We start from the raw sequence: 57,334 nt of genomic DNA, 5'->3' as shown, positions 1-57,334 counted from the left end.
TGGTGCTCACGCATTGGGCGATCCAGGCCACTGGCCTCCGTCACCTGCAAACGCATGTATGGGCCGATGCGTTGCTCCAGGTCGGAGATCATCGCCAGTAGGTGCTTATTTCCGCAAGGCTCGTATAGAAGCCGATGGAACTGCAAATTGAAATCAGACCAACGCTCAATGGCTGTTTCTGCGGCATACTCATCCAGCAGGGATCTTGCACGTTCCAAGTCACGCTCAATCATGTTTGGAATTGCAAGCTCCAACGCCCGGCACTCAAGCGCCAGTCTGATATCAATAAATTGCAGCACATCTTCTGCAGAGAGCTTACGGACAATCGCACCTCTTTGAGGGCGAAACTCCACTAATCCTTCAATCTCGAGACGACGTAAGGCTTCACGCACGGGGATTTTGCTCACTCCATGTGCAGCAGCAATTTCGTCTTGTCTTAGCGGCAGTCCGCCTTCGAGCGTTCCCTTCATGATTTTGGACTTCAAATCACGATAGATTGGGTCAGCAGCGCTACCAGCCTTGATAGGAGTGCCAAGCTCTTCTTGAGCTGAGTTCATCAAATACTCCGAATTAATACGTATTAGAAACTTGCAAAACGTATACGATTTTGTCAACATCAAATGCGTAATACCAATTATTAGGCCCACCCGGGACCTCCATTTCGGAGCACTCAGCAAGAAAAATGAACTACGACATCGTCATCATGGGCGGCGGAATTATGGGGTCTGCCGCAGCCTACTTTCTGGCTCGCAGTGGGCAAGCTGGCTCTGTGGCAGTAATAGAGCCTGACCCATCCTACAAAGAAGCCACTACCCCTCAGGGTGCGGGTGGAGTTCGCCAGCAGTTCAGTCTGCCTGAAAATATCTCCATGTCGACTTATAGCCTTGAGTTTTACAAGAACTTCGAAAGTATTATGGCGGACGTACCAGATATCCAGTCCATCAGCTTTCGTGAGCAAGGTTATCTTTTTGTTGTAGGAAAAGATGGCGAAGAAACACTGCGCAAGAATGTCGATTTGCAAAGCTCCATGGGAGTAAAAGCGAACCTTATGGACAAAGCTGAAACGGCCCGCAGATTTCCCAGCATCAATCGCGAAGATATTGCACTCACATGTTACACCCCTGATGATGGTTGGATTGACCCTTATGCTGCGCTCCAAGGTTTTCGAAGATCAGCGGAACACTTGGGGGTCACCTACATTCGCTCCAGTGTGACAAACATCCAATGTTCTAGAACGAAGTTACAGACAGTCACTTTGGCTGATGGGTCTACGGTCGGAGGTAAGTATTTCATCAATACCGCTGGCCCCTGGGCAAATAAACTGGCAGCTATGACGGGCTCATCTCTTCCCGTGGTGCCAATGTGTCGTGTTCAGCATTTCTGGAAATGTGCTCACGAACTAGAAACTCTTCCCTTAGTCAAAGATGAAAGCGGCATGTTCTTCAGACCTGAGGGGGATGGATTTGCTGGCGGGCGTCCAAGCTTTGATATTGAGCCAGGATTTGTCGATGATATCTATAGCGGTTTCTTCGCAAACTATTTCGAAGAGGTCATTTGGCCGATGATGGCCGGCCTTGTGCCTAAGTTCGAAGCCATCAAGCTGCACCGAAGCTGGGCGGGACATTACGCACAAAACTTGTTGGATGGGAACATGATCATTGGGAAGTACTCACCTGGTCATGAGAACCTCATTACGGCCTGCGGCTTTTCCGGACATGGCATAATGCATGCACCTGCAGTGGGCAGAGCCTTGGCAGAACTCGCACTCACCGGCTCCTATCAGTCACTAGACATGACGCGCATGGAAATGAGCCGTGTCTACAAGAATGAACCGTACGCCGAAATCGGCATCAAATAGTCAAGACTAAAAGAACCTAGAGAAATGACACAGCATTCAGCAGAGGTCGCCATTATTGGCGCGGGTGTTGCCGGTATCGCAACTGCTTACTATCTGGCCGAACAGCACAACATCACCAACGTACTTCTAATTGAGCAAGGCCAACCCATGGCTTTCACCTCAGCTCAATCTGGTGAGAACTATCGCAACTGGTGGCCACATCCCAGCATGGTAGACTTCACCAATCATTCTATTGATTTGATGGAGAAAATTGCGCGTGATAGCGACAACCGCTTACATATGAACAGACGCGGCTATGCTTTAGCAACACGCCGCACTCAAGTAGACGATTTGATAGATCAAGTCCGTTATGGGTACGACAATAAACGCGATGACTTAATCCGTTTCCATTCCAGGGCGGAAGGTTCGGGTTATCAGTTTGCTGAAAAGCCAGATTGGGAGATCGCTCCCGATGGCGTAGACGTAATTCAGAATCAAGAGCTTATCCGAAAGGCATTTCCTTCTTTTTCCGAAGACATTCAGACTGTCTTGCATATCCGCCGCGGCGGAGACATCTCCGGCCAGCAAATGGGGATGTATATGCTGGAGAATTATAGATCAAAGGGTGGTCGGCGCCTTACCGGGATGGTCAGACAAATCAACCAACAAGATGGCTATGTTCTGGAGATTGAAACAAGTGAAGGCCTAGTGCAGGTCAAGACTGAGAAAATAGTCAATGCAGCAGGTCCCTTTGCGGCCAAAGTTGCCGAAATGATTGGCGAGGCGCTTCCTGTTTACAATACCTTCCAGCAAAAGATAGCATTTGAGGACGTTGAAAGAGTCATCCCTCGAGAACTACCTTTTTCTATCGATCTGGACGAGCAACTCATTGACTGGTCTGATGATGAAAAAGAATGGTTGGCAAGCGACGATGAGTATAAATGGCTGACGGAGCAGATGCCTGGAGCTATCCATTGTCGACCGGATGGTGGTGACAATGGTACTTGGCTAAAACTAGGCTGGGCTTTCAACGAAACGCCCCAAGACGCTACTTGGGAACCTCAGTTAAACGATCAGTTTCCAGAAATTGTGTTGAGAGGAGCTGCGCGGCTCAATCCATCACTGAAGGCGTATTACGGCAAACTTCCCAGAAGCATGACCCACTATGGTGGCTGGTACACAATGACTGAGGAGAACTGGCCGTTGATTGGGCCTATGGGTAAAAACGGCGCTCAGAAAGGCGCATTCATGATCACTGCCCTATCTGGTTTCGGTACGATGGCCGCCTGCGCATCAGCTGATCTGGTAGCAAAATGGGTAGCAGACGATCTGAAGCCCAAGTACGCCAATGATTTCTCACTGGACCGCTATCAAAACACAACGCTTTTGGCCGAACTGAAAGAAGCAAGTAAAGGCGTTTTGTGATCTTGGTTTGCGCCTGATGGCAATAAAGAGATAACTGTTATCGAGCGACACCTGATTTAAAAGAGAATGCAGGTGTCGCAAAACTAGTTTGGTCCAGTCAGAAACTACCTTCTAAAAATCCCAGTCTTCATCCTCAGTAGCAACGGCTTTGCCGATGACGTAGGAGGAGCCGGAGCCGGAGAAGAAGTCGTGGTTTTCGTCGGCGTTTGGTGAGAGGGAGGCCATGATCGCCGGGTTTACCTGGCAGATTGTTTCAGGGAATAGGCCCTCGAAGCCAAGATTTTGCAGAGCCTTGTTGGCGTTGTAATGCAGGAAGTGTTTGACATCCTCAGTCAGACCGAGCGGATCATAAAGATCCTCAGTGTATTTGGTCTCAAGATCATAAAGGTCAAACAGCAGAGCGAAGGCGAAGTCCTTGATCTCGGTTCGCTCAGCCTCTGACAACCGCTCCAAACCACGCTGGAACTTGTAGCCGATATAGTACCCATGCACCGCTTCATCGCGGATGATCAAACGGATCAGGTCTGCAGTGTTTGTTAGCTTTGCTCGGCTGGACCAATGCATCGGTAGATAGAAGCCGGAATAGAAAAGAAAGCTCTCCAGAAACACGCTGGCGATCTTTTTCTTTAATGGACTGCTGGTCGCGTTGTACTCCTCCAAGATCAAGCGGGACTTAGCCTGCAGAAACTCGTTCTCTTCTGACCAACGGAAGGCATCATCCACCTCAGCTGTGCGGCACAAGGTGGAGAAGACAGAAGAGTAAGAGCGGGCGTGGACGGCTTCCATGAAGGCGATGTTGGTGAGTACTGCCTCCTCATGGGGTGTCACAGCATCAGCCATGAGTGCTGGAGCGCCAACTGTATTCTGAATGGTATCCAGCAACGTCAGGCCAGTAAAGACGCGAATGGTGAGTTGTTGTTCTTCTGGAGTGAGCGAAGCCCAACTTTGCACATCGTTGGACAACGGAACTTTTTCCGGCAGCCAAAAATTGGAGGTCAGGCGGTTCCAGATCTCAAGATCTTTGTCGTCCTGGAGCCGGTTCCAGTTCACCGCTTTGGTCACTGGATGAATGGCGCTATGTAAGGTCATATGAAATCCTCAGATCTTAGAGTGAACAGGCCACGCAGCCCTGAACTTCAGTGCCTTCCAGTGCCATTTGGCGCAGGCGCACGTAGTAGATTGTTTTGATACCCTTTTTCCATGCGTAGATCTGGGCTTTATTGATATCGCGGGTGGTTGCTGTGTCCGGAAAGAACAGTGTCAACGATAAGCCTTGATCCACGTGCTGAGTGGCGGCGGCATACGTATCGATCAATGCTTCTGGTCCGATCTCGTAGGCATCACGATAGTACTCCAGATTGTCATTGCTCATGAACGGTGCCGGGTAGTAAACGCGGCCAATCTTCCCCTCTTTACGGATCTCAATTTTGGAAACGATGGGGTGGATGGAGGACGTGGAGTTGTTGATGTAACTGATTGATCCGGTTGGAGGCACGGCTTGCAAGTTGCGGTTAAACAAGCCGTCCGTCATCACCGCATCTTTCAAAGCCACCCATTCCGCACGGGTTGGAATATGAATGCCGAACTTCTCAAAAAGAGCCACAACCCGCTCTGTGTCCGGAAGCCAATCCTTCTCAACGTATTTGTCGAAGAACGCTCCCGAAGCATATTGGCTGTCTTCAAACCCCTTGAAGCTAACACCACGTTCCCGAGCCATTGCATTTGAAGCGCGCAGGCAGTGATACAGCACGATGCAGAAGTAGATGTTTGTGAAGTCGATAGCTTCCGGACTGCCATAATGAATGAGTTCACGTGCCAGGAACCCATGCAGGTTCATCTGTCCAAGGCCGATGGCGTGGCTTTCATCATTGCCACGGCGCACAGATGGTACGGAGACGATAGCGCTCATTTCAGAAACAGCTGTTAACGCGCGGATTGCTGTTTCAACGGTCGAACCCAGATCTCCGCCATCCATGGCCCTTGCGATATTGAGGGAACCGAGATTGCAAGAGATGTCAGAGCCAAGGTGGGCATAGGACAAATCATCCTTGAAAGTGCTGGCCTCATTTACCTGCAAGATCTCTGAGCACAGGTTGGACATGTTAATGCGGCCAGCCACCGGATTAACCGCATTTGCAGTGTCTTCAAACAGAATGTATGGGTAGCCACTCTCAAACTGGATTTCTGCCAGCAACTGGAAGAACTCACGGGCCCGCATCTTCTTCTTGCGGATCTTCGGGTTATCGACCATCTCCCGGTATTTTTCTGTCACAGAGATTTCGGAGAATGGTATGCCGTAGACCTTCTCAACATCATGCGGCGAGAACAGGTACATTTCTTCGTTCTGTTTGGCGAGTTGGAAGGTGATATCCGGAATAACCACGCCAAGAGACAAGGTCTTGATGCGGATCTTTTCATCTGCATTTTCGCGTTTGGTGTCGAGGAAACTCAGAATATCCGGGTGGTGTGCATTCAGATAAACCGCACCAGCACCCTGGCGTGCGCCCAGTTGATTGGCATAACTGAAGCTGTCTTCCAGTAGCTTCATCACAGGCACCACTCCAGAGGACTGGTTCTCAACGCCCTTAATCGGGGCGCCAGCTTCACGCAGATTGGTCAGCAACAAAGCGACACCGCCACCACGCTTAGACAACTGCAAGGCGGAGTTGATGGAGCGACCAATGGACTCCATATTATCTTCCAAACGAAGCAAGAAACAGGAGATCAGCTCTCCGCGCTGTTTCTTACCTGCATTCAGAAAAGTCGGGGTCGCAGGCTGGAACCGATTGGAGATGATTTCATCCATCATCCACATAGCCAGGTCTTCATCACCGCGAGACAGAGCCAGCGCAGTCATCACCACACGGTCTTCGTATCGCTCCAGATAGCGTTTGCCATCAAATGTCTTGAGTGCATAGCTGGTGTAGAACTTAAAAGCGCCAAGGAACGTTGGGAAGCGGAACTTGCGTTCATAAGCTGCCACAAAAATGGCCTTCACAAAAGCAGGGTCATATTGGTCCAGAACCTCTGCTTCATAGTAGTTCTCGCGTACCAGATAAGACAGTTTCTCTTCCAGAGAATGGAAGAACACCGTGTTCTGGTTCACATGTTCCAGAAAGTACTGACGCGCAGCCTGGCGGTCAGCGTCAAACTGAATTTTGCCCTCTGCGTCATAGAGGTTCAGCATGGCGTTCAGCGCGTGATAATCAAGACCCTGTTGTCCGCTGTCCGGTTGTTCTAAGAGTGTTGTTTCCAAAATAAATCTAACCCCTGACGAACCCGCGCAATGTCTGTTTCCGTGCCAGCAAGTTCAAACTTGTAAAGGCAAGGGCAGTTGCATTTCGCGGCAATAATTGTGCCTGCATGGGCGAAGAACGCCCCAAAGTTTCGGTTGCCGGAGGCGATGACACCTCGCAGCAGGTTTCGATTGGCCGCATCATTCAAAAATCGGATCACCTGCTTGTGCACCGCCCCTCGCCCTTCGCCGTCCGCATAAGTTGGCGAAATCAGCACAAAAGGATGCGTCATCTGAGGCATAGGCTCAGAAGCACGATACGGTATGCGCTCTGCCAATAGGCCGAGGCATTCAACAAAGCGATGGGTGTTTCCGGATGGGCTTGAGAAGTAGACCAGCCCGCTCACGAGATCAGGCGAGCGCGCTTATCTTATCTGGGCGAAAACCAGCCCAGTGTTGGTCGCCAGCAACAACAACAGGGACCTGGCGATACCCAAGCTCCTGTACAGCAGCGAAAGCATCTGTGTCCTGAGAAAGGTCAATCACGTCGTAGGAGATTCCAGCGCTGTCCAGCGCGCGAGTGGTAGCGGTGCACTGCACGCAAGCAGGCTTGGAATATACGGTAATGCTCATGCTTCAAACCCCGTAGCATGGGCGAAGAGGCAGGGGATGAGAGGCCAACGCTGCGCTGGAACGCAAACGTGCCCGCAACCCAAACAGGCCCTCCGCCCGTGGTTGTTAAAATGTCCCTTGGCAGGTCTCCTGACTTCACAGCTCTGGCACAGGCTCTCTACCTTCCCGGAATACGATCCAGTGGCATAAATGAGAGCCCGCTTGCTGCTTACAGTTGCGGGGGCAGTCCCGGAATCTCACCGGCTTCCCTCTTAGCTTGCGAGTCACCCCCGCAAGAACCAAGATAGCTCATATAGTGCATTTGCGTAGGAGGCGGTCAACATATAGAAGTCTATGCACAGCTTATTGTTGTGGAATGCCGTAAGCGCCAGAGTGGCAAATGGACTGAACATACAATCTAACTTATCCAATCCAGAATGGCCCTCTCAGTAAAATTCTAACGATTGATCAACTCAAATTTGGTAAACGAACCTTTTGAACTCAGAGAAACGCATTAGTAAGATTAGCTTCAAATCATAATTCTTGACCAAACTCTGAACTATCTTAGATTTATTAATTTCCTAACAAAGCCTCACAAACAGAGTTTCAGCGAACCATGCCTCAAATCCCTTCTTTAAAAAGCATACAGGCGTTTGAAGTGGTTGTGCGGCGTCTGAGTTTTAAGGATGCGGCGGAGGAATTGCATGTAACGCCGACGGCAATCAGTCATCAGATCAAGAACCTTGAAGAGCATTTTGGGGTGGCGTTGTTCCACCGTCTGCCGCGATCTCTTCGTCTAACGAAAGAAGGGGAAATTTACGCCCCTTTTATCCGAGAAGCTTTTGAGAAGTTGAATGCCGGGTCTGCGGCTCTCTTGAATGATGACCTTGATGGTACACTGACAATTACCACCACCAACTCCTTTGCCTCAAACTGGCTTGTACCACGGCTCAAGCGATTTTCAGAGCAGAACCCATTGATTGCTGTGAAAGTTCTGGGCTCCGATGAGTTACTTATCTTTCCACAAGACAACATCGATCTGGCAATCCGATATGGCGAGTCCGATCATGTTGACTTACACGCTGCCTGGATATTGGATGATTATGTTTCAGCTGTGTGTGCCCCAGATTATCTGCCTGCATCGCCAGAGCTATCAATGCTTCAGAAAGGCCAGTTGATACAGTATGAGTGGACAGGATTTTCAGACAAAGACCCGAGCTGGGAGGGGTGGTTCAGGAGCCAAGGGTTTAGGTTTGCTCCACAAAAACCAGTCAATACGTTTTCCGAAGAGCATATGTGCATCTCAGCGGCCAGAGATGGACACGGGGTTGCTTTGGTTAGTTTGATCGCAGCAGCACGAGACCTGGAAGAAGAACGCTTGGTTGCGCCATTCGATTACTCTGTCAAAAACAAAAGCTATTATCTGGTTTGTCCCAAGTCTTCAGCTAACAGGGCGAAAGTCCAGGTGTTTCAGGATTGGCTGCTGGATGAAGCAGATATGTTTCGCGATAGCGCGATAGGTCAGCGTTTCTTTGAAAAGTAAGTGATGCCCTGAATCTCATTCAGCCGTCAGCTGAAATCTCTGATGTTGTTCTTTATTTTGTACTCAAGGTAGGACTGAGCCTGACCTTCTGGTCTCCATGAGAGAGATCAAAAGCTAATGGCAGAGGCAGTCCCATGCGGTCGCAAGATCAAATTCAAAGACTAATCAATCAATATAGTTTCACTCTGGATTCTGGGAACCTCAAAGGGTTCGCCGCCTTGTTTAAAGAGGCAAGCTGGCACTTTGACGGCTCGGAGCCAGTTCATAGCAGCAAGGACCTGTATGATCAGGTTCTAACGCGAGTCATCTTGTACGAAGACGGAACACCCCGCACCCGTCATATGACCACCAACTTGGACATACGAGTTGATGAAGAAGCTGGCAGAGCTGAGTGCCAACGATATATCGTCGTTATTCAGCAAGCCGATGACTTTCCATTGCAGGTTATCTACTCAGGTGAGTATTTTGATGAGTTTATCCGCCAGCAAAATGGGGAATGGGGCATGGAAGGCAACATGCATCAAGGAAAAGAGGCCTTGTTAGCAGGTGTTCTATCTACTGTTTTACTCCAGCCGGACGGGACACCTAAGACCCGACACATCTCTACCAACATCCAGCTTGAGATTGACAAGGAGGCCAGCATTGCAATCTGCAAACGCTATGGCCTTGTAGTACAGCAGACAGCTGACCTTCCCTTAAAGCCAATCTTCTCGGCGGATTACTTTGATACTTTTTCTAAAGTGGATGGTGTCTGGCGCTTTACGAAATGTGAGCTTAAGCGCGCATTTGTCGGAGACCTTTCACACTTGTTCTCGCAGGAACTCGCATAACTTCCGGTGCCCCCACAATCCAGAAAAGCAGACACAAGGAGACGTCTCTGATGACAACGCTTTTACAAATTGATGCCAGTATTCGGGGCAGCGAGAGTATTGTTCCGGAGTACAACTCCATTTCCCGCAGCATCTCAGCAACCTTCATGAAAGAGTGGCAACAGCACAAACCAAATGACACAGTGATTTGTCGTGATGTTGGTAGACATCCACCGGACCATATAACTCAGGATTGGATAGCAGCGGTTTTCACTGCCCCAGAAAACAGGAGTGACACACAAAATGCATTACTTGCTCAGTCAGACAACCTGATTGCTGAATTGGAGCAAGCCGACATCATAGTCCTGTCTACTCCGATGTACAATTACGGCATGCCAGCTGTTCTAAAGGCTTGGTTTGATCAGGTAATGCGTATCAACAAAACTTTCAGCTTTGACCTGGCTCGTGGTGATTATCCGATTGAGCCAATTTTATCTGGCAAAAAGTTGGTTGCGATCACGTCTTCAGGAGAGTTCGGATTTGGGCCTGGTGGTATTCGTGAAAGTCGGAACCATCTCATGCCGCATATTAGAACCTTAAAAGGATATCTTGGGGTTGATGAACTGTTTGAAGTCGCAGCTGAATACCAAGAGTTTAATGACACACGACATAAGACCTCCGTGCAAGATGCGCATGCAAAAGCGAGAGATTTGGCCGCAAAGCTTGCTTTACTGTACTAGAGGTTCAGTCTAAGCAACAGCCAAAAACTAAACCCACCATCTGGTGGGTTTAGAGCTGTCAGTTCCAGAAAAGATCGTGTTTGCTCTTCACTCAGACCCAACTTGCTGAATGTGAAAAGTGTCTCTGAGCTCATCACCTTCTTTCAAGGCGCTACCAAGCGTATGCAGGTGACCATAATTGACGTAAAGCTTGCCTTTCACGACAACTCCAGTGGTTGGGTAAACATCACCCATTTTGAATGCTTGCCCTATGGATGCTGAGCTCCAGTCATCATCAGAAACGAGTTGGAACACCGTGTTGGAGACAATTCCAGAAGCACGATTGGTGATTGCGATAAGCTCATCAGGACCAGTCAAAACGAGGCCATCGGTACCAATGAGTGGCTGAGGCAATGCTACTTCAGTGAAGGCTGATGGATCATTCAGAGGGACTTTGAAAAGCGAACCATCACTTTTCTTGGCCACAAGAAGATATCCATTCTTATGATATTGTATCCCGTTCAAATTAAACCCGTCACCAAGAAACCTCTCATGGGAAAGAAACACGCTGGCTTTGCCAGATGGCGTAACTTTGTAAATGGATGCAGCCAGGCTATCCGTAATGTAGGCATTGCCATCCGCATCGACTGTTAGGTCATTTGCAAACTTTTTCTCAGCAGGCTTGAGATCTGACAAATCAATGAACTTTAGAGGGGCGCCCGTTGCTAAATCGTAGATCCCCAAGGACACTGATGCGAACTTATCTGAGGGAGCGCTGCGCGTTGCGACACCATAGTCAGAGCTGTTGACCAGCAATCGCCCTCTTTCTGCATCAACGCGAACTCCAACAACAGAACGAAGGCGTTCATCATCAACCAGACGAGTTGTTGTCCCATCCTTGTTAAGTGCGATAACTTCGCCTTTTCTTATTGAGCCAAGTAAAAATCGCTCACGCTTTGCATCATATTCCAGCCCTTCAGGGTAAAGCGCTTTGCTTTCTACGGAAATCCCAACACTCTCTTTTGCATCAAACTCCAAAGTCGTCTGTTGGGCTACCGCTGACGAAAACATTAAGAGAGATAGAGCAGATACTCTCCATAAAGTACGGATACTGTTTCTCATGGAGTGTTACCTCATGTTGTTGCTCGTTTATGCTCATGAGGCTAAAGACGCAAGCTACCGCCCACAAACTCGTTTAATTCATGCCGAAGCTGAAACAACTCGTTGTGAAGACTGCATGTAGTGGAGATGTGTGACCAATTGCGGACTCTAGTTTAACTGCTTAGCAGTCTCCCTTAGGTTGAAGCATCAACCTCAGATTGATTTGGCTAAGCTAGATGGCGAATGTAACTACTGGTCATTTATCGTTTCAATTAACAGTGACTACTATTCACTATGGATGAGTAGATGGATTGGCCGTCTTAGATTCCCGCTCGATTTCTGGAACCAAAAGCTAAAAATAGTGAAATTATTAAAGGTTTGCAATAGAGTAAAGTCAGTCGGGGCTTATGTTGCGTTGTCTAAGTTTATACCAGAGTACTGCGCGATGTAATGCCACCGGTAGTCTCATCAGGCCAGTTAGCAACCACCAAAATGATTCATAAATGGCTATTGTCTGTTCAGCTGATGCTTGCTTACAATTTGCACGTTCTGGGAAATGCTCATGACGCAGCAATTCGTGCCTAAAGAGAAGTGATCGCAGGGGTCTAGTTATTCGCCAACTTGGTGAGTTAGTTAGGCGTGCAAGGTTTTCTTCTAATGTACTATCTGTGGCAGTTTTCTTACCTGTGAGAAGATTGAAGTAATGTGCTTTGGAGCGGTTAACTTCCTTCCACTTTGCAGTAAAGCCTAAATTGGAAAGCCAATCGCTCTCCTTGAATGTGTCTTTATTGCGGAGAACCTTTGTATGCTGCGTAAGCAGTTTTTGATTGCGGATGATTGCCTTTGAGATCCGATACACATCAGCATTCATGCGATCTGGGTTTTCAAGTTCTCTTAAAAGACGTTTCTCAAATCCTGCTCTATACTTGAAGTGAAGCAGATGGCCACATGTGTCGCTTAACGGAACTGGGGTACACAAGTGCGTTGACCGAAGATATTGGAAGTCTGATTGCCAGTAAACAAGAGGTATCTTGTAAGATCTTACAAGATAGTTCTTTTTGCCAGATAGCTCAGCTCTGACTGAAGAGCGAAGTTCGAAAAAGGGGAAAGCCAGCGACGATCCTGTATGAAACTTGGAAAAGGGAACATAGTTGGGCGTATTGGCAATGAGCTCATCTAGATCCATTGCACATTTAGGCGCACTTGTAAGATCATCACAAAAAAAGTCTATCAAAGGAGCATAAAGTGCAAATGCTAGCTCGTTTTGTAAAATGCTCGTTGTACCATCCATTGTTGGTTGAGGAAGTAGCAGAAACTCATCCGCGTCTACAACTGTTGTCCATTTATCCTTACAGTACCTACAGCCAATCTCATTGACCCAATCAACTCCAGCGTTTGCTTGCGGGTAGCCACCATTTTTTTCATAGAGTTGGACATCACCTTGTTGATGTAAAAACTGCAAAGAACCATCTGAACTCCCTGTATCAATAATGTAAAAGCAAGTAATTCCTATTGAACGATAGTGATGTAGAAATGCTGGCAAGACATCAGCTTCGTCGCGCATTACGCAGATCAATGGAAAATCTGTTTGGGTGGAGCTACTAAAGTGTTTACTAGGTCTCAAATTTTTACCCTAACAAAATTACGTGCCTTTCGTATTACCGAACTTATTTTCCCAGGCCTATAAGACATTTTTGCCGTATTTTTTTGACTTCCTATGCGCTGCGATGCGTCAGACCGTAGTAAAAATAGGCTTTTATCTTCAACATCCATACTGTTCGAAAACGGTAATACCTGCTTAAAATCAGCTTCTTCCTTATTCTGATTTTTCAACTTCATACTGTCTGAACTTTGTCGATAGTAATACAATGGATCAGGGTAATAAGATACTTTCCACCGATCAAGGATTAGTCGATTGTAAAACTCGATGTCATCTTTTCCAACTCGATATCCTTCAGAGTACCCTCCTGAAGCAGAGAAAACGGTCTTCTTAACAAGACATGTTGCATCTCCAACGACATTCACCCTCGTCGCCCATGCCTTTGCAGGACCTACAAATCGTATTTGTGTCCCCAGTTTACCGTTGGGGGAATAAGGTTCCCCATCACCACTAAAACGTAGTGAGCTGCAAGTTATGCAATCAAGATCCGCGAAAGTTGCTGCATTCACAAGCTTTTCTACCATTTCAGGCATCATGATATTGTCGTCATCGAAGAATAGAAGATAGTCGCCTTTTGCAACTTGAGCAGCTTTATTCCGTGCTGCCCCTACGTATCGATTCTCCTGATAAAGGATGCTTAATGACTTATCCTTGTATCTTTGAGCAAGGATCTGAAGTGTTTCACGTGCGAGCTTTGAACGACTACCATCATCGACGACTATCACCTCCAGGCTTCGATAGGTCTGTCGTTCAATGCTTTCTAAAGCTTGAGTTAGAAGATGGGGTCTCTCAAAATGAGTGATACAGATGCTAACCTGCGGGTGCGTGTCTTTCCTAGTTGTGGCTGTCTTTGCTGTCGAGCGGCTTTGCTGGTGCCATCCTCTCCAGACTGCCAGCGATCTCTTTAACCTGTTATGTTTCTCAGCTGGAGCAGGGAGGCGTTTTGTATAACGTTCAAGACGGTCTGCTAACGACAGATGGTGTGGCTCAAACAGGACTTCATCGCGAGAGACTTCCTCGATTAGTTCGTGTGTCCCGCCTGTATTTGCGGCAATAAAGGGAACTCGCGCAGCTAAGCATTCGTAAACAGCCAATGGAGAATTTTCCAGCAAAGACGGAATTACTGCTAATCGCCCTTCGGCACTTAAGTACTCGACGGCTTGAAGAGCATTATAGTTCGTTTTGAATGTGATTTTGGTTCGCCAATTCTTGCTGTTTTGCAGAATGAATTTTTTAGCATCAAACCGATGAGAATAACCACCAAGGAAAGTGATCGGCGGAATTGAAATACCTTTTACAGCCAGAGCATTGAGAGCATTGACAAATAGTAAAATGCCTTTGCGAGGTTCTAATCGACCAAAAAATACCCATTCACCCACATGAGAGTATTGTTTTCTAGTCACGCTGTTGAGATCTTCCAGAAACACGTTGGGCCAGTAAAAACTTCTTGCAGGAAGTTTATAAAGGTTCCGATGCATCCAGTTCAGAAGATGTTGACTGCCGCAGATGAGAGTGTCAGCCATTTCCACGCTCTCTCGTTCCATGAAAACCCAACCAAGTTGACGGTATTCTTCCAGAAACTGCGAGTTTCCCTCCGCAGCCCAAAGTGTTGGAGACGAGCCTTTGACAACGAAGTGTAGGTTGAGGAATGCAATACCAAGTTTCTTAGCTAATAACGCTACGTAACCCAAACCACGCCATTCTGAAACATGCACCATATCAAAATGGTTTTCGTGCTCTCGCAACCATTCATAGGCAGCATACGGAGGCGCCATAGTCTGAGCCATCTCAGTTTTTGCAAGAACCTGAGGAGCTACAGCGGAAAACTCAATGTCATACTCTGAAAAGAAATCGCGCGCGGCGCGCATTTTTTGCTGGTTCTTAGCGTGACCATTCACAAAGCAAATAGTTACGTGGTGCCCAATACGTTTTAAAAACACAGCCAAATGGAAATATGCGGTGCCAATGCCCCCATTTTTAATTGGTCCGAAGATATCAGCAGTTATAATGCAAATGCGTTTATTGGCCATTGGGGCAGTCGCATTTATGTCCTGCTGTAGTTCGACCATCCAAGCGGCTTCCTCATTGTGCAACCAACATTTCCGAAAGGTACTTTAGCTTACCATTACGAACTATGCTGCCATCCTCTTTAACTTTTACTGTGACTTCGGCACTTTCATCTCTTGCTTCTTCGGGAACCAACAACATAAAGCCATGCTGAGCCAGCTTTTTGTTTCTACTACCAAATCTCTCAGCATAACGATCTGCTTTGGCTTCAGCCAAGACAACTCCGTTGACTTCCAAAACAACTGATACTTTTTTTGACGTGTCTCTTCTATCCCATGCCCAGCCTTCAACATGGGTTGGGTTTAAGGCCAAAAGCTCCTTTGGCGGTATAGATGCTTTAATTGGAGACCCTGAATAACCACGGAGTAAGCGAAGAAATTTTCTCTTAAGTCTAAGCTTAGATAAAACGCGACCAACTGAGAGAAATGGCCTCCGTCTTTCTTGAAAACGCGCAGTTGCCACATCCAGGTTTGCTGCTGGCTCAGTTACTCTATGCTCTTCGATATCTAGGCTTGATTGTAATTTTTTTGCAGCAATGCCTGGAATCTTAAAAAGAGCATCATGCCGGCTGAACATGCTTTCGGCGGCATCTCGGTCTAAGATTACACCGCCTGAGACCGCCGCAAAAACGTTCGTAGATAATTTGATAACTCGAATAAACTGAGTACGTGTTCTATCTTTATTTACTAAATGAAACTTGATATTGTACCGCTCGCCTTCTGGCCAATCTTTTGGAATATCGAAGAAATGCAAAGTTGTTTCACCGGCCTGGCTGAGGAGTGACATTTGCTGTTCTGTTCCATTTACCGATAGAAAACGCTCCCCAGGGCCTATCGCTACACAGAGTATTCTCGATGCACTTTCATCCAATCCAAGTGCAACTTTGGACCATCTATTTCCTAGCTTGCGAGATCTATCTGCATGTACGAGCCAAACCGGCTCATCGTCTCTTCGTTTTTTATCCCGGTATAACTTGGATTGGAACTTGAGGCTTCCACTACCGGTGTGAGGTAAAAGAGCTAACTTGCGATATGCGATATTGTCGTTTTCTATCAAAGACATAGAGCGCAAGTATGAAGCATGTGCGTTATTTTGAATTATGTTTTCTAATTCAAATGGACTTGTTAATCGACATTCCGGAATAACTAAAAGGTCAATGCCGTGTTCTTTGCTTGCTCGCAGCACATACTCTTGTAAAAGCCCAAAGCGAAGGTCATATGGCTGCAGCCCGCCCAACTGCTTGATAAGTTTCTTGGGAACACAGACTACACTTGCACCAACTGAGTTTCCAAACACCACCTCGGATACAACATCGCTTCCGATCGGCATAATAATTTTGTTGTCTGGCAGTTCTACAAAGCTAGAAATGAGTGTGTTTTGTTGGTGCTGGATCGCAACGCGTATATCGGCACAAAAGTCTGAGGCAAAATGAACAGCTGTACCGTCACACAAAATACAAGCATCAGCTTCAGACACATCCATCGTGTGATTGAACGCTTCACCAGCCGGAAAGCCGATGAACCTGCATAATTTGGAACTTATGCCTCTATTCTGTAAATACTCGACGACTTCAAAACCCACGTCTTCAAGTGCTGGATCAGTAATCAAAACACTTACTGTATCAGGAGGGTCAGCTAACAGGCTTGTAACGAATGCCATTGCGCTTTCATTTTCACGCAACAGAACGATTACTTCTAAGTACCCAATTATGGATTTTTGTTGGTGCTTAGCATTGAACAGTGAGGGATCTATCAGATTTGCTAGGGAGTCATTTACAGATTTTTTTCCGAATGTTTCTCCAAGGTAAGCATGAAAACCGTACCAAGTTTTCAAGTTCTCTTGATTACTAAAGCTAGCACGCGGAATCTGATGTCCATCTTCGAGAGCGTGCTTCAAACGGTCTGCAAGCTGAAATGCAGTTGGTTCAATCAAACAACTGGAATGGTCTTGTGAGTCAATAAGTTCAGATGTTCCACCAACATCTGTCGCAATAAAAGGAACATTGTGTTCAAGTGTTTCATAAACAGCCATCGTAGAGTTTTCGATGAGCGATGGCATAACAGCAATCATGTCTCGAGAGCAAAGAAATGAGAGTGCCTCTGGCTGATTGAGATCTGTTATGCAGTTGACTTCAAAGCTCCAATTTTTTGCTTTTCGTTTAATGAAGTCAGCTACTTTCTCATTATTTTGGTTTGGGAGAGCTTCACCGTATTTGCCGAGAAAATTTACGGCCTTGGGCGCAATACCTTCTCGCTCTAAGAGGTCAAGAGCTGTACAAAATAACTCAATGCCTTTTCGCATCTCCAACCGACCGAAAAACGTCAGTTCTTGAGTGTGAATCTTATCACCAGCCTGTCGTGGGGGCCGTTGATCGACAACACTTATTTCCGAAAAATCTAGAATGTTTGGTTGCACAAATGTGGCTGATGGTAGTCGGTAACCAACATGCCTCATGAAGCATAATAAATGTGCGCTGCCGCCAATGACAATATCGCCGAGTTCTACACACTTTTGCTCAGCAAAACTCGCTGGCAAGAGGTCTCGTTTAGCAATGGGTTGCATTTGATAGTGGCGGTTCCAAAGGTGAGGTGAAGAGGTTTTAACGATAAAAAGTGTTTCTTGGAATGCAAGCCCCAGCTTTTTGGCCATCAACGCATAGATCAGGCCACCTCTCCATTCTGATGTATGGACCACATCAAATTTCTTTTGTGTTTTGAGCCAACTGTATGCTGCGTCATAGCGGCACTGCCAATTTTGAGAGGGGCCAATAATAGTTTTTGCCGTGTGATGCAAATAATGAAGAGTCACATCAATCTCAGCAAAATGCTTAATCCAATGATGAGGCGTTTCGTTTTCTACCCTTTCACCTTTGAGGTATAGAACGTGCACTTCATGGCCCTGTGCAGCCAACCCTTTAGCCAAATGATAGTATGTTGAAGCGATACCACCGTTTCGGACTGGTCCAAGGATCTCTTCCGTGGCAATACACACACGAAGTTTGCTTGTAGATGTGTAACCTGCGTACTTTGCTAAGTTAGGAAAACCCTCTACTGCAAATGCATCAACCTGCATAACTGGATACTCCGTACTCTTTGTTGCTTAGCAAGACTTTGGAGTTCTTTTGAAAATAGTCCCATGTTTCTCTGATGCCTGTGGCCAGGCTTGTCTGTGATTGAAAGCCTAGATCTCTTTTGGCTTTTGTAATATCCGCGAAATTATGCAGGACTTCGCCCGCTCTAAAGTCACTGTATGTAACTTCTAAGGTTTCATTTCGGCCAGTAACCCTTTTTAGTATCTGGATAATCTGATTAACGGACGTTGGCTTGCCGCTGCCGAGCTGGAAAGTCCCTTTTTTCTCAGACTTTAGAGCCTGAAAGATGCCAAAGCAGAGATCTTGGACGAAGATATAGTCTCTGGTTTGACTACCGTCGCCATAAACATGACACTGTTCATCTCTCAGAATAGATTTGATAAATGTTGCTATAACACTCCCTTTGTGAGCAGAACGAGGTCCATAGACGTTCGAAAACCGCAAGGAAGCGATATCCATCCCGTAACTTTTTGAATAAGCTGAACAATATGCTTCTGCAGCAGCTTTAGAAGCTCCATAAGGAGAAGCTGGATTAGCGGGCATGCTTTCATGAACTGGTTGAGGCGCATCTCCAACAATTGCACCTCCTGTAGAAGCATTAACAAGACGCTTTATACCGTGTTTGCGCATAGCCTCTAGAACATTCATTGTTCCTATTACATTCACGTCAAAATTGTAAGTTGGGTTTTCAATGGAATCCATCACGCGCGTATCAGCCGCTAAATGTATTACCGCGTCAACACCGCTCATTGCGTCTTCTAGAGTACGTTGATCTCTAATGTCTCCACGGATAAAATGATGGGGTACGCCTTCTAGAGAACTGACTTTCCCAGTGACTTCACTATCTAAAACCACGATCTCGTGCGATATCATTTTGGAAGCTAATGTTCTGATTAGGTTCGAGCCAATAAAGCCACAACCACCAGTTATCAGGATACGTTCGAACATTATTCGAAATCTCTTTAAAGCTGATTGATGGTTTGTTGTTCTTGGGTATGCTTGGTCCAATAAGAAACGCATTGGATTTTGGAGTAATCAGCCCTATTGCGATAACGCTGAGTGATCTCAGTGACTTCCAAAAACAGACTATCTTCCATGAGGGTAGGCTTCCAGCCAAACGACCGCAGTTGGTCATTCCTGACCACAAGGTCATTCTCTTCTGCCTCATTTCGGGGATTTGGCAAGTAATCTATTTCGCATCCAGTTATTAGCTGAATATCATTCGCCAAATCAGAAAGAGTGCGGGCCTCAGCCATTTGATTTAAAATTGTTGGTCGGGCTCCAGAGGAAGGAGGATTCATGAGTGCATATTCAATGCATTTACAGGTATCAGTGATATGAATAAACGCTCTTGTTTGTCCGCCAGTTCCATGAACTGTGAGTGGTAAACCAACAGCGGCTTGCATCAAAAAACGGTTAAGAACCGTTCCATAGTCTCCATCATAATCGAAGCGATTGATCAGCCGGTCGTCTAAACTTGTATCCTGCGTTTGAGTGCCCCACACGATGCCTTGGTGCAGGTCAGTTATGCGGAGATTGTCATTCTTCGCATAGTATTGGAACATCTGAGCATCCATAGTTTTGGTCATATGGTACACAGAACCAGGATTAGGTGGGTAGACAATTGAGTCTGTTATTTGTCGGTCATCAGATGTTCTAATTTGGACTTCCAGATATCCTTCTGGTATCGGAACAGGTTCTTCGTGGCCATAGCCATAAACGCCCATTGTGCCTAGGTGCACCAAGTGAATATCTTGTTGCACTTCAACTATTGCATTCAAAACGTTATGAGTGCCACATATATTATTGAAAGTTGTATAGTTTTTCGTACGGCTGTTTTTCATCGAGTAAGGAGCCGCACGTTGCTCTGCGAAATGTACGATACTGTCGGGTTTCTCTTCTACCAATATGCTTGTAAGCTCATTAAAGTTAAGAGCAACATCTAGTTCAATGAAACGAATAACGTGCCCAGTAACCTCAAACCAAGCATTAATCCGATCATCGATCCTACAGATTGGCGTTAGCGACTCAACGCCTAGCTCCAAATCAATTCGTCTACGTGATAAGTTGTCAATGATTACAACATCATGCCCAAGTTTACTTAGATGAAGGGCGGTAGGCCAACCGCAAAACCCATCACCGCCCAAAATAAATATCTTCACTTGCTAAACCTTCCGAGAGGAGAACTGAAGTAATTTCATATGTATTTCATGCACCTAAATTTTATAGTTGTGCATGTTACAACTTATGCACAATAGTTGAGTTATTAATACCGATTCGAGAACTTCGCAACTGTCGATTTATGCCATAATAAATTTTGATACATCTATAATGAAAGCGATCGCACCTTGATTGAGGATACCGATGACTGTCAAAGTGAATGCAAGCTTAGATAATTTCGAGTTAGGTAAACAAGCAGCCCTCGATGGTAACATCGATAAAGCAAGAGAATTTCTGCGTCCGATTGCAGATGCTACCCCATACCATCCAGCAGCTTTCTTTCTTTGCCAAGTCGAGTCGAGAAAAGGTATACTCGATAACTGCGAGAGGTATTGCCTGACATTTCTTTCTAGGCATCCGCAGCATCCAGGCATGCGAACAATTGCTGCCTTACTTCACATTGCGAATGGTGACTTTGAGCGAGCAGAGAATGAGTTAAAAATCGCCTTAAACACAAATCCAAAACATCAACGTGCTCTGAAGGTACTTCAACAGGTGAACAGCCTGCAACAGCAAGAGGAAGCTCGCAATGCTCTTAAAGTCATTAATACATTTGAATCATCAAAGCTTTCCAAGACCAAAGCAGCACGAAGTTTGAAAAATATTGTTCCAGCCAATGATTGGGACAATCATGAGTTACAGGCTAAAGTGGCTTTTTTCCATAACAGCAGCAACATAAAACGAGCGCTTAAAGACTTCGAACCAGAGTTAATCGAGAAGGCAGTTGAGCTGGGTTATTGTACTTGGCCTAAGAAAATTCAGCAATATGTTAAAGGAAAGCGTGTACTAGATGTTGGGTGTGGTTTTGGTGGATATGCATTAGGCTATTTATGTGCAGGTGCGAAGAGCTACACTGGAATCGATCCTGCAATGTCACTTTATGAAAAAAGAATGCGCAACAAGCGCATCAGGCAATGGGTAGAAGTCTCAAAGTCAGCGCAAGAGATAGCAAATACTATTGAAGGTATTGAGTTGCTACAAACTTCAACACAAGAGCTTCTTGGCCAGAACACATATGATGTTGTTTGCCTTCACAATGTTACTGAACATCTATTAGATATCAAAGATATATTTTCAGATATTGCGAAGCTTTTAGCAAAGAACGGAAAACTCATTTTTCTGCATCATAACTTCTATGGTTGGAGTGGGCATCACATGGCCCCTCATAACCCTTCGATCTTAGATATCAGCAATCCTGAGCATAGAAAGTTCAGTGACTGGAACCATATTAACATCGTCGAGGAGTTACCCAAGGACCACTACTTGCATACTAACCTTAATCAACTAAGAGTTGGTGAGCTTCGAAGATTGACACAGGAATTTTTCAAAATCAAAACTTGGGAACTTCGACCTTCTCCAGATAATGTTCTAAAACGCTTAACGCCCGACATCATAAGAAAAGTACAAAGCGTTTTGCCAAACATCACGAAAGAAGAGTTGGAAACGAATGCAGTTTTTTGCATAGCTAGCGGTAGATAGCTCGCTTTAACGTCTGCAGATTGATTAAGTGACAAAAGTTACAATGTTGTTTGGAGTTCTTAGTCCAGGTAAATTTTACAATCAAAAGTTATCACCTAAGAAGATATTCTCCCTCACAGTTTTGCTTCAAGGTTTATTCTGGTACATATAGATTGAGCAATGTATAAGCTTAATCTGTGTGTTGAGATTGGAATGTCGCGGTATCAAAAGCTTGATAAGAATGAACTTCTGAATGCTGCTGAGAGGGTTATTCAGAACCAGGGGGCTCACGCGCTTTCTATTGGCACAGTAGCAGCAGAAGCTGGGGTTTCTCGTGGTGGGATACAGTCCAACTTTGGTACGCGGGCTCAGCTGATTGATGCACTGTTTGACAGGTGGGATGAAGACCTTGAGCGCTACAAGCAAGAGGTACGTTCTCGCGCACGCAGTGACATCAGTGATCTGGATGTTTTTCTTGCAGCCTCCCGGTTGCAGCACAAGCAACAACCTCAGCAGATGTCAGCCATGATGATTTTAACCATGCAGACACAAGCGCACCGTGAAGCCTCTCATGAATGGATGGCGGACAAGCTGAGTTTGATACCTTCTGAAGACAAGCAAAAGCGTCTTGAACGTCTCCGCCTGCTTGTAAGCGAAGCGATGATTGTCATTCATTCGATGCAACTGACACCGCTTACTGAAAATGATTGGGACGAGGTTTGGGATGATCTGGATGGAGTGTTCAGAAACGACACCCCATCCTAAAAGTTTCATCAGCTTGCCTTAAACAGCGACCTGCTCGTTTCGTTCAGCATCAACCGAGGCTGAGTGTTTGGGTGCGAACAGCAGGTAAATGTAAGGCAGCGTTATCAGTGTAAACATCGTACCGATCACCATACCTGCCACCAGAATTATCCCGATACTGTTGCGGGCTTCTGCACCCGGCCCTGTCACAAGAACCAGAGGAAAGTGACCTAAAACTGTCGCTGCTGTCGTCATGATAACAGGGCGCAGTCTGGTCTTTGCAGATTCAATGATCGCTGTTGTCAGATCCTTTCCTTGCTCGACAAGAACGTTTGCAAATTCAACAATCAAAATTGCGTTCTTGGCAACCAGCCCAACAAGTGTGATCACTCCAATTTGTGAGTAAATGTTCACCGAGGTGAACCCCAAAAAAGTAAACACAAGAGCTGCAGACAAAGCCAGTGGCACAGAGCCAACAACAACAATGAGCGGAGTCCTGAAGCTGTTGAACTGTACGCTCAGCGCTAGATAGACAACCGCGATGGAAGCAAGAAGGACAAACATCAGACTATTGCCTTCCTGCTTAATCTGCCGGGATATGCCAGCGTAATCTGTCCGTCATCAAGGACAATTGGACAAGATTGGCTTTCGAATAGTGGAGTGTCTGGCCCTTTTGCGTGTTGATGTTAAGCGGCTTGAGCGTGGTAGCGCAAGCGACGATTTTGAAGAGTTCTGCGTTTAATCATCTGTCGGTTTTGTAAGATCGCCTTATCCCTCTCGAAATAAACATCTGCTGGTGTCACGTTACCTAGGCTCTCGTGATAGCGATGATTATTGTAGTAATCGACGAAGTTCCCGATCTGTGCTTCATACGCTTCTCCTCCAACCATTCAGCCAGGTCGGTAGAGATGTAGGAGCTCCCGTTATCGGACAGTAGCCGTGGACGATGGAGTATCTTGGGCTGCTCGCATCCAGAGACATCGAGTGCCAGTTGAAGGGTATCGGTTACATCCTTGGCTTTCATAGTGGAACACAGCTTCCAGGCAATGATGTAACGGGAGTAATCGTCGAGAACAGTTGAGAGATAGAACCAACCCCAACCAATAATCTTGAAATAGGTAAAATCGGTCTGCCACTGCTGGTTCGGCTTTGTTGTCTTATCCTTGAACTCGTCTGCGGCCTTGATGACGACATAAGCCGGGCTGGTAATCAGGTCTTGCGCTTTCAGTAGTCGGTAGACAGAAGCTTCAGATACAAAATAGCCTTTTGTGTCTGTGAAGCGGACCGCGAGCTCTCGTGGTGACAAATCTGGCTCGTCTAGCGCCATCTCGATAATCTGTGATCTGATCTCATCGGGAATACGGTTCCAGACCTTGGCGGGACGTGAAACTCTGTCCTCCAACGCTTCAACGCCGCCTTCCAGATAGCAGTTATACCAAACATAGAACGTTGAGCGTGGAATACCCAGCAGCTCTAACGTGCGCTTGATTGGCTGATGTGATCCTTCAACCAGCCGAATAATCTCCAACTTCTCGTGGGCGGGATATCTCATTCGTCGTCTCCCCCATCCTCGAGCATGCTTTTTTTAAGAAGCCGCAGCTCCAGAGCTTGTTCGGCGACCACCTCCTTGAGATCGCGTGCTTCTTTGCGCAGCACCTTGACCTCACCGGTGCTGGCCTGACGGGCCGTATCACCAGCAAGTCGCTTCTTACCGGCTTCCAGAAACTCCTTCGACCAGCTGTAGTAAAGCCCCTGTGAGATGCCCTCTTGTCGGCACAACTCGGCAATACTGTCCTCACCACGCAGTCCAGCCAGAACGATACGTATCTTGTTTTCAGTGGAATAGCGCTTTCGGGTCTTGCGCCGGATGTCTTTAACCGCCTTCTCAGCTGCAGCGCTGGCGGTCCTTGTGTTTTGCCCCATTGTTCACTCCTAGTCTAGTGATCATGGGCCAAAACACTCCCTTACTCAAATCGATCGATCTGTCCATATGACTTCGACGGGGAACATACAACGTGGTCCAGAAATCATAACCGGGACCGTAAAGAACTTTCGCTCAATTTCGAGAACATGTGTTCAGTTCGAGCTGAAAGAGATAACTGGAGTGTTTCAACTTTCAATCTCGCAAGCTTGGGTGCTCAATAAGAATGATAAAATTGCAGTTGCAGGGGAAGTTAATTCTGAAACCGGCAAGTTTCTCGCATGTGCGTATTCTAATTATACAAAAGGAGTTACAGGGCGCGAGGAGGAAAAGATATCCAGAAAACTGTTTTGCGCAGGCGTACTAGGCTTCAGTGCATTTTTCTTTCTTCTTTCAAACTCACTCACCTTCGGCATACTTCTATTAATCGGCGATATAATATTCTTGACTGCAACCCGACCAACTTGGGAGGAAAAGCGGCTAGAAAATCTGGTGAAGATTGTTGGTAGCGGCAAAACTGCTTCGGCAGACGAGCTCGATATAGACGGCCAAGAGTTTCGCAAAGAACCAAAGTTTTGATCTAAGAGCAGGCAATGACCCAAGCTTTGCTGAGCCAGTGCAATCATTTTCTGATGTGCGGGTGATCCCAGCTGTACTTCTTATCTGCAAGCTTGGAGATCTCAGCACGGCCATATATTGGCATTGGGCGTAGGGATGAGGAATTGGTCAGCGAGACGTTGGGCGGCTTTTTCGAGGCGGTCTTTCGTTAAGTACCCGAATACTGTCAGCGATTAATGCTAGATTTGGATCTAACTCATCATAAGAGACTAACGGGAAGTCAATTTTCTCAGAACAGCTTTTTCGTAACCGAGGAAACTCTTTTTTGCTCTGATAAGGCCACGGTAGTTCCCTAATTGTCATTTTTGCATAAAAGCCAAATAACAGCTGACCAATAACGACAACATTAGGGGTGACTTTGGATATGATGGGTTCAGCAATAAGAATGTTCTCAAGGCTCCATTCATGCTTGCTAATTGCAACAATTCTTATATCAACATAAGAATCAAAATTCTCCGGAAGATATCGAGCCTTACACCATCCTTTAAACCTTTCCTCCCAACGTTTTGCTAGCTTGAATCCAGGACAGCGTTTTGAAATCGAAAACCTATATAAGTTAGCGATCAATGCTAATGCAATTTTCTCGTTTGAATGAGTAATTGAGCACGACAGCTTCTCATTAGGATTGAGCTGATGTTGTGAAATTATTTCTTGTACGTCTTTAAACGCCAAACTCAGCGCAGTGTCGTAAGTCCCGAGCACATCATTGTCACAAGCATGGCACAGAATACTTTGATCATACTCCAAGGTTTGTGAGGGAGTAACACGTTTTCTATCGACAGTTATAGTTAGAAAATTATCACCATTCTTAAGATTAGTTCCTGAGTATTGTTTTAGAAATTCAGGATAAAGATGTGCTCGACAAAGTTCTTTCTCTTGACCGCACATATGGCAAGTGCCGAATGCTTTTTTCTTAGACATATTACCTCTCCTTTTGATTCGTTTATTTTTCGAGGCCGCTTTACCTTAGGGGATAATAAATATTTAGTAAAGTTAGTTGTATATTTTATTTTACCCTACGTAACACCGTCAAAATGATCGTTTTTTGATGTGAAGAGTTGGGGGGATCAAAAATTGTTCAGAGACCTAGAAATTCAATAACTTGAAAGTCTTTCGCGCGCCTTTTAGCCTGCAATAGCAAAGCTGGAGATGCTACTATGAAGCAGGTAATATCGGTTGTATTCGGAAGTTGCGTTCTATGTGCCTGTCAAACTGGAGAGCCTTCCAGTAACATTACCCCCGGAGTGCCCCAAGAAGTAACAGAAACCCAGCGTAAATCAGTTGAAAAGTCAGTCGCTCAAAATTTGAAGGACCCGTATTCTGCCAAGTTTGGTCCTATGCAAGCTACCGTTGATCTAACTACTTCGGTTACCACAGTATGTGGATACGTAAATGCCAAAAACTCATACGGCGGTTATGTTGGCATGAAACCATACATCGGAGTGCTTGTTTCCTCAGGGGAATCAACAGAGTTTGTTGTAGCTAATATAGCTTCATCCGCGACGGAAATTAGAGCGATTAAAACGGTATGCGCGCGCTCTGGAATAACTTCGATTTAATAGATTAACGCCGAAGCTTGTTAGTACTGCATATCTGCACTTCTAAGTTTTAAAAGTCTGATTTTTACCATCCACTAGCCACCATCATGTAGTTGCCGACGCTAGTCCCAACCGTGCTGTTTACCGATGATTGCAAGCACGCGGGGACGCATCTGGCGGCAGAAGGCACTGATTGCTAGGCTGATGCGAGCACTTTCACTAGCGCGGAGGAGCTCGTCATAATAGCGCACTTCGAAGCGGTAACTGATCTCACCCGTTCAAGTAAGATATTGGCAATACAATTTTCTAGCCGAAATGATTAGCTATCGCACTCACCGCTTTTGAATAGCTGAAAGCTTTCTCTGCACCATTGTCAAAATGCACGTAGAAGCAGGAGGTTGTTACGTAAGACCCATTTGGCCTTTCGTCGTTATTCCATCGACGGAATACATTGATAGGCTTATGTGGCACATCATGTCCTGGAACCGCATTGCAGTAATCTTTGTACAAGGCTAACACATTTGAGAGATTGTCGGGACTAACAGCTTGGTCGAGGGGTGTATCATTTAGAACTTTCTTGAAGTAAGCGTTTGCTTTTCCAGCTGCTTCAAAAGTTAGACCAGAGCTCAAATTTACTGGTTTTTTCTTCCCCATATGTCACCTCAGCGTTCATTCACTTTCAAGTTAGTCCCGTTGAGTGAGACTGACAATTATCACTTTCTGAGGACATACGGCCAAGCTGCTTCACTCAGAAACCAGAATTCGCATACTTCTTTTCACTTCCGCCCCCTCGCCATCATGGCGTAGTTGCCGACACTGGCCCAATCCTCATCAATGAGTGCGGCCAGCAGTTTTTTCTTTAGCTCGTCATCAGAGAACTGGTGCCGATTGTCCCAGCCGTGCTTCTTGCCGATATTGGCCAGCATCCGGGAGCGCATCTGGTGGCTAAATGCGCTGATCGCATGACTGATCTGAGCGCTTTCATTGCTGCGATGGAGCTGGTCATAATAACACTCCTCAACGGCGTCGCTGATCTCACCCATTTTTCCTCCAATACGACTATTTTGCCATGGCTTAAATAAAGCGGCATAGAGACGGCTGCTCCCTCTTCTGGCGCCAACCATACCCATTTTAACGACAAGGCCCGTTAGAGCCGCGTTAGAAACGCGTGCTGGGTGGTTTTACCCCGTCTATGCCAGTGCTGGCTTCATCTCACGTAGGATTGCCAGCAAACCCGATGCCAATCCCGTTTGTATTTGAACGGTACTCGGACCATGAAAAAGTTTCGGCGGAAGCGCTTCCGGCGCTCATTTTAATCTTAGCTGCGAAACTGGCTTCAACTTGAGACCACTCGTTGGAGACTGCCTTCCATGCCAAAGAGCAAGCAGCAGAGCGCAACCACCAAACAGATTGAAGTGTTTCGTCCTGGAACATTCAACTCCATGGGCGGAACTTCATTTTCCATCACCGGGGACGAACTAAAGGCGCTGGCTGAACGTTATGATGCCAGCGCCAACCCGGTACCGGTTGTGGTGGGTCACCCTAAGACCAACGATCCTGCTTATGGCTGGGTGCAAAGCTTTTCTTATGATGATGCTTCAGAGCGCTTGATTGCTGAGGTGGGCGATCTAGACCCGGAATTCAGTGAGGCGGTGGGTGCTGGTCGCTACAAGAAGATCTCTATGAGCTTTTTCCTGCCCGGCAGCACCTCCAATCCGGCTGGTGATGACCTTTACCCGCGTCACGTGGGTTTCCTAGGCGGGGCGGCACCTGCGGTCTCCGGTCTGAAGCCCGTTGAGTTTTCCGAAGGTGATGACGATGCGCTCACAATCGAATTTGGAGATCGCGCCTTTAAGGACGTGGCCGGATTGTTTCGCCGCCTGCGCGAATGGCTCATCGAAGAGCATGGGGCAGAGACCGCCGATAAAACTATCCCTGATTGGGAAATTGGCTGGATCGATGATGCAGGAACCACGCCTGCCCCTGTCTCAACTGAATTTTCTGACCCTAAAAAGGATGAACCGGTGCCCGATCCAAAGACACCCCAAAAACCCGGCAATGCAGACTTTGCAGCTCGCGAAGCTGCTCTTGTGGCTCGCGAACAGGAGTTTGAAGCCCGTGAAGCTGAAGTCCGCCACAAAGAGCACGAAGACTTTGCAGAAAGTCTGATCAATGAAGGCCGACTGGCAACCAGCCACAAATCCCGTGTGGTTGCGCTGCTGGATGGCCTCGCAAATGAGGATACTGCTTCTGTTGAGTTTGCCGATGGTGGAGCCGTCAAAACTCAAGGGCTTCTGGAATTGACCAAAGACCTGCTCAAGACACAGCCAAAAATCGTTGAGTTTGGTGAGACCGATTTGGGCAACCCTCCGGGTGATGGAAATCTGGATGAGGAAGCTATCGCCCATGAAGCGGTAGAGTTCCAGCAGTCCAAACGCGAGGCGGGCCTGGAAGTTTCCATTACCGATGCTGTGACGGCGGTACGCAAAAAGCACGGCCTGGACGGCTAAGGCGCTTCAACCCTTTCCCTTAGATTTTGTTTACGGAGAGAAGAGATGCAGGAGTTCGGCCTCATCAAGAACTACACCGGTCAGGGCAAGACAGACCAATACCGTCTGATTGCACCCGGCTCTAAAGACGGGCACGTCAGGCGGGCGGGCGTTGGCGATAAACTTCTCGGCACATCTGGTGTGCGCGGGGCTCAAGACCAGGCGCGGCTGGATGTTTATCTCGACAACATCCGTCCGATTAAGTTTGGCGGCACGGTTGCCTTCGGTGACCCGCTGACCAGCGATGCTGATGGGCGAGCCATTAAGGCAGATCCAGCGGACGGCGTGACCATCCCAATTGCAGGCCATGCCATGTGCTCGGCAACCGAAGGGGTTGTCGGCGATATGCACGTGCTGCCCGGTTACATCACCGGTTAAGCCTCCTTCGTTTCTTTCTTTTTTCATTTCAAGGATGACTTAAATGTCTGCCACGGACCAGTTTACCGAGAGCCCGACGCTCACAGCAATTGCAATTGCCTATAAGAACCCAGATGTGTCGCTGATTGCTGACGAGGTTCTGCCACGCGTACCAACCCCGCGCAGCTTCAAGTACCACAAATATGATGAGGCAGGTGACTTCACTGTGCCCGATACCCGCGTCGGTCGCCGGTCTTCTCCGAACCAGGTGGAGATTGAAGGCACAGAAACGGACGCATCTGTTGAGGCTTATGGTATCGACATCCCACTGGACAATGTGACCATTGAAGAAGCAAAGAAGCAGAAGTGGAACCCGGAAGGCAAAGCCACGGAACGCGCCACCAACATTGTCAATCTGGACCGGGAAATCCGTGTCGCTAAACTGGTTTCCGATCCAACCAATTATCATGCGGACCATGTTGAAGCTCTATCTGGTTCAGATCTGTTTTCTGATCCAGGCAGTGACCCGATCTCCATTCTGGAAGACATGATGTCAACCTGCTGGGTGAAGCCTAATCAGCTTGGCTTTGGCTTCAAGGTTTGGCGCGATCTGCGCAAACATCCCAAAGTGGTCAAGGCCATTCATGGCAACTCCGGGGATCAGGGCCGCGCTACCAAAGCCCAGGTGGCAGAGCTTCTGGAGATCAAGCGCATCCTGGTGGGCGAAAGCCGGGTCAATCTCAAACGTCCTGGCGAGGATCCTGTTCTGGCCCGTGTCTGGGACAACATCGTTTGCGGTCAGTACATAGACCGCACCGCTGACACCTCAGGTGGCATGACCTTTGGTTTCACCGCTGTTCACGGCAAGAAGGTCGCCGGTACGCTTCCGGCCAATATGGGTATTCATGGCGGCAAGTTGATCCGCTCTGCAGAAGAAGTGCGCGAGGTGGTCATCGCTTCGCGTGCTGGTTTCCTGATCCAGAATGCGACCGCCCCAGACGCCTGATCCGCACACTTCATAAGCGGGGCTGACACTGCCCCGCCCATTTCCTTTCATCCGAAATTATTGGAGGCTCCTTATGGATCCGGAAACTAGACTTTACCCCGTTCTCTCCAAGCTCAAACACAACGGCAAGCGTTACACTGAAAGCGATGTTGTTGAGATGACAGAAGCTCAGGCCGAGACCCTACAGGCTCTTGGTGTGTTGGGTGAACCTGAAGATACCTCTCCGGCTGCGGCAGATGAGACCATCAAGCTTTCTGCTGAAGAGCGTAAAGCTAAGATCGTTGAAGTCATTTCCGCCCTTGATCCCGATAAGGACTTTAACAAAGACGGCTCTCCCAAAGTGAAGGCCGTTGAGCTTCTCACCGGCTTTGATGTTTCTGCTGATGAAGTCAAAGCAGCCCATGCTGCCATGACTGCTGCTCAGTAAATAGGAGCGTTAGAGACCATGGCAAAGCTGCGCTTCCTAACGGTTGATGAGTTCATCTTAAGGCATGAAGAAAGCAATCTGCTTGCTGTTGCCGGGATTGGCGGACCGAACTCTGCGGGTGGACGACATATCGACCGCTCCCGTGTGGAAGTGCAACTTGGCCGCGCTGAAGCTATGGCGGGCGGTTATCTTTATGGTCGCTTTGCTGCCCTGAAGACCATTGAACCCGTTGATGCCCCGGAAGCCTTAAAGGGCGTTGTCTCTGATCTTGGTATTTATTACCTGCGCGAGCGGCGTCATCACTCCAACGCAGTCGAAGAAGAAACCCGCAACCGTTACCGGGACTGTTTGTCTTGGCTAAAGGATGTTCAAGCAGGCCGTGTGGATCTGGGACTTGACGTGAGCAACGGCAATGAGCCGGTCACTGGTGGGATCTCAGCTTCTTTTGATGAAGGCTGTGCGGACAAGATCCTGGAGGGCTATCAATGAAGCAGATTGAGCACCTTCAGGATCAGATTGTTGAGCGCCTTAAGCTCTATCTACCCTCTGTTGCCTATGTGGGTGGTTTTCCCTCCAAACCGGAAGAGTTCGACCTTGCCAATTTCAAGATGTCGGCTTTGGTTCACTACTCGGGAGCACGCTACGCCAGCGACAACGACCTGAATCACACCACACAATCGCGCATCATGCGGTTTGCAATCGCATTGAGCCTAACCTCTCTGGAAGGAGAGCATGGGGCCTATTCAGTACTGGAACGCTGCCGAGCTGCCTTGCAGAACTTCCCCTTAGCCGGGGCAAGCCCACTCATGCTTGAACGCGAGGATCTCGTGGAGCACGCGCCAAACATTTGGCGCTGGCAAATGGAAGTACGCTGTCAGGCCCGCAGTATTTCTGATCATCAGGGACCGCGCCGTCCGGTTCCCCCAATTTCACGACAGAAGGATTAGAGCCATGAGCGCTCAAGGATCGGCACCCGCCGAGTTTTCTGATTATGTCTATAGTGGCCCGGTCCAGTCGGTCCAGCTGAAAGCCAAAAATGCAAAGGGAAAGCAAATGACTTTCTTTGAAAGCACGTTCTTTCCCGGAAAAACCTACACCCTGCCAACCGATCATCCGACTGTTGCCGCTTGGGTCTGCGGTCGCATCCTGAAAGAAGCTACGGAGGCGTCCAATGGCTGAGCGTATTTTTGGACCTGAGATTGTTGATGCCAATGAAGACGGCGTCCTGGTTCGTGAGCTTAAGGCAGCAACAGCTTTTTTGGTCGGGACCGCGCCAATTCATGAGGTGCATGACACCCCGGCAGAGCAGGCAAAGTACATCAACAAGCCTATTCTCATCCGCCGCGAAAAGGATATTGCCAGGCACTTTGGTCCGTTTCGAGATGGCTATACGCTGCCGCAAAAGCTACGGGCTATGTTCAAGCAGTCCAAAACACGTGGCATTGGCACCATCTGCGTGATCAATGTGTTTGATCCGGCAGCCCATAAAGATGATGCAGACAAGCCTGATCCAAGTAAGGTTGGCGCACTTGATATCATTGGTGCCTTTGATGCTATGGGTCGCCCAAGTGGGTTGAAGCTGGCTTACTCCTGTTATCAGCGCTTTGGCTGGTTCCCGAAGAATATCGGGGCTCCTGGCTTTGATGGTCTCACGGGTGTGCGTGCTGAAATGGCGGCAATCTGTGCACGCATTCGCGCTCGCTGCTATTGGGATGCCCCTTATGGCGTAACCTTGCAGCAACTGGTGGAAGCGCGAGGTCCGAGTGGTTCATTTGATTTCCAGACCAATGACACCCGCGTCAACCTATGCTGGCCGATGATGGAAACGGTCAATCTGGATGACACTTCCGCACAGGCTGGTCAGGTTATCCCGGATCATTACTCCGCCTACCTGATGGGCATCGTACTTATGAGTGTGATGGAGTACGGCTATCAACACAGCCCTTCCAACCGGGCGATTAAGGGCATTGAGGGTGCGGCGCAAGAAGTACTTTATGTGCCCGGCGATGGTTCCAGTGATACGCAGGTCACCCGCTCTAACGGGATTATCTCCGTTGAAGAGCGCTTTGGCAAAGGTCCACATACTTCCGGCAACCGCAATGCTGGCTATCCAACTAAGACCACTATGCTGACGTTCTTTCACGCTCAGTACACTCAAGACGTCCTGGACGAAGCGGTGCTGCACTTTCTTGACGAGAAGAAAGATCGTGTCGGCTCTTTGGCCCGCATTGAACAGATTGAAGATGCCATCAATGCCTGGGGTATTGGCAAGACAGGTGGCAAAGACCCCGAACTTTCCGGTTTCCGCTTTGCCTTCGACAGGGAGCTGATGAGCACAGCCTATGCAGCTGATGGTTGGTATCACTACACACTGGAGTTTGCGCCAACCGGCATCATGGAAACCCTGACCGTGCGCCGCTCCCTCAACATCAACCTTCTGGGCGATGCGCTGGGTCTTTCCCAGTCCGAAGCGGCCTAAGTGTTTTTAGAAAGGATCATACATGGCTGATTATCGCGGACGCTTTGGGCAGATCACTAACTCAGATATCTATCTGGAAGACAACACCCTTGTCGGGCTCGCCAAGTCTTTCAAAATGCCCAAAATCGAATGGAAGACGGTAGACATTGAGACACTGGGTCAGGTGGCTGTCTATAAAGCACCTACCAGAACACTGGAAGCACTCACTGGTGAAATCACCATGAGCAGCGTGGACCCAGAACTTCAGGAAATCTTTCTGGATCCCACAAAGACCCGAACTATCCAATCGCACAAGTATGTGGATGTGAACAGTACGGACGGGGCAGATCTGGAAAAGTCTTATACGCTGGTTACCATCTTACAGGTTCGTTTCTTTGGTCATGAACTGGGCGAGAGCAAGAATGGCGATCCAGAAGAGTCGACACATGAAATGTCGATCTCGCGTCTGGTTCAGCGCATTCATGACAGTAACAAGCCCCTGTTTGAGGTGGATGTATTTGCCAGCTCCGTGCGGAACTCTTCCGGCGAGATGTGGCGCCGATAAGCTCATAGTGGTCTCTAGAGACCGCGACCGTCAAAGCCCCCGTTGCTTAACCGCGCGGGGGCTTTTTGCGTTTTGAACGACTGAACACTGAAATTGGAAAGAGGCACATCATGGACACCCAGGACACTCCAAAATCCGCAGTACCTGAGATTAAAAAAGATGCCGGTGTGATCGGCAAACTGAAGGCTTACCGGGATGCCAATCAGGGCTCCGACACTTTCACGCTTCCCCTCACGCAGGTTTAAGTCGAGTTTCCAAAGTTCCGTAAGCATGGTGCCTGGACGCAAGTTCTGGCCATGGCCAAAAACAAGATCGGTAAGGCGCAAATTCTTTACATTTGCAAGGTCTGCACCTTTGACGGCGAGAAACTCTCTGAAGCGGATTGGCGGGCTTATATTCCCATGGAAGATGCCAATGATCTTATGGGCGAAATCTTCGGCGGCTCTGATGATGAGTTTGAGGATGACGAAGAGGGAAACGAGAACCCGGCAGCGGCTTAGCGCTGTCAACGCTTGAATGCCACACCTACATGGTCAACCGGGGATGGTCCCCCGGTTACCTCGACGACCTGCTAGAGGTTGAATTCCTATCACACTTTGACCAGCAGGTAGCGCTGGATGAGGCGCGGGCCGAGGCTGAGCGCAAAGCCGTCGAGGCTGCCTCTCGGCGGTGATGACGGGGAACAGCTATGCGCCTTGGAATTACCGCTGAGTTTAAAGATCGTGCATCAAAAAAGATGCGCAAGCTCCTGCGTTTTAATACGCTGATGGCAAAACAGCTTAAAGCCCAGGACAAGCTGCAAAAAGGTCAGGTTAAGTCTGCGGGCAAACAAGCCAAAGCCACCCAAAAACTAGAAAAAGCGACGGGCAAAACCGCTCAGGCAGCCGGTAAAGCTGCCCGAGCCACTGAAGCGATTGCAAAAGGATCTAGCGCCGCCGCCACTCAAACAAACCGTGCACGTGATGCTATGGGCCGCTTTGTCGGTAAAGCCAATGAAGCAGTTCGCAAAGTTGGGCGATTAGGCCGTGCCCTAGACAAGATAAAATCCAAAACCAAGCAGATCCGCGCAGGTGGTGCGCTCATTAAGGGTGGTGCAGGAAAAATCGGTCGCGGTTTGGCCGTTGGTGCCGGGCTTTATGCGGGTGCATCTGGATTGGTGGGTGGTGCTGCGAGCGCCACTATTGGTCCAGCTGCCCAGATGGAAAATTACCAAATCCAACTAAACGCACTTGAAGGGTCCGCAGAGAAAGGACGACGGGCTTTAAGTTGGGTGAGAGATTTTGCAGTTTCCACGCCTCTGGAGACGAACGAAGTTATTGAATCTTATGCAAAGCTAAAGGCATTCGGGATTGATCCCACAAATGGTTCGCTTCAGGCGTTGACTGATACCATGGCAATGAATGGCGGTAATGGGGAGTATCTTCAAGGCGTCATTCTTGCCGTTGGGCAAGCATGGACTAAAGGCAAGCTACAAGGCGAAGAAGCAATGCAGCTTCTTGAACGCGGTATTCCTGTCTGGGACATGCTTTCAAAAGCGACTGGCAAGTCTTCAGCCCAACTCATGAAAATGGCCTCAGACGGCAAACTTGGCCGCAAAGCGATCTCCAAACTAGTTGAGATGATGGGTCAGAGAGCTGTTGGAGCATCTGATAAGATGTCAAAGACCTGGGACGGCATGATGTCCAACATGCGCCAGCACTGGTTTGATTTTCGCTTGTTGATCGCTGAAGCTGGGATGTTCGATTGGGCAAAAGAAAAGCTGCAAGGTTTCCTGAGCAAGCTCAATAAGATGAAGGCTGATGGCTCGCTCAAAAAGTGGGCGGAAGATATCAGCACCAACATCATTATTGGTCTGGAAAACCTTTGGACCTTTGGCGTCGCCCTTTGGGGCGTTCTAAAAAGTGTCGGTGGGTGGCTATCTTATGCGGCCGACAAACTGGGCGGCTGGAATAACCTCATTGCGATTTTGATTGCCTTGCCAATACTGTCCACCTTGGCGGGCATTGTCACCGGTCTGGTTCAGCTTGGTATGGGACTGGCCGTTTTAGGAGGTGGGATCGCTGCTATTGGTTGGCCTATTTTAGCCGTTGTTGCAGTGGTCGCCATTCTGGCCGTGGCCGCCTGGCTTATCTATGACAATTGGGACGTGGTCTCTAAATGGCTGGCCGATACCTGGGAATGGCTAAAGCAGTTAGCTGGCATTCTTTGGGACTACCTGAAGAAGGCATTCTCCTGGACGCCTCTAGGCATCATCATTTCCAACTGGAGCACAATTAAGAGCTGGCTTGGCAAGCTTTGGGAGGGCATCAAGCAAAAGGCCTCTGCGACATGGGAGGGGTTGAAGCTGCTGTTCAAGTGGACACCCCTAGGAATGATCATCACCAACTGGGGCAAGATCACTGCATGGTTTGATAAATTCTGGACAGACCTTAAAGCCAAAATCTCTGCAAAGTGGGCGCAGATCAAAGCCACGTTTACAGGTTGGAAGTGGCCCAAGTTTCCAAGTCTGAAACTGCCGAGTTTTGACAAGATCAAGCAAAGCTTCAAAAAGTTCTTCAGTGGTTCATGGCTGCCCACAACAGATACCTTCTCCCGTTTCTGGGATAAGGTCACGGGCTTTGCAGATACTGGTTGGAAGAAGCTATCTGGTATTTTTGATGCCATCGGCAAAGCCGGAGAAACCCTTGCAAACACTGTCGGAGAAACTCTGAAGTCCCTTGCCGATATGGCAAAGTCAGTCTGGTCAGCAGTAACCGGCCCGGAAGGCGCTGACCGTTTTATTGACCAGTTGACTGAAGTGGCCGAAAACGGCTGGTCTGAAGACTTTGTAGAGGGTCTGGCACTCACCGAAGCCTTGCAGGCCGGTCAGATGAATCTCGAGACCTATCAGCAAAAACTGGTAGCCATTGCCTCAGGTGGGGGGAAGTTCGCCACCCATGCTCAAAAGATGGTTGAGCTCTCTCGCCAGCTTGAGGGGCATGCTGGTTTCACACAGCCGGAACAGGCACCAGCCAATCTGGCAGAGGTTGAAAAAGCGAATGCTGCTGTAGAAGCGCTTCAAGCTTCCAGCAAAGCGGCGATTGCCCAAGTGGACAATATGCTTGGCACTGTGGACTTTGCCTATCACGGCCAACGTATGATGGAGACGATTGCCAAAGGGATGCGCTCGCGGGCTCATCTGTTGGTAGAAGAAATGCGCCGGGTCACTCAGACCTTGCGCGATCACCTGCCGTCCTCTCCGGCAAAGATGGGACCGCTTTCTGATATTCACCGCCTCAAGTTTGGTGAGACCATTGCCAGGTCCATCAAACCTGCGCCGATGGTCAAAGCCATGCGCGAGGCCGCTGCTGCCACCATGGCTGCGGCGACGTTGAGCACAGCAACAGTTTCTCCATCTCTGGCCGCTTCTGCTCCACAAGCTATTCGCCCGCCTACTGAGGCCATTCAGGCATTGGGTGGTTCTAGAACCGGAGGCGCTTCTGGTTCTGGCGGAACTATATCCGTCACTTATGCACCCCAGATCACGGTAGGTTCAGGAGCATCCATCACCCGCGAAGAAATTGAGGAAATCCTTGAAGACAAAGCGGATGAGTTGGTGGCGCTGATACATCGAAAGATGGCAGATGACGAGAGGCTTGAGTTTTAGATGATTTTTGCCAGCCTTGGAGATTTTCAGCTGGGAACCACCAGCGTGATGACTGGTCCCACAGCTGCAGAAGAAACCCTTGCCAACGATTACCACGAGCACAAGGTGGTACGGGGCAAACCAGTGCCCCAAAAGGGCGGAGAAGCCTTAGACCGACGCTCGTTCTCCTTCTTCTTTGATGAAAGCTTCTGTAACCCCGAAGCTGAGTATGCTCGCCTGGTGGCTGCTAAAGTTGCTGGCAATATCTTGCCGTTCATTCCAGGCGGCGGCGGGTTTCTGGGCAAGCATTACTTTATCAAGGAAATAAAAGGTACCACTCACAAAACCACCCAGAGCGGGCGCATTGTGCGGATCTCTGCCACTATTCAGCTGGTGGAGATTCCTGGCAGTGCCTTAAGTCTTGGCGGCATCGGCATAGCCGGAGCCGCCGTTGCCCTGCTGAACCCATTGATTAAGAGGCTTCGGTAATGGTGACAACGACCGGTGATTATCTGGAGCACGTTAGCGAGCCCGGAGAGCGCTGGGATACCATTGCGTGGGCTTATTACCGCGACCCGGAAATGATGGATCTTCTGGTGAAAGAGAACCGTCACTTGTTTCCTGAAGAGATCGCCAAGATCCCTGCAATCTTACCCCCACGCCTGACCTTGCGCATTCCGGTGATTGAGCAGAATCCGCTGGATACCGAATTGCTGCCGCCTTGGAAGCGCGGCACGGTAAAGGGCTAGGTTATGGATCTGCGCGAACCTTTTCTTTCTCTCAAGATCAACGGTGTGGAAGTGGCAGACGACCTTGCCCCGCATCTGATTGATTTTGCCTGGACAGATAATCTACATGGCAAAGCGGATGAGGTTGCAGTCACCTTGCGCGATGATAGCGGATTATGGCGAGGTCCATGGCGACCGGAAAAAGGCGATAAAGTCATCGCCTCTATTGGCTATCAAGGGTCCCCGCCCATGCCTTGCGGTGAGTTTGAGGTGGATGTGCCCGAAGCTTCAGGTTCCAGGCTTAATGATCGCATAAGTTTTAAAGCCACATCAGCCTATTACAGCTCCGAGCAGCGCACCAAAAAGTCCAAAGCCTTTGAGAAGACCACACTCAAGAAGGTGATTGAAGAGATTGCCAAGGGGCTTGGCTACAGCATCTCCGGCAAGATTGAAGACATCGCATTCCAATATAAACGCCAGCGCCGTGAACGTGATCTCCAGTTTTTAAAACGTCTTGCAGAAGATTATGGCTACTTCTTTGCCATCAAAGACAAGCAGCTTGTGTTTTACAAACGCGAAGATCTGGAAAAGCGCGAGGCAATCCGTGTGTTTGAGTTGGCTGCTCCTACTGAAATCATCAGTTGGCGCGCCAAAGACCAAACCGCTCAGACCTATGGCAAAGCCAAACTCTCCTATCACCATGGCCAGAAGAACAAACTTATCAAAGGCGAGGTTCAGGACCTCTCAGTTAAGAGCGGCGATACGCTTACGATTGATGAGCGTGTTGAGGATGAAAAAGAAGCAAAAAAGATTGCTAAGTCACGACTGGCCAAAGCCAATGAAGATGGGTTGACAGCAATGCTCACGCTGGTCGGTGACTCTCTTTTGGTCGCAGGGCAAGTGGTGGAGCTGGGAGCAACCTTTGGCAAGTATGGCGCCATCTATCTGGTGCACAAAGCCATTCACAAGATCTCACGCGGCAAGTACACGACACAGATTGAACTCAAGGCGATCCGCAAGGATGGCAAAGTCCTAAAATCGAAGAAGAGCAGCGGGAAATCAAGCGACTCCAGCAAACTGTTTGGCGGTGATGTGCAGGATCTATCCAAGCCAGCTGGGCAAACATTTTAGGGGATGCGATGTCTTCGCAACCGGGCAATATTTTATCAGCTACAGTTTCGCGAGGTTTGGATCAAAAGAGAGGGGTAAACGCCATGCACAGAAGACTAATCGTCGTTCTGATTTTTCTCTTGTTCACCAGTAACAACGCTTTCAGTCAAACCTACTCAGTTCGAAAATTTGCTCAAGCAGCCTTGCAGAAAGCAGAGAATATGCAAGTCCTTTCAGTCGCCGTTGCTGCTTCCCTCAATACAATCCAAGTTATTGCAACGACGAAACTAAAACAAATCAACTGCCCACTTTCGTTTCAGCAAATTGCTCAACGGCAAGCCCGTTTTGTAGTCGCAGATGAATCGAGAAAGTGGGACAAGTCCACTACTGCAGACCGAGCTGTCTCATTCTTAGCTTTGTCTGGAATAATAAGATTGTGCCCTGAAACTAACTTCGCATTCGAAGGATGAAGAGAGAAAGTTGTGACACGAATTACAGATGGCGAAAGCTCCAGTCCCTTTAAACGGGGCACCCTAATGAAACACGGAGCAGACGGACGGGCTCAGGTTGAGTTCCAGGATGAAGATGGCAATATTTCCGCTTGGCTGTCCGTCAGCCAGCGCAACACTAAGGGGCAGAAGAGTTATGATATGCCCGCAGTTGGCACGCAAGTCTGGTGCCTCTTGGATGCCTATGGTGAGGATGGAGTGATTGGTGGGGCTGTTTGGTCTGATGAGGACACACCACCTTCAAATGATCCCAATATCGTCCATGAAGTATTTGGGCCTCTGGAGATTTTTTACAACAAAGTCAGCGGTGAAATGAGAGTCAAAGGTGCGCCTAAGATCATTTTTGAGGCGGATCTGATTGAGATGAAGGGCATCATAAAAATGGAGGGCGGTAGCGTCACTCACAATGGCAAAGAAGTGGGTGAAACACATAAGCATAAGGATGTAGCACCAGGGCCTGCTCAGACAGGGGTGGTGGTTTAGAGGATTCGAGTTGACACGCTTAAGTATATATCTGAATGTACTATGGATCCTAAAGATAGTCGTAGGAAAACGATGAGCGAAGTCAAAAAAGTATTTTTAGATGCTAATGTTTATATCAGTTCTGGAAAGAGTCTAGACAAGCCAATATTTACTGTTCTTCTCAATCTTACAAAAATTGGAGCAGTTCAGCTAATCATTACTGACCTGACTGAAATCGAAGTTGCAAAGAAACACTCGCAAAATGATTTCGGCTATCTTAAAGATGCAAACAAAAATGCATTTCGCGCTGTGTTCAAAAAATACCTAAATGTCGAGTTTGAAAAAATCGACATGGAAGAAATGAAAAAGCGTATTTTTTCAGACAGCATGAATGACTTCAGAGCTGGATTGCGAAAATTCAAGCCATCATTTGTCAGCGTTAATAAAGTGGAGCCAATTTCGGTCTTACGAGACTATGCGTTTAGTGAGCGTTTTTTCGCTGGAAGGTGCAAAAAAGACCAATTCCCAGACGCCTTTATCTTCGAGGCTTTAAAGGAGAAGGCTTCGAAGGAGGCGCCGATCTATATCGTTTCGAGTGACAAGGACTTTATTGAACCGTGCGCCAGAGATGATCGGTTTAAATTAGTAGGCTCACCAGAAGAATTTCTCACCAAGTTTGCTCTAGAACACGAAGAAATTCACCTGGACGATTTTTTGGAAGATAATGATGATTTCCAAAATTTAGTTTCCGAGGAAATTTTCCAATATTACTTTCATGATTCAGAAGTTTCCGACAGTGAAATCATTCCATTACGAACTGGACCCGCAAATGCTCATTCTCTTCAAGTATACCGTTTAGCCGAAGACACAAAGCATATTTTCGTCATTGGAAAAACTGATCTAGAGGTCGACGCCGAATATTCTCATCCAGACTGGGATGGCGCTATCTATGATAGCGAGGAAAAGTGCTTAATGCCCTTCGAAACGATCACCAACGATACCACAGTGGAGGTAACCGCCGATTTTACGATGATCGTTGAAATTGATAACGACATGAAACCGCAAAAAGTTATTTCTCTCAATTTCCCTAATGATGATTTCACTGATGTTACACTATACCCAATTGATTGGTAACTGCCCTTCCACCTCTTAGCAGAACACTTCCGTAACCTGGTCCTTGCCCGCCTGATACCTTGCCTACAACGAAAAGCTGGTAGCTTGGCGGGAAACTCACCAAGGCTGAGCTCGGCTTAAATTCTATTCTGCTCACAATGCTGGAGGGAAATAGTGTCACCCACAACGGAAAAGAAGTGGGTGAGACGCATAAGCATAAGGATATAACTCCGGGGCCTGCTCAGACAGGTGTGGTGGTCTAGAGAGCAAAAAATTAACTAGAAGCCAATTTCTCGATATTTAAGGTCCTCTCGAAACTTAATGAAAGTCTGTGCCACTTGTTTAAGTCCAGCAAGTCTGTTTCCGATAACCTCGTCTTGAAATCGTCTATGCTCGCGGTTCCGAACATGACAGAGATCTTATCAAAATAGCTTCTTTGTGTTGCCCTAATGAAGAGATCAAATGCTCTATATCGTTCAGCATAGTACAAGGTTTGAGGATACCACCACAAATCTGGGCGAAACTTCGCGCTAACAAAGACCACCAGATCCGCCTGCATCACATCCTTGAAAGATAAATCCTTCCGATCTGCATGCCTCTTAATAAGCTCAGCTTCAGGCGAGTAATAATTACTTCCTAAGGCCTTATTTAGTATGTTGTCCCAATCAGATCCTTTGAAAAAGGTATCAAATCTCTCAAATTCTCGGCCTGATCTTTGATCTGTTTCTGGGGGTACGAAGTGAGCATCAAAAATACTAGCCGCACACTGAAAGTTGTTTGTTTTAATCAGCGCGGCGATTGAATACAGAAACACTTCATAGACAAACAAGGCGTGAGCCGCATACCAAACTTCACTCCACCTCGTCACCTCTTCTGGCCTCGATTTTAGAGCACGAACTCGCTCTAATATGTTGATGACGGTCTCTGAAAAAGCAACATCGTGGACCTTCAACTTACCTTCCAACATGAGCCAATCGACCAGAAAATTTCTCACTGGTTTTAGTTTCTCATAATCTGAAATGATACGCTCACCCCAATCATCCACATCAGGGTCATCATAAATCCTCATGTCTTCCGCATATTCAATACAGGCGTCAAAGAAGTCGTCTCGTAACAACTCTGAGGAGTGTTTACCTTCAATCAACCCATGCTTGAGGGCTCTATACTTTGCAGCGATTCCAGACGTCGGAACTGCGGTTTCTTCTGTTAAATATGCTGGTTTTTTACCCAGTGCAGGCTTTGTAAAACGCGGTTTCCCATGTAGGAAACGGATAAGGTTCTCCCATTCACTATTTACTTGTTCTGGTGAGGTGAAATTAAATCCAATTCGAGTGGCTATAAATATCGGCAAATAAGGTTCATTGCCTTCGTTATACTCGCAGAAAACTGGAACAAACTTAGATTGAGCTGCTTTTTTATAGACTTCCTGTGAAACAATGAGAGCTTCAGTTCCTACACCAGCCCGCCTTTCGTTAGCCTTCTCAACATACTCTTTATCACAAATCAAAAGAACGTGGGTGATCGTAGGGTCTTCCACCATTTTTTCCATGAACTTGTATTTATCATGCCCATGCTCAAGATCATAAACATCAAGGATTACATGAACCCCATCACCCATTAGGCGGTCAGCCCATTCCCTGACGCGTTCTTTATGAGCTTCATCAGTCCAATTATATGAAATAAAAACCTTTGGCTCTAGCAGCTCTGCTTTATCACTCATTCCTATAATGCCCTATCTGCGGAACACTTCCGTAACCTGATCCTCGCCCGCACGATAGCTTGCCTACAACTGGAAGTTTTGGCAAGGATGTTTACGGGCGATGGTTTTGGATCCCCTCCATTGGCAGATTAAGTTAGCGCAGAACGATGACGCGCCGTGGAATGAGGCGGTGGCGGGGCTTGATGATCTGGCCCAAGCCATTCGTATTATCTGCCTGACGCCGAAGTTGTCCGTGCCTACAGAGCCTGAGCAGTTCTGCGATGCTCTGACCTATATTGACCGCAACGCGGCAGAAGCTATTCCCGGTATTTCCAAGGCGATCTGGGAAGGCATCAGTCGGTGGGAGCCGCGTGTTCTGCTTGAGCGCGTAGTTGTTGAACAGCTCGGCTTTGCTTACTTCGCTGCGTCCATTTTCTGGCGTCCGCGCTCTGATGTGCTTTCCGATATTCAGCGCACAGATGTTGATCTGATGAGGGCCGAGTGATGGTAAGCCTCATCAAAGCCCTGACCACAGGCGAGTTGATCCGTCGCGGCCCACCGCAACATTTCACCACCTCAGCCAAGGCCTGGAAGGAAAAGCTGGTGGCGTGGTGGGAAACCCACCCGGACGGACCACAGCGCAAGCTCTATCCCGCTCATTATGAGATGCTGCTCATTAACCTGCTCGCCTATGGCTTGTCACTGCTCGGCAAAGAGGGGCAGGATGCCGCTGATAAGCGCTGGCTGCTGTTTGCCAGGGATCACTCACTGGACGTGGCCGCCGCTAACAACGGCACGTTTCGCCTGAAATCAAAGCCCGCACGGGTAGAGCTGACTTTCACGCTCGACGCCCCTCGTAGCACCGACCTTGTTTTGCCACGAGGCCTTGAGGTGAGCGCCGGGGAGTTTTCTTTTGCTCTGGACGATCAGCAGTTTCTAAAGGCGGGCGACGTCTCTTTGAAGGCTCGCGCCACTGCAACACTATCCGGACCTGATGCAAACGGATTGCTGCCCGGCCAGATCACACAAATGCCTGCGGGCTACCCCGATGTCAGCGTGACCAATACAACGGCCAGTGATGGCGGCACGACATCAGAAGACGATGGCTCATTGCTCTATCGTGCGGCAAAAGCCCATGACCGAATTTCCAAAGCTGGACCGAAGGAAAGCTACCGCCAGCAAGCCCGTGCGTTTTCGCCAGACATTGCCGACGTAGAAGTGATCCGGCCAGAACCGGGCCACATTGCGCTTTATGTGTTGCTGACCTCCGGAGCGCCAAGTGCTCAGTTCTGTGAGGAACTTAAAACTTATCTGGACCCCGATAGCAAACGCCCACAAGGCGATGAGCTGAGCGTCCATCCAGGCGAGCAAGTGACGGTTCATATTACCGGCCCTTTGAAGGCCAGCGGAGACTTTGAAACCGCCCGTGCAGCCTCAGAGGAAGCCATTCGTAAAGCGAGCCTCATCTGGTCACAGCGCCTAGGCGACTATCTGGCATTATCCGCCTTAACGCCTGCCGTTCGTCATGTCGAAGGCGTGGTGGACGTGGACTTGCATGTGGCAAATCTAGGCTCTCGGCAGCTCGGGAAGACCCAGTTTGCAGTGGTTGGCGATGTGATATTGCAACCGGAGAGCAGCAATGACTGACCGCCGTTTCCCTCACACCCTGATCTCGTCCAGCATTAACGAGCAACGCTCTCGTGCCTTTCTGGATGCGTTTGAGGCGATGGCAGCTGAATTCGACTTCTCTGTTCTGATGCAGCGCGATTCCAGTGAGATCTCGACAGAAGCCCTGCCGCTGGCAATCCATGACCGGTCGCTGGAAAAGTTCATCGGTGAGGACGGCCTGCCAGAAGAAGCCGTACGCCGCCTGATCGATCAAGTCTGGGAGTTGCACGAAGAAAAAGGCACTGATGACGGTGTCGCTCTTGGCCTGTCTTTGATCGGCATTCGCCCACATTTCGAGCATTGGTGGCAGCAAGAGCCGGAAGGCCCACACGACACCCATAACCTGACCGTTTACGCCAATGAGCATCTTTTTGAAGATGAAGCGGTGCTGCTGAATGAGAAGGTTCAAAGAGCCGCTCTAACCATGGTGGACGCGACCAAGCGTTGGTCCCAGGACACTAACTTTGAGCTTGGAGCAGAGTTTGAAAGCACACTCAATCTAGGGATAGCAGGCCGTTCCAATGCCTACACACAGCCCACGGGCGCTATGGTCCTTCCTGAGACTGGAGCAACTCTGAGTACCGGCGTAATGGCACGAGGTATTGAGTTCGTGACAAAAACAGCTGAGCCGGTTTTACCGCAGATGGGGGCAGTGTTTGGCTGCGGGGCAACTGTGCGAGGGCATTCCTTTCTTTCACTTCATGGAGAGCTTTTGATATGAGCCTTAAGGCCATTAATCCGACACTTACGCGCGCTGGTATGCGATCCATTTTTGAGGCGTCAGATGCTGGTCTTCATGCCAGGATCACACATCTTGCTTTCGGCACCTCGCGCTACACGCCAACGGGCAATGAGAACAGCCTGAAATCAGAAAAAGCCCGTGTTGAGATTGTTGGGTCTCGCTATCTGGATGATTTTCAGATGGAGATCACAGCCAAGATTGACGGAGACAGCGGGTTCACACTGGCAGAGCTGGGCGTCTTGTTAGAGGACGGCACTTTGCTTGCTGTCTGGTCTAATCCAGAAACGCCTTTGGCTCAGTACACTCCTGGCGTACCGATTGCGTTTTCCTTTGTTCTGGCACTTGCCGCGCTTCCACAAGGTGTTGTTGAAGTGACAGGTGATGTGGACCTGCAACTCTTCTTTGGAGAAGAATTTGCCGGGTTTGCCTCTGCGATCCTTGCGTTGCAGTTGAACAGCTTTCAACAGCAAGAAATTTCCCGTGAGTTACGCCGAGATCTGCGGATTGCCCGTTCCAGCAGGGATGAGCTGCAACGTCGTCTTGAGGTTCAGGAGCGCCTTTAACAAAGCACTCAATGTCTCCCCCAAAATTTCAACTCTTAGAGTATTCGATTGAAAGGATCAGTTTAAATGAGCCTGACACAACGTCTGAATGAGGTGATCCAATCCGCCAAAGACCTCACCCAAGCCGTCCGGGAAACGTACTCCAAACATGATGAGCAGATTGAAGAGATTATGAAGGTTGCGCCAGACCTGCGCCGGACCTTCTACGTGGATGCCGTAAATGGTGACAATAGCAATGATGGAACACAGGAAAATCCGCTCAGGACGCTTCGCAAAGCCTTTGATCTTGTGCCCCGTCATGGCAGAGGCTTTATCTATTTGCTGAGTGATTACCATATGAACGAGCCAGTCATTGCCAGAGATTGCCATATCAATCTGTATGGTGATGAGAATAATCACCGCAAGATTACTTTTGGCTCTTACATCCATGTCAGTGGCGGAGAGGAATCCTCTGCACTCAATGGTTTCCGATGGTATGGCTCAAGTTATATCAATTTCTGCTTTTTGGATTTTAAGTTGCCAACAGTTGCTCCAGAGCATGCTGGCCTTTCCTCAAGTTCCTATTTGGCCCTTGTCTCGTGCTCGACGTCTGTTCACACGGGCAATCAGGGCGTGACGTTCCGCTTTGGAAACATTCACATACCTACGGTTGGTGAAGGTACTCCAGCAGGGCACATTCTGGCACATTTCGGGCCTGTTGGTGTGTTCTTCTCTGCCATGACAGCCTCTGGTGCAGGTCTAAAAGACCATATCAGCAGGAATGATAATCCAGCCTCCTACGTCATGAACATCCCACTTGATGAACTGCCCTAAGCTTCTGCCACATTCCTATTTTGACCCTCTATCACGAGTGTAAAACCATGTCAGATTACTATGAGCAACCTGAAGGCCAGAGCCTCAGTCTGAAGCATGCAGGCCGATCGTTTATTGCCTGGAGTGAAGTAGATTTGAAAGCTGCTGGCGTGCCTCAAGCTGCCATTGATGGAGCTAAAAAAGGAGCCCGTCTCACAACCATTAAAGATGAATGTCGCAAGCGCATTTATGCGCAGGCCAGCGCTGAGACCCAAATGAATATGGCAACGGCGGCTGCTGCCATTGCTGGCAAATCCACTTCAGATCGCAGTGCAGATGAAGCTACGCTTTTGACCAGCACAAAGGCTGCACTGGATTGGGTGGGCGCTATGCGGGCCAAGGTTGTTGAGCTTGCTGATGATCCAGACATCAACTTCACGTTGGATGCGAGCTGGCCGGAGTGCCCGCCTGAAGTGGTTGCACTGACAGAGCAGTTCTAACAAGCCGGAACATATCCGGCGAGATATTCGCTGGCTGGTTTCAGTATGGAGCGAAAGGCCCGGAAGTTTTCCAGGCACCGGGTCGTGGAGATATTCGGCCATTGGCCGGAGGCGCAAATGCAGAAAACGTAAGCCCTAAAAGAGTATCTTAAACGGTTTCAAAACCGGGCGTTAGAAAGACTTATTTTGTTGTTCTTCTAACGCTCAAATTTTGTAGGGAAAGAAAAGAGGCGTTGTGCACGTTATTTTGCCCATCGGTGCAAAATCTCACGCCGCGCCACATCAGCAAGCAGTTAGAGCAAAAGTGTCAAACCATGCCGAAAAAAGTGTCAAACCTTGAGCAAGCAGAGCGAATGCTCGGTTTATTATCTAACAATTTCAAGGAGATAAGTGGTGCCCGGAGGCGGATTCGAACCACCGACACGCGGATTTTCAATCCGCTGCTCTACCAACTGAGCTATCCGGGCACATTCTGCTGGGGCGGTTTGTTTTCCGTCCCGCGAAGGTGAGCGTCTTATAGGGTGCCAGATTTCTCCTGTCCAGCGGGCAAATGCATTTTTTTTAAAGAAATCTGATTTCTCCACTGCCCACTTAACAGAAATTCCTAAGCTCCTTAAATCATAGCGCTTTTAGCAGCATTGATTGCCTTCTAAGGCTCTTCGTTGCCTCTTACCTACTCGTTGGGAGCTCCATTTTCTGAAATATCCCAGAACAAAGCCACCATATTGCGCAGCGCATCTCGCGCAACGGGCTTGAGGATGTGCTCGTTAGGCGCATGCTGAGAGCATCCAGCATAGGAGTGTGGCACCCAAACTGTTGGCACTCCGAGAGTTTCAGCAAAACACTCATTGGGCAATGAGCCTGCGAGGTTTGGCAGCACATGAGGTTTCTTGCCGCTCGTTTCTTCCAAGGAAGCAGAAACCATTTTCACCCACGGATTGTTCGGAGAAAGACGGGTTGCGTGGAAGAAGCCACGGTCTTCTTGTCTGATCTCAACATCCTTGAAGCCATTCGCATCCAAGTGAGCGCGCAGTGCCGGGATAAGGCCTTGAACGTCCGTTCCCACCACATAGCGCAGTTGGCAGACAGCGAAAGCGTAGCCATCAATGGCGTTGACGGGGGCTTCCGGAACGCCGCTTTTCATGGCCAATACGGCAAAGGAGTTCCAACCGAACACACGCTCAGCAGGTGTCAGTCCTTCTTCACCCCAGTTCTCACTAATTGTCGGCCCTTGAGGATCCCCAATAGGCAGCTCACTGAGCGCTTCACGAATGTCCGGCGTCAGGCTGGTTGGACGCCAGCCCGGAATCTGGATCTGACCCCGAGCATCAGCAATGCAGGAGATCGCATTGGCAAGGATGATAGCAGGATCGGCTAGCAGGCCACCCCAGTTACCGGAGTGATTTGCGCCATCACGCAGGTTTACTTGCAAGGTAAAGGTCTGTGCCCCTCGGGCACCTGTGAAAACAGTTGGTGTATCAGCTTGCAATCGTGGACCATCGGAAGCGATGAGTACATCAGCTGCCAGCATTCTCTTGTGTTCTTCGAAAAACTCCTGAAGACCAGCAGAACCTGTCTCCTCGGAGGTTTCAATGATTACTTTGCAATTAAAGCCCAGTTGCTTCTTTTCCTGAAGCAAACAGCCCAAAGCTTGCAGATTGATGAGGTGCTGGCATTTGTTATCAGCCGTACCACGGCCATAAATGCGATCACCATCTTCTTCCAGAACGAAAGGATCTCTGCCACCCATCCAGTTGCCTGCTTGACCACGCACCACATCACCATGGCCGTAAGTGAGGATTGTAGGGAGGCTTGGGTCTTCAATCCGCTCGCCATAGAGGAAAGGACCACCGGCTGGGTTGGGATTGTCGAAGATGTGCGTTTTGAAGCAGAGACGTTCGAGCAGAGGGCGCATCTCTTCTTTCAGGTAACGCATCAGTTGGGGCTTAGAGTGTGGTTCCTGGCTTTCAGTAGGGATTGCGATTAATCGTGCCAGGTCTTTAAGGAATGCGCCGCTGTCGAAGTAGGTTTCCGCCCGTTGGATGGCTTCATTGCGACTGGACATTCTCGTTCTCCCTCTAAACTCAGTTGGCGCAGTTAATCACTTAAGGGAGTTCCAATCCACTCTGTTTGTTTCAGCAGCTTTAATGCACTCTGAAGACCGGCTCCCGTCGCCATGCACATGCCGGGCAGGATCATCCATTCCAAAGCCCACGCAGCACCTGAACGCTCCTGCTCATGCACCAGCGCACTATGCATGGCGGATACTTGCGTGCTGTTGTAGCGCGCCAGCGTAACCAACAGCTCTGCATTGATTGGATTGTGCTTGTGAGCCATGGCCGACGAGCTGCCTCCGCCAGTAAGTTTGATTTCACCAACACCCTGTTGTGCCATCAGCGCGACATCCGCACCCAGCTTGCCGAGGCTACCGGAAATCATGGAAAGCACATTCGCATAATCACTCAGATTATCTCGCTGCGTGTGCCATGACTGAGTGGGCACTCCCAGATCCAACTCAATCGCCATTTGCGAGGCAATGGCCTCGACATGCACACCTTGTATTGGGGAAGTTCCAACAGGGCCACCATACTGAAGTATAGAAACCTTTTTTGCAGCGTCTTCCAGCTTCTGCTGATAACGCCTCAGCGGTGAGATCCACGTTACAATGCGATCACCTGCTGTGATTGGCAGGGCAGCTTGCATACGAGTTCGTCCCATAAGTGTATGATCGGCATTTGCTGACTTCAGCGTCTCGAGTGCGTCAATCACTGCTGCCAGACGAGTAGTCAGAACTTGTGAGACTTGTTTCAAGGCCAAAGCCAGTGCCGTGTCCATAACATCCTGACTGGTGGATGTTTTATGGCATGCAGCAGCGTCAGGTTCACCAATGTGGGCACGCAACTGTGCAACAAATGCAGGAACAGGCAGACCATCTTTGGCAACGCCCGCTTTCAATGCAGCAAGGTCTGGCTCAAAACCTTCACAGCCTTTGAGTACAGCTTCTTTTGCCTCTGGTGAAATGAGCGCATATGCGCTCAATGCATTGGTGAGAGCCACTTCATAAGCCAGATAGTGGTTCAGCGTTGCTTTGAGTGAGAAGGCATTTTGCACCTCCTCATCTCCAAACAATCCGCTCCACACCGGATCTGTGAAGAGGCTCACAACCACATCAGTCCCTTTCGAGTGCGATTGCGATGCCCTGACCAACGCCAATACACATGGTCGCCAGTGCGCGCTTTTTGCCTTGCAGGCTCAGCTCCAGAGCAGCGGTACCGGTGATGCGCGCACCAGACATGCCAAGTGGGTGACCCAATGCGATTGCACCGCCATTCGGGTTGATGTGCTCAGCGCTTTCATCAAGGCCCAATTCGCGAAGGACAGCGATGCCCTGACTTGCAAAGGCTTCGTTCAGCTCAATGATGTCGAAATCGGATGGCTGCAGGTCCAAGCGGGCGCAGAGCTTCTTTGCAGCAGGCGCAGGCCCAATACCCATGATGCGTGGAGATACGCCTGCTGTTGCCCCACCAAGCACACGTGCGATTGGCGTGAGGCCGTATTTCTTAACCGCTTCAGCAGACGCAACAATCAATGCTGCTGCACCATCATTTACACCGGACGCATTGCCCGCAGTGACGCTGCCGTTTTCACGGAATGGCGTTGGCAGTTTTGCTAGTTTCTCAGCAGTAGTCCCAGCACGTGGATGTTCGTCAGTTGAGACGATAATCGGATCACCTTTGCGCTGTGGGATCGTTACATCAATGATCTCTTTGGCAAGACGGCCATTTTCCTGCGCTGCAGCAGCTTTTGCCTGAGAGCGGGCAGCGAATGCATCCTGATCCGCACGGGAGATGCCAAAGTCTTCGGCCACATTTTCACCAGTCTCCGGCATGCTGTCGATGCCGAACTGCTTCTTCATCTTCGGATTCACGAAGCGCCAACCAATGGTGGTATCGAACACTTCGTTTGCACGAGAAAACGGCGTGGTGGCCTTTGGCATGACGAAAGGTGCGCGAGACATGGACTCCACGCCACCTGCAATCACCAGATCACACTCACCTGTTTTGATAGCACGGGCCGCTGCAATCACGGCATCCATGCCAGAGCCACACAGGCGGTTCAGTGTCGTGCCCGGAACAGCTTCTGGCAGGCCCGCCAGCAGAGCAACCATGCGCGCAACGTTGCGGTTGTCTTCGCCAGCCTGATTGGCACAGCCGTAATACACTTCATCAACCGCTTCCCAATCTACGGAAGGGTTTCGTTCCATCAGTGCCTTGATTGGCAGAGCACCCAGATCATCTGCCCGAACAGAAGACAGTGCGCCCCCATAACGACCAATTGGTGTTCTAATATAATCGCAAATATATGCCTCTGACATCAGGCCGTCTCCACTCTGTTACCCGCATGTGCCACCGCTGTTCGCGCTTTCAATGCGCGCAGAACAGACAGTTCCTCCTCAGTCGGCACAGGGGTTTCTTGCAAATCATCACTGAAACGTACAGCCCAAGACACGGTTTGTTGCACCCGTTCTTTGGTCGTACCCGGATGAAGGGAAACCACCGTCAGCTCTTTGGTAACAGGATCAGTTTTCCAGATGGCAAGGTCTGTAATCAGCAGTGTCGGGCCTTTTGTCGGGATGCCCATACGTGCTCGGTGGTCACCGCCCTCTCCGTGTCCGAAGGAGGTAAAAAAGTCCAGTTTCTCAACAAAACCACGCTTGCTTTGCTTCATGGTGACGTAGATTTCCTGAGAGGACGACGCAATCTCTGGCGCACCGCCACCGCCCGGCAATCTCACTGTTGGATTGTCGTAGTCACCCACCACCGTCGTGTTGATGTTAGCGAAACGATCAATCTGTGCCGCCCCCAGAAAACCGACAGTGATCTTTCCGCCCTGCAGCCAGTAGCGGAACATCTCGGTTACGGAGACAGTTGTCAGCGCTGTGTCGCAGAGTTCTCCATCACCGATAGAAAGGGGGAGAACATCTGGCGCAGTACCAATCGTCCCGCTCTCGTAGATCAACGTGATGTCAGGTGCATGCGTGAGGCGTGCGATGTTGCAGGCGGCTGATGGAGGGCCAATACCGACAAAACAAACATCTGTGTTGCTCAAGGCACGGGATGCGGCGATGGCCATCATCTCGTCCGGGGTAAAGTCTTGCTCAGTCATGACGTCACCTCCAGCCCTTTGATGCGGCCAGCAAACACATCTGGCCCCTGCTTCAACACATGCTCTTCCATCCACGCCTGGAACTTTTCGCGATCTGCAGCAATCGGATCCCAGTCGATGTAAGTCTTGTTGTCTCTGCCGTAGTATCCTTGCGCATAAGATGGATGCGCTCCACCTGGCACTTCGCATATGGCTGAGACCGTCCAGTGTGGCAGAATGCAAGCGTTCATATGCGTATCTAGCTCATCGACCACTTCTTCAACCGTCACGATGGAATGTGTGGCCGCCAGAACAGCTTCTTTCTGCACACCCACAATCCCTTCGATCAGCACATTGCCTTTGCGATCCGCTTTGAGGGCATGGATGAAAGCGACATCTGGCCGAATGGATGGCACGGCTGCCAGCTCTTCATCTGTAAAGGGACATGTCACGCTTCTGATGTTCGGATTCACGCGCTGAAGTTCTGTTCCCAAATACCCACGAAAGACCGCACATGGCAGTCCTGCTGCACCAGCTTCATAAGCATTGGCAAGGGCTGCATGGGAGTGCTCTTCAATCTCAATGGACCGCGGCCAGCCATTTTCGATTGAATCGCGCACCCGGCGCAGCAAACCAACTCCCGGATTACCCGCATAGGAGAAGATCATCTTTTTGACCAAGCCCATACCGATGAGCTGATCATAAATAAGATCCGGTGTCATGCGGACGATGGTGAGTTCATCAATGCCTTGCCGGATGACTTCATGGGCAGCAGCGTGGGGGATGAGATGCGTAAAACCTTCAAAAGCGGCCATGTCGCCGCTTTTGAGGTATTTCCTGACCGCATCTTTTAGAGACAGAAATTCAGCCATATTTATCAATCAGATATCAAAGAAGACGGTTTCGTTTTCACCCTGAATGTAAATATCAAAGGTGTAGGTATCGCCTGATTGCTTGGCGATCAGCGTTGGGACGCGAACGCGATGCTCAATTCGTCCCAAAACCGGATCAACGGCATTAGCCTCTTCCTCTTCCGGAAAATACATACGCGTGTTGAGGCCGATGTTTATCCCGCGCGCGACGATCCAGAAGTTGATATGCGGCGCTTGCGCTCTGCCATCAGGAAACGGCACAGAACCCGGTTTCACAGTCTCAAAACAGAACTCACCAGTTTCCAGATTTACCGGCTGACGTCCCCAGCCTGTAAAGTTTGGATCTGCATCTCCACATGTTTCCGAAGGGCTGTTGAACAGGCCCTCACTATCTGCCTGCCAGATCTCTAGCATGGCGTCTTTTAGTGGTGTGCCGGCTCCATCAAACACGCGACCTTTAATGGTGATACGCTGTCCGTTGGTCTGCTCATTCACCATGCGGGCACCAAGGTCTTCCTTAAAGATCCCCGTGTTACCAATGAAGTTTGGGGTGCAACCAATGTGAACGTAAGGGCCAGCAGTCTGGCTTGGGCTTTCTTTCAGATACTCCAGCTTCGTCATATCAGTTGCCCTCCATACGGTTCTCAAACATGGTCGAGCGACGTCCGCGCAGAACAATATCAAATCGATAGGCGCGTGCATCCATTGGCACGGTGTGGTTCATATCCAGCTTGGCAACAAGCATCTCAATGGCCGCAGGATCATTGATGGTTCGAACAATCGGGCACATCGGAATATGCGGATCACCTTCAAAGTACATCTGCGTGATCAGACGCTGCGCAAAGCCGGAACCGAACAGAGAAAAATGAATGTGCGAAGGACGCCAGTCATTTACCCCGTTTGGCCACGGATATGGGCCTGGACGAATAGTGCGGAAGGCATAGTATCCGTTTTCATCCGTGATGACGCGGCCACATCCACCAAAGTTCGGATCAAGCGGAGCCAGATAACCGTCTTTCTTGTGACGGTAGCGACCACCTGCATTGGCCTGCCACACCTCCACCAGCGCGTTTGGCACAGGCCTGGCTTCTTCATCCAGAACGTGGCCATGCACGATGATGCGTTCTCCCAACGCACTTTCACCGGGCTTGGCGTAGTTCAACACCAGATCATGATCCAGCTCACCAAGCATGTTGTGGCCGAACACAGGGCCTGTGGTTTCGCTGATTGTATTTCCGAATGACAGAAGTGCTTTTTGCGGAGACCGCAACACACTCGTCTTGTAATTGGGCGACAATGCCTGCGGGTGCCAGTTTCGATCTCGCGGAAAGAACGGACCAGCATTGGTCGTTGGCTTGCTCATCTCACTCCCCTGACGCATCAAGCTGCGCGAACACATTTTTTACGACTTTGATGGCGCTGTTTGCGGCTGGCACACCAGCATAAATTGCGGTGTGCAGCAGAGCTTCGCTTATATCTTCCCGTGTTGCCCCGGTGTTTCTTGCAGCCCTCACATGCATGGCTACTTCATCTAGGTGCCCTAACGCAGCGAGAAGCGCAATAGTTACAATGGACCTCTCTCGCAATGTCCAGTTGTGCCTTGACCATACATGACCCCATGCGGCTTCAGTAATAAGTTCCTGAAATGGCGCATCAAAACTGTTCTTTTGTACTTCAGCTGCATTCACGTGTGTGTCCCCCAACACCCGGCGACGTGTTTGCATTCCCTGTTTGTAGATTTCAGTTTGACGCTGTTCACGCTGATCAACGTTACCCGGCCAACGCGAGATTGCCTGCCGAACCAGATGCGCCAGATACTCAGGTTGCTCAATGCTCGGCAAATGTCCGCAGTTGCGTACCCGCTCAAACTTGGCGTTCGGGATGAGGTTTGCCATCTCTTCCACCAGCTCTGGTGGGGTGGACTGATCATCCTCCCCTGCGATGCACAAAACAGGTACGTCGATCTGAGCTGCTGAGCATGTCAGATCCGCATCACGAATGGCCGCGCAAGTGCCGAGGTATCCATCCACCGGTGTCCGGCACAACAGGTTGCGATAACCTGCGACAGAAGCTGGCATCTCTTCTTGAAAGCCTGCTGAGAACCAACGGGACATCACCGCATCGGCGATCCCCTCCATCCCGTTGGCCTCAATCGCGTCGATGCGGTCCTGCCACCCCTGAGGGTCACCAATGCGTGGTGCGGTATCACACAGGATGAGCCCTCTGACCAAATCTGGTCGGGCTGCCTGCAGCGCCATTGCGATCATTCCCCCTACAGATACACCGCAAATCACCGCATTCTTGATGCCCTGACTGTCCATAAGCGCAGCAAGATCTCGCATATGCAAATCAATGGAGTAACGCGCGTCCCCAACACCAGAAAGACCATGCCCTCGTTTATCATAGGTCAGGACTTCGCCTTGATGCCCGAGATGAAGCAGAAACTCATCCCAAATGCGAAAGTCCGTTCCCAATGAGTTGATCAGAACAAGCGCTGGAGCAGCCGTGTCTGAACTGGTCTTTTCGAAGTGAAGCGTGGTCGCGTTTAAGTCTATGAAGTGCATGCACATCCCCCTAAACGGATAAATTGCATGCCCTTTTCAAAATGAATAATGATATTATCCAGATTAATCATATTGAGATTGTTATGAATAACTTGCGCAGATTAAAGCTCAGGCATTTGGAAGCTTTTGTTGAGGTATCCCGCCAAAACAGCGTAAGCCGCGCTGCGGAGGTTCTTCACCTGACCCAACCCGCAGTAACGCGGACTATTCGTGAACTGGAAGAAATCTGCGGCCAGCCGTTGATTGAAAAAGACGGGCGCGGCATTCGCATCACCCACTATGGTGAGGTTTTCCTGCGCCATGCAGGCACCAGTCTGGCGGCTGCCCGTAACGGCATCAATGCATTATCTCAGCTCAGCTATAGCGATGGGCCAATGGTCCGCATCGGAGCGCTGCCAACTGTCGCTGCTTCGCTCATCCCACAAGCCGTCAAAGCTTTCCTTGATACGGGCCTGCGGAATCGACTGCATATCGTGACCGGTGAGAACCACGTTCTGTTGGATCAACTGCGAAACGGTGAGCTGGATCTGGTTATGGGCCGCCTTCCCGCTCCTGAAAACATGCAGGGATTGGTGTTTGAGCCGCATTACCGTGAGCGTGTGGTGTTTGCTGTCGACAAGAACCATCCGCTAGCAGGTAAGCCACAAATCAGCGTGAGCGAACTGGATGCCTTTCCGGTCCTAATGCCTTCCGCAGCCTCGATTATCCGCCCTTTCGTGGACCGTCTCTTCATTGAACATGGCATCCCAGAACCAGAGCAGGCGATCGAAACGGTATCAGACTCTTTCGGTCGGGCATTCACGCAGGAATACAATGCAATCTGGATCATTTCCCGCGGCGTGATTGCCCGAGAGATCGAGAGCGGCCAGTTTGTGGAACTACCCATCGATACCCGTGCTACGGTGGGATCAGTCGGCCTCAACATGCGTGCAGGCGAGACATTGGACAGTGCAGCTCAATGCTTTGCGGAGATTCTGATGGACCTGAGCGAGCGGGAAGAAACCCACGCTCCAGCCTACTGAAGGAAAGCCATTTCGGAGGACATATTGATACCCATTGCGGCATGAAAAGCACGGTATTTTTCATTATTCATTTTGAAAAGTGTATGTAATTCTCCGAATTCACAGTGGTGATTCCTAAGAATTCCCTTGGCGGATCATCCGGATCGTGATTAAGAATTCGACAGCCTTCGGGAGCTGAGACTGTCCCAAGTGCAGGATCAGGAAGGCGTGTCTGGTTTCGACCATTCTTCAGGAGGGTCACATACTTATGTTTGGTAATT

Annotated in this window: 57 protein-coding genes, 1 tRNA gene, 2 pseudogenes and 1 riboswitch (2 of these 61 running past the window's edge); of the genes and pseudogenes, 34 read left to right on the top strand and 26 right to left on the bottom strand. The window is 49.0% G+C overall.

Annotation, left to right across the window (positions count from 1 at the left end; all coding sequences use genetic code 11):
• A protein-coding gene (locus PSE_RS11385) for a GntR family transcriptional regulator (protein ID WP_014285002.1) crosses the window boundary here: on the bottom strand, positions 1-557 show its 5' portion. It extends 118 nt beyond the left edge of the window; only the first 557 of its 675 coding nucleotides appear in the window; its start codon is at positions 555-557; its stop codon lies off the left edge, out of view.
• A gap of 125 nt (positions 558-682) precedes the next feature.
• Here PSE_RS11385 and PSE_RS11380 point away from each other — a divergent pair, with 125 nt between their 5' ends.
• Both PSE_RS11380 and PSE_RS11375 read left to right on the top strand, forming a co-directional pair.
• Positions 683-1,858 (top strand): FAD-binding oxidoreductase, encoded by a 1,176-nt coding sequence (locus PSE_RS11380; protein ID WP_014285001.1) that lies wholly within the window; start codon positions 683-685, stop codon positions 1,856-1,858.
• A 24-nt stretch (positions 1,859-1,882) separates the two neighbouring features.
• The gene (locus tag PSE_RS11375; RefSeq protein ID WP_014285000.1) at positions 1,883-3,262 is read left to right on the top strand and encodes an FAD-binding oxidoreductase; all 1,380 of its coding nucleotides are present in this window, start codon (positions 1,883-1,885) and stop codon (positions 3,260-3,262) included.
• A gap of 111 nt (positions 3,263-3,373) precedes the next feature.
• Here the strand turns inward: PSE_RS11375 and nrdF are convergent, their stop codons facing one another.
• The 4 genes from nrdF to nrdH are packed head-to-tail and all read right to left on the bottom strand — an operon-like array spanning position 3,374 to position 7,130.
• The gene (gene nrdF, locus PSE_RS11370) at positions 3,374-4,351 is read right to left on the bottom strand and encodes a class 1b ribonucleoside-diphosphate reductase subunit beta (RefSeq protein WP_041768355.1); all 978 of its coding nucleotides are present in this window, start codon (positions 4,349-4,351) and stop codon (positions 3,374-3,376) included.
• A gap of 16 nt (positions 4,352-4,367) precedes the next feature.
• A complete protein-coding gene (gene nrdE, locus PSE_RS11365; RefSeq protein ID WP_014284998.1) occupies positions 4,368-6,518 on the bottom strand; it encodes a class 1b ribonucleoside-diphosphate reductase subunit alpha in 2,151 nt (716 codons plus the stop codon).
• On the bottom strand, positions 6,500-6,904 hold the full coding sequence (nrdI, locus tag PSE_RS11360; RefSeq protein ID WP_014284997.1) for a class Ib ribonucleoside-diphosphate reductase assembly flavoprotein NrdI: 405 nt from the start codon (positions 6,902-6,904) through the stop codon (positions 6,500-6,502). The genes nrdE and nrdI overlap by 19 nt, the downstream gene beginning before the upstream one ends.
• Positions 6,905-6,908: 4 nt before the next feature.
• On the bottom strand, positions 6,909-7,130 hold the full coding sequence (gene nrdH, locus PSE_RS11355; protein ID WP_008549371.1) for a glutaredoxin-like protein NrdH: 222 nt from the start codon (positions 7,128-7,130) through the stop codon (positions 6,909-6,911).
• A gap of 101 nt (positions 7,131-7,231) precedes the next feature.
• Positions 7,232-7,428, bottom strand: a riboswitch (cobalamin riboswitch).
• Between the two features lie 297 nt (positions 7,429-7,725).
• Between nrdH and PSE_RS11350 the strand changes: the two genes are divergently transcribed.
• From PSE_RS11350 to PSE_RS11335, 3 genes are all read left to right on the top strand, one after another.
• The gene (locus PSE_RS11350; protein ID WP_014284995.1) at positions 7,726-8,652 is read left to right on the top strand and encodes a LysR substrate-binding domain-containing protein; all 927 of its coding nucleotides are present in this window, start codon (positions 7,726-7,728) and stop codon (positions 8,650-8,652) included.
• 134 nt (positions 8,653-8,786) lie between these two features.
• Positions 8,787-9,482 (top strand): nuclear transport factor 2 family protein, encoded by a 696-nt coding sequence (locus tag PSE_RS26695; protein ID WP_051125905.1) that lies wholly within the window; start codon positions 8,787-8,789, stop codon positions 9,480-9,482.
• Between the two features lie 50 nt (positions 9,483-9,532).
• Entirely contained in the window at positions 9,533-10,201 is a 669-nt protein-coding gene (locus tag PSE_RS11335; protein WP_014284993.1) for an FMN-dependent NADH-azoreductase, read from the top strand.
• A gap of 87 nt (positions 10,202-10,288) precedes the next feature.
• Here PSE_RS11335 and PSE_RS11330 read toward each other — a convergent pair whose 3' ends face one another.
• From PSE_RS11330 to PSE_RS11305, 6 genes are all read right to left on the bottom strand, one after another.
• The gene (locus PSE_RS11330; RefSeq protein ID WP_014284992.1) at positions 10,289-11,218 is read right to left on the bottom strand and encodes an SMP-30/gluconolactonase/LRE family protein; all 930 of its coding nucleotides are present in this window, start codon (positions 11,216-11,218) and stop codon (positions 10,289-10,291) included.
• Between the two features lie 457 nt (positions 11,219-11,675).
• Positions 11,676-12,845 (bottom strand): glycosyltransferase family 2 protein, encoded by a 1,170-nt coding sequence (locus PSE_RS11325; protein ID WP_014284991.1) that lies wholly within the window; start codon positions 12,843-12,845, stop codon positions 11,676-11,678.
• A gap of 56 nt (positions 12,846-12,901) precedes the next feature.
• Positions 12,902-15,010 carry a glycosyltransferase gene (locus tag PSE_RS11320; protein WP_014284990.1) on the bottom strand — a complete coding sequence of 703 codons (2,109 nt, stop codon included), beginning with the start codon at positions 15,008-15,010 and terminating at the stop codon, positions 12,902-12,904.
• A 13-nt stretch (positions 15,011-15,023) separates the two neighbouring features.
• On the bottom strand, positions 15,024-18,080 hold the full coding sequence (locus PSE_RS11315) for a glycosyltransferase family 4 protein (RefSeq protein WP_014284989.1): 3,057 nt from the start codon (positions 18,078-18,080) through the stop codon (positions 15,024-15,026).
• The gene (locus PSE_RS11310) at positions 18,070-19,047 is read right to left on the bottom strand and encodes a GDP-mannose 4,6-dehydratase (RefSeq protein ID WP_014284988.1); all 978 of its coding nucleotides are present in this window, start codon (positions 19,045-19,047) and stop codon (positions 18,070-18,072) included. Before PSE_RS11310 ends, PSE_RS11315 begins: the two co-directional genes overlap by 11 nt.
• Before the next feature lie 14 nt (positions 19,048-19,061).
• Positions 19,062-20,261, bottom strand: coding sequence for an NAD-dependent epimerase/dehydratase family protein (locus tag PSE_RS11305; RefSeq protein WP_014284987.1), 1,200 nt, complete (start codon positions 20,259-20,261; stop codon positions 19,062-19,064).
• 202 nt (positions 20,262-20,463) lie between these two features.
• Here PSE_RS11305 and PSE_RS11300 point away from each other — a divergent pair, with 202 nt between their 5' ends.
• Both PSE_RS11300 and PSE_RS11295 read left to right on the top strand, forming a co-directional pair.
• A complete protein-coding gene (locus PSE_RS11300; RefSeq protein ID WP_014284986.1) occupies positions 20,464-21,798 on the top strand; it encodes a class I SAM-dependent methyltransferase in 1,335 nt (444 codons plus the stop codon).
• Between the two features lie 192 nt (positions 21,799-21,990).
• Positions 21,991-22,542 (top strand): TetR/AcrR family transcriptional regulator, encoded by a 552-nt coding sequence (locus tag PSE_RS11295; protein ID WP_041768352.1) that lies wholly within the window; start codon positions 21,991-21,993, stop codon positions 22,540-22,542.
• Positions 22,543-22,560: 18 nt separating this feature from the next.
• On the opposite strand, the pseudogene PSE_RS11290 reads toward PSE_RS11295, so the two are convergent.
• A pseudogene (locus tag PSE_RS11290) lies at positions 22,561-23,124 on the bottom strand (efflux RND transporter permease subunit); the annotation flags it as partial.
• A gap of 83 nt (positions 23,125-23,207) precedes the next feature.
• A pseudogene (locus tag PSE_RS11285) lies at positions 23,208-24,444 on the bottom strand (IS3 family transposase).
• Between the two features lie 181 nt (positions 24,445-24,625).
• Here PSE_RS11285 and PSE_RS26690 point away from each other — a divergent pair.
• The gene (locus PSE_RS26690; protein ID WP_148266135.1) at positions 24,626-25,021 is read left to right on the top strand and encodes a hypothetical protein; all 396 of its coding nucleotides are present in this window, start codon (positions 24,626-24,628) and stop codon (positions 25,019-25,021) included.
• Positions 25,022-25,168: 147 nt separating this feature from the next.
• Here PSE_RS26690 and PSE_RS11270 read toward each other — a convergent pair whose 3' ends face one another.
• The 3 genes from PSE_RS11270 to PSE_RS11255 form a co-directional block, all read right to left on the bottom strand.
• Positions 25,169-25,981: a hypothetical protein gene (locus PSE_RS11270; RefSeq protein WP_014284978.1), complete on the bottom strand. Its 813-nt coding sequence runs from the start codon at positions 25,979-25,981 to the stop codon at positions 25,169-25,171.
• A 923-nt stretch (positions 25,982-26,904) separates the two neighbouring features.
• Positions 26,905-27,252, bottom strand: coding sequence for a DUF3223 domain-containing protein (locus PSE_RS11260; RefSeq protein WP_041768350.1), 348 nt, complete (start codon positions 27,250-27,252; stop codon positions 26,905-26,907).
• A 122-nt stretch (positions 27,253-27,374) separates the two neighbouring features.
• Positions 27,375-27,641, bottom strand: coding sequence for a hypothetical protein (locus tag PSE_RS11255; RefSeq protein WP_014284977.1), 267 nt, complete (start codon positions 27,639-27,641; stop codon positions 27,375-27,377).
• Positions 27,642-27,968: 327 nt separating this feature from the next.
• On the opposite strand from PSE_RS11255, the gene PSE_RS11250 reads away from it, so the two are divergent.
• The 18 genes from PSE_RS11250 to PSE_RS11170 all read left to right on the top strand — a co-directional run bounded on the left by PSE_RS11250 (position 27,969) and on the right by PSE_RS11170 (position 41,528).
• Complete coding sequence (locus PSE_RS11250; protein WP_014284976.1) at positions 27,969-29,108, top strand: hypothetical protein; 1,140 nt, start codon at positions 27,969-27,971, stop codon at positions 29,106-29,108.
• Between the two features lie 45 nt (positions 29,109-29,153).
• Positions 29,154-29,525 carry a hypothetical protein gene (locus tag PSE_RS11245; RefSeq protein ID WP_014284975.1) on the top strand — a complete coding sequence of 124 codons (372 nt, stop codon included), beginning with the start codon at positions 29,154-29,156 and terminating at the stop codon, positions 29,523-29,525.
• 43 nt (positions 29,526-29,568) lie between these two features.
• Positions 29,569-30,510: a hypothetical protein gene (locus PSE_RS11240; protein WP_014284974.1), complete on the top strand. Its 942-nt coding sequence runs from the start codon at positions 29,569-29,571 to the stop codon at positions 30,508-30,510.
• 73 nt (positions 30,511-30,583) lie between these two features.
• Entirely contained in the window at positions 30,584-30,937 is a 354-nt protein-coding gene (locus PSE_RS11235; protein WP_014284973.1) for a hypothetical protein, read from the top strand.
• A gap of 18 nt (positions 30,938-30,955) precedes the next feature.
• On the top strand, positions 30,956-31,426 hold the full coding sequence (locus PSE_RS11230; protein WP_014284972.1) for a DUF1320 domain-containing protein: 471 nt from the start codon (positions 30,956-30,958) through the stop codon (positions 31,424-31,426).
• Positions 31,423-31,884, top strand: a complete 462-nt coding sequence (locus PSE_RS11225; protein ID WP_014284971.1) for a Gp37 family protein — start codon at positions 31,423-31,425, stop codon at positions 31,882-31,884. The genes PSE_RS11230 and PSE_RS11225 overlap by 4 nt, the downstream gene beginning before the upstream one ends.
• Positions 31,885-31,990: 106 nt before the next feature.
• Complete coding sequence (locus PSE_RS27775; RefSeq protein WP_014284970.1) at positions 31,991-32,116, top strand: hypothetical protein; 126 nt, start codon at positions 31,991-31,993, stop codon at positions 32,114-32,116.
• Positions 32,109-33,416 carry a tail protein gene (locus PSE_RS11215; RefSeq protein ID WP_014284969.1) on the top strand — a complete coding sequence of 436 codons (1,308 nt, stop codon included), beginning with the start codon at positions 32,109-32,111 and terminating at the stop codon, positions 33,414-33,416. Before PSE_RS27775 ends, PSE_RS11215 begins: the two co-directional genes overlap by 8 nt.
• 22 nt (positions 33,417-33,438) lie before the next feature.
• Positions 33,439-33,960: a phage major tail tube protein gene (locus PSE_RS11210; RefSeq protein ID WP_014284968.1), complete on the top strand. Its 522-nt coding sequence runs from the start codon at positions 33,439-33,441 to the stop codon at positions 33,958-33,960.
• Positions 33,961-34,070: 110 nt separating this feature from the next.
• Entirely contained in the window at positions 34,071-34,205 is a 135-nt protein-coding gene (locus PSE_RS27770; protein ID WP_014284967.1) for a hypothetical protein, read from the top strand.
• Between the two features lie 51 nt (positions 34,206-34,256).
• On the top strand, positions 34,257-34,460 hold the full coding sequence (locus PSE_RS11205) for a hypothetical protein (protein WP_014284966.1): 204 nt from the start codon (positions 34,257-34,259) through the stop codon (positions 34,458-34,460).
• Between the two features lie 188 nt (positions 34,461-34,648).
• On the top strand, positions 34,649-37,606 hold the full coding sequence (locus PSE_RS26685; protein WP_014284965.1) for a tape measure protein: 2,958 nt from the start codon (positions 34,649-34,651) through the stop codon (positions 37,604-37,606).
• On the top strand, positions 37,607-38,074 hold the full coding sequence (locus PSE_RS11195; RefSeq protein ID WP_014284964.1) for a phage tail protein: 468 nt from the start codon (positions 37,607-37,609) through the stop codon (positions 38,072-38,074).
• Positions 38,074-38,334, top strand: a complete 261-nt coding sequence (locus PSE_RS11190; protein ID WP_014284963.1) for a membrane protein — start codon at positions 38,074-38,076, stop codon at positions 38,332-38,334. Before PSE_RS11195 ends, PSE_RS11190 begins: the two co-directional genes overlap by 1 nt.
• 3 nt (positions 38,335-38,337) lie before the next feature.
• Positions 38,338-39,444 carry a phage late control D family protein gene (locus PSE_RS11185; protein WP_014284962.1) on the top strand — a complete coding sequence of 369 codons (1,107 nt, stop codon included), beginning with the start codon at positions 38,338-38,340 and terminating at the stop codon, positions 39,442-39,444.
• An 8-nt stretch (positions 39,445-39,452) separates the two neighbouring features.
• Positions 39,453-39,893: a hypothetical protein gene (locus PSE_RS11180; RefSeq protein WP_148266134.1), complete on the top strand. Its 441-nt coding sequence runs from the start codon at positions 39,453-39,455 to the stop codon at positions 39,891-39,893.
• Positions 39,894-39,959: 66 nt separating this feature from the next.
• Complete coding sequence (locus PSE_RS11175) at positions 39,960-40,415, top strand: phage baseplate component (protein WP_014284961.1); 456 nt, start codon at positions 39,960-39,962, stop codon at positions 40,413-40,415.
• A gap of 72 nt (positions 40,416-40,487) precedes the next feature.
• Complete coding sequence (locus PSE_RS11170) at positions 40,488-41,528, top strand: PIN domain-containing protein (RefSeq protein ID WP_041768344.1); 1,041 nt, start codon at positions 40,488-40,490, stop codon at positions 41,526-41,528.
• 253 nt (positions 41,529-41,781) lie between these two features.
• Here the strand turns inward: PSE_RS11170 and PSE_RS11165 are convergent, their stop codons facing one another.
• Positions 41,782-43,227: a toll/interleukin-1 receptor domain-containing protein gene (locus PSE_RS11165; protein ID WP_014284958.1), complete on the bottom strand. Its 1,446-nt coding sequence runs from the start codon at positions 43,225-43,227 to the stop codon at positions 41,782-41,784.
• 100 nt (positions 43,228-43,327) lie between these two features.
• Here PSE_RS11165 and PSE_RS11160 point away from each other — a divergent pair, with 100 nt between their 5' ends.
• The 6 genes from PSE_RS11160 (at position 43,328) to PSE_RS11135 (ending at position 47,471) form a co-directional block, all read left to right on the top strand.
• Positions 43,328-43,711: a phage baseplate assembly protein gene (locus PSE_RS11160; RefSeq protein ID WP_041768343.1), complete on the top strand. Its 384-nt coding sequence runs from the start codon at positions 43,328-43,330 to the stop codon at positions 43,709-43,711.
• On the top strand, positions 43,711-44,853 hold the full coding sequence (locus tag PSE_RS26680) for a baseplate J/gp47 family protein (RefSeq protein WP_014284956.1): 1,143 nt from the start codon (positions 43,711-43,713) through the stop codon (positions 44,851-44,853). The genes PSE_RS11160 and PSE_RS26680 overlap by 1 nt, the downstream gene beginning before the upstream one ends.
• The gene (locus PSE_RS11150; RefSeq protein WP_014284955.1) at positions 44,846-45,595 is read left to right on the top strand and encodes a phage tail protein; all 750 of its coding nucleotides are present in this window, start codon (positions 44,846-44,848) and stop codon (positions 45,593-45,595) included. The genes PSE_RS26680 and PSE_RS11150 overlap by 8 nt, the downstream gene beginning before the upstream one ends.
• Positions 45,592-46,179, top strand: coding sequence for a phage tail protein (locus tag PSE_RS11145; RefSeq protein ID WP_014284954.1), 588 nt, complete (start codon positions 45,592-45,594; stop codon positions 46,177-46,179). Before PSE_RS11150 ends, PSE_RS11145 begins: the two co-directional genes overlap by 4 nt.
• Before the next feature lie 66 nt (positions 46,180-46,245).
• Positions 46,246-46,992 carry a hypothetical protein gene (locus PSE_RS11140; RefSeq protein WP_014284953.1) on the top strand — a complete coding sequence of 249 codons (747 nt, stop codon included), beginning with the start codon at positions 46,246-46,248 and terminating at the stop codon, positions 46,990-46,992.
• 47 nt (positions 46,993-47,039) lie between these two features.
• Positions 47,040-47,471, top strand: a complete 432-nt coding sequence (locus PSE_RS11135) for a hypothetical protein (RefSeq protein ID WP_014284952.1) — start codon at positions 47,040-47,042, stop codon at positions 47,469-47,471.
• Between the two features lie 391 nt (positions 47,472-47,862).
• Here the strand turns inward: PSE_RS11135 and PSE_RS11130 are convergent.
• The 9 genes from PSE_RS11130 to pcaD form a co-directional block, all read right to left on the bottom strand.
• Positions 47,863-47,938, bottom strand: a tRNA-Phe gene (locus PSE_RS11130).
• Positions 47,939-48,144: 206 nt separating this feature from the next.
• Positions 48,145-49,536: a M20 family metallopeptidase gene (locus PSE_RS11125; RefSeq protein WP_014284951.1), complete on the bottom strand. Its 1,392-nt coding sequence runs from the start codon at positions 49,534-49,536 to the stop codon at positions 48,145-48,147.
• A gap of 32 nt (positions 49,537-49,568) precedes the next feature.
• A complete protein-coding gene (locus PSE_RS11120) occupies positions 49,569-50,633 on the bottom strand; it encodes a 3-carboxy-cis,cis-muconate cycloisomerase (protein WP_244421375.1) in 1,065 nt (354 codons plus the stop codon).
• Between the two features lie 7 nt (positions 50,634-50,640).
• A complete protein-coding gene (gene pcaF, locus PSE_RS11115) occupies positions 50,641-51,846 on the bottom strand; it encodes a 3-oxoadipyl-CoA thiolase (protein ID WP_014284949.1) in 1,206 nt (401 codons plus the stop codon).
• Positions 51,846-52,637 (bottom strand): CoA-transferase subunit beta, encoded by a 792-nt coding sequence (locus PSE_RS11110; RefSeq protein WP_014284948.1) that lies wholly within the window; start codon positions 52,635-52,637, stop codon positions 51,846-51,848. Before PSE_RS11110 ends, pcaF begins: the two co-directional genes overlap by 1 nt.
• Positions 52,634-53,488, bottom strand: coding sequence for a CoA transferase subunit A (locus tag PSE_RS11105; RefSeq protein WP_014284947.1), 855 nt, complete (start codon positions 53,486-53,488; stop codon positions 52,634-52,636). Before PSE_RS11105 ends, PSE_RS11110 begins: the two co-directional genes overlap by 4 nt.
• Before the next feature lie 9 nt (positions 53,489-53,497).
• Complete coding sequence (gene pcaG, locus PSE_RS11100) at positions 53,498-54,109, bottom strand: protocatechuate 3,4-dioxygenase subunit alpha (protein ID WP_014284946.1); 612 nt, start codon at positions 54,107-54,109, stop codon at positions 53,498-53,500.
• A gap of 1 nt (position 54,110) precedes the next feature.
• Entirely contained in the window at positions 54,111-54,869 is a 759-nt protein-coding gene (pcaH, locus tag PSE_RS11095; protein ID WP_014284945.1) for a protocatechuate 3,4-dioxygenase subunit beta, read from the bottom strand.
• Entirely contained in the window at positions 54,853-56,052 is a 1,200-nt protein-coding gene (gene pcaD / locus PSE_RS11090; RefSeq protein WP_014284944.1) for a 3-oxoadipate enol-lactonase, read from the bottom strand. Before pcaD ends, pcaH begins: the two co-directional genes overlap by 17 nt.
• 41 nt (positions 56,053-56,093) lie before the next feature.
• On the opposite strand from pcaD, the gene pcaQ reads away from it, so the two are divergent.
• Both pcaQ and PSE_RS11080 read left to right on the top strand, forming a co-directional pair.
• Positions 56,094-57,074 carry a pca operon transcription factor PcaQ gene (gene pcaQ / locus PSE_RS11085; RefSeq protein WP_014284943.1) on the top strand — a complete coding sequence of 327 codons (981 nt, stop codon included), beginning with the start codon at positions 56,094-56,096 and terminating at the stop codon, positions 57,072-57,074.
• Between the two features lie 247 nt (positions 57,075-57,321).
• A protein-coding gene (locus tag PSE_RS11080) for a TRAP transporter substrate-binding protein (protein ID WP_014284942.1) crosses the window boundary here: on the top strand, positions 57,322-57,334 show its start. Its footprint extends 1,022 nt past the window's final position; 13 of the gene's 1,035 nt are visible here — the first part of the coding sequence; it begins with the start codon at positions 57,322-57,324; its stop codon lies off the right edge, out of view.

The sequence above is a fragment of the Pseudovibrio sp. FO-BEG1 genome (assembly GCF_000236645.1).
Lineage (GTDB): Bacteria > Pseudomonadota > Alphaproteobacteria > Rhizobiales > Stappiaceae > Pseudovibrio.
The sequence above is the reverse complement of the archived record's forward strand: the minus strand, read 5'-3'. Positions and strand labels throughout refer to the sequence as shown.

Coding starts and splice junctions, on each gene's coding strand:
- PSE_RS11380 (WP_014285001.1), top strand. CDS start 683: ATGAACTACGACATCGTCATCATGGGCGGCGGAATTATGGGGTCTGCC.
- PSE_RS11375 (WP_014285000.1), top strand. CDS start 1,883: ATGACACAGCATTCAGCAGAGGTCGCCATTATTGGCGCGGGTGTTGCC.
- nrdF (WP_041768355.1), bottom strand. CDS start 4,351: ATGACCTTACATAGCGCCATTCATCCAGTGACCAAAGCGGTGAACTGG.
- nrdH (WP_008549371.1), bottom strand. CDS start 7,130: ATGAGCATTACCGTATATTCCAAGCCTGCTTGCGTGCAGTGCACCGCT.
- PSE_RS11350 (WP_014284995.1), top strand. CDS start 7,726: ATGCCTCAAATCCCTTCTTTAAAAAGCATACAGGCGTTTGAAGTGGTT.
- PSE_RS26695 (WP_051125905.1), top strand. CDS start 8,787: ATGCGGTCGCAAGATCAAATTCAAAGACTAATCAATCAATATAGTTTC.
- PSE_RS11335 (WP_014284993.1), top strand. CDS start 9,533: ATGACAACGCTTTTACAAATTGATGCCAGTATTCGGGGCAGCGAGAGT.
- PSE_RS11325 (WP_014284991.1), bottom strand. CDS start 12,845: ATGCGCGACGAAGCTGATGTCTTGCCAGCATTTCTACATCACTATCGT.
- PSE_RS11320 (WP_014284990.1), bottom strand. CDS start 15,010: ATGGTCGAACTACAGCAGGACATAAATGCGACTGCCCCAATGGCCAAT.
- PSE_RS11315 (WP_014284989.1), bottom strand. CDS start 18,080: ATGCAGGTTGATGCATTTGCAGTAGAGGGTTTTCCTAACTTAGCAAAG.
- PSE_RS11310 (WP_014284988.1), bottom strand. CDS start 19,047: ATGTTCGAACGTATCCTGATAACTGGTGGTTGTGGCTTTATTGGCTCG.
- PSE_RS11300 (WP_014284986.1), top strand. CDS start 20,464: ATGACTGTCAAAGTGAATGCAAGCTTAGATAATTTCGAGTTAGGTAAA.
- PSE_RS11295 (WP_041768352.1), top strand. CDS start 21,991: ATGTCGCGGTATCAAAAGCTTGATAAGAATGAACTTCTGAATGCTGCT.
- PSE_RS11270 (WP_014284978.1), bottom strand. CDS start 25,981: ATGTCTAAGAAAAAAGCATTCGGCACTTGCCATATGTGCGGTCAAGAG.
- PSE_RS11260 (WP_041768350.1), bottom strand. CDS start 27,252: ATGGGGAAGAAAAAACCAGTAAATTTGAGCTCTGGTCTAACTTTTGAA.
- PSE_RS11255 (WP_014284977.1), bottom strand. CDS start 27,641: ATGGGTGAGATCAGCGACGCCGTTGAGGAGTGTTATTATGACCAGCTC.
- PSE_RS11250 (WP_014284976.1), top strand. CDS start 27,969: ATGCCAAAGAGCAAGCAGCAGAGCGCAACCACCAAACAGATTGAAGTG.
- PSE_RS11245 (WP_014284975.1), top strand. CDS start 29,154: ATGCAGGAGTTCGGCCTCATCAAGAACTACACCGGTCAGGGCAAGACA.
- PSE_RS11240 (WP_014284974.1), top strand. CDS start 29,569: ATGTCTGCCACGGACCAGTTTACCGAGAGCCCGACGCTCACAGCAATT.
- PSE_RS11235 (WP_014284973.1), top strand. CDS start 30,584: ATGGATCCGGAAACTAGACTTTACCCCGTTCTCTCCAAGCTCAAACAC.
- PSE_RS11230 (WP_014284972.1), top strand. CDS start 30,956: ATGGCAAAGCTGCGCTTCCTAACGGTTGATGAGTTCATCTTAAGGCAT.
- PSE_RS11225 (WP_014284971.1), top strand. CDS start 31,423: ATGAAGCAGATTGAGCACCTTCAGGATCAGATTGTTGAGCGCCTTAAG.
- PSE_RS27775 (WP_014284970.1), top strand. CDS start 31,991: ATGACTTTCTTTGAAAGCACGTTCTTTCCCGGAAAAACCTACACCCTG.
- PSE_RS11215 (WP_014284969.1), top strand. CDS start 32,109: ATGGCTGAGCGTATTTTTGGACCTGAGATTGTTGATGCCAATGAAGAC.
- PSE_RS11210 (WP_014284968.1), top strand. CDS start 33,439: ATGGCTGATTATCGCGGACGCTTTGGGCAGATCACTAACTCAGATATC.
- PSE_RS27770 (WP_014284967.1), top strand. CDS start 34,071: ATGGACACCCAGGACACTCCAAAATCCGCAGTACCTGAGATTAAAAAA.
- PSE_RS11205 (WP_014284966.1), top strand. CDS start 34,257: ATGGCCAAAAACAAGATCGGTAAGGCGCAAATTCTTTACATTTGCAAG.
- PSE_RS26685 (WP_014284965.1), top strand. CDS start 34,649: ATGCGCCTTGGAATTACCGCTGAGTTTAAAGATCGTGCATCAAAAAAG.
- PSE_RS11195 (WP_014284964.1), top strand. CDS start 37,607: ATGATTTTTGCCAGCCTTGGAGATTTTCAGCTGGGAACCACCAGCGTG.
- PSE_RS11190 (WP_014284963.1), top strand. CDS start 38,074: ATGGTGACAACGACCGGTGATTATCTGGAGCACGTTAGCGAGCCCGGA.
- PSE_RS11185 (WP_014284962.1), top strand. CDS start 38,338: ATGGATCTGCGCGAACCTTTTCTTTCTCTCAAGATCAACGGTGTGGAA.
- PSE_RS11180 (WP_148266134.1), top strand. CDS start 39,453: ATGTCTTCGCAACCGGGCAATATTTTATCAGCTACAGTTTCGCGAGGT.
- PSE_RS11175 (WP_014284961.1), top strand. CDS start 39,960: ATGAAACACGGAGCAGACGGACGGGCTCAGGTTGAGTTCCAGGATGAA.
- PSE_RS11170 (WP_041768344.1), top strand. CDS start 40,488: ATGAGCGAAGTCAAAAAAGTATTTTTAGATGCTAATGTTTATATCAGT.
- PSE_RS11165 (WP_014284958.1), bottom strand. CDS start 43,227: ATGAGTGATAAAGCAGAGCTGCTAGAGCCAAAGGTTTTTATTTCATAT.
- PSE_RS11160 (WP_041768343.1), top strand. CDS start 43,328: ATGGTTTTGGATCCCCTCCATTGGCAGATTAAGTTAGCGCAGAACGAT.
- PSE_RS26680 (WP_014284956.1), top strand. CDS start 43,711: ATGGTAAGCCTCATCAAAGCCCTGACCACAGGCGAGTTGATCCGTCGC.
- PSE_RS11150 (WP_014284955.1), top strand. CDS start 44,846: ATGACTGACCGCCGTTTCCCTCACACCCTGATCTCGTCCAGCATTAAC.
- PSE_RS11145 (WP_014284954.1), top strand. CDS start 45,592: ATGAGCCTTAAGGCCATTAATCCGACACTTACGCGCGCTGGTATGCGA.
- PSE_RS11140 (WP_014284953.1), top strand. CDS start 46,246: ATGAGCCTGACACAACGTCTGAATGAGGTGATCCAATCCGCCAAAGAC.
- PSE_RS11135 (WP_014284952.1), top strand. CDS start 47,040: ATGTCAGATTACTATGAGCAACCTGAAGGCCAGAGCCTCAGTCTGAAG.
- PSE_RS11125 (WP_014284951.1), bottom strand. CDS start 49,536: ATGTCCAGTCGCAATGAAGCCATCCAACGGGCGGAAACCTACTTCGAC.
- pcaF (WP_014284949.1), bottom strand. CDS start 51,846: ATGTCAGAGGCATATATTTGCGATTATATTAGAACACCAATTGGTCGT.
- PSE_RS11110 (WP_014284948.1), bottom strand. CDS start 52,637: ATGACTGAGCAAGACTTTACCCCGGACGAGATGATGGCCATCGCCGCA.
- PSE_RS11105 (WP_014284947.1), bottom strand. CDS start 53,488: ATGGCTGAATTTCTGTCTCTAAAAGATGCGGTCAGGAAATACCTCAAA.
- pcaG (WP_014284946.1), bottom strand. CDS start 54,109: ATGACGAAGCTGGAGTATCTGAAAGAAAGCCCAAGCCAGACTGCTGGC.
- pcaH (WP_014284945.1), bottom strand. CDS start 54,869: ATGCGTCAGGGGAGTGAGATGAGCAAGCCAACGACCAATGCTGGTCCG.
- pcaD (WP_014284944.1), bottom strand. CDS start 56,052: ATGCACTTCATAGACTTAAACGCGACCACGCTTCACTTCGAAAAGACC.
- pcaQ (WP_014284943.1), top strand. CDS start 56,094: ATGAATAATGATATTATCCAGATTAATCATATTGAGATTGTTATGAAT.